Origin of the sequence: Paenibacillus cookii (assembly GCF_018333375.1) — a bacterium.
Taxonomy (GTDB): domain Bacteria; phylum Bacillota; class Bacilli; order Paenibacillales; family Paenibacillaceae; genus Paenibacillus_AQ; species Paenibacillus_AQ cookii.
Window position 1 is genome coordinate 57,672 of the sequence record NZ_BORW01000015.1, and the last position, 52,234, is coordinate 109,905.

Below are 52,234 nucleotides of genomic sequence, written 5' to 3' on the forward strand. Positions count from 1 at the left end.
TACCACCCATGTCTTTCACTCCTCACCCATTACAAAATAGCGGACTTCCGGCTCGGGCATCACATTCGTCGCGACACACGTACCAGAAGTCCATTGTATCAACTGGTTTCGCCAAAATCAAGGCAAAGACCGAGCTTGTCCAGATGCGAACGAAACCGCCGCCGATAAATCCCCAGTGCCCTAAACCAGCACTACCGAAAGCGATCTTACACAAATTCCTGAAAAAGCTCAGAACCGGTTGAAGCTCATTCTAACGGTCCTCACCAGCGTACCGAATTCACTTTTTCTTCTTCCGCACAAAAGCCGCCGTGCCGTTTTTGTCGGCACCCTTTTTCTTTTTGCCTTTGCGGAACTGCCAAAAAGCTTCGCCGCTGCCCTGCTCGGAGCCTTCGCCGCGTTTGCGCTTGCTTTCGCCCGATCCGGCGCCTTCGCCGATAAAGATGCCGCTGCCAGACGTCTTCTTCCGGCGTCCGCTGCCGGCTTGCTCACCATGCGGCGAGCTGTAGCCGCCCTTGCCGGAGCCGAAGCTGAACGTCTTCGGCCGGTTGGCCTCGACGCTCTCGCCCGCCGCCGGGCCGCTTCCGCCGGCGGCGCCTGCGCCACGCTTGCGCTTCCCGGCCCCCGCAGCCTCCCCGGCTGCGGACGCCCCGCGCTCGCGCTTGCCCGGCCGGCCGGCTTTGCCGCCGCTGCCGGCCTTATTGCCGCGCCCGCCGCGCTCACCGCCGCGGCCGCCAAACCCGCCGCCCGGTCTCCGTTCGCGGCGCGGCTTCATGTCCACCATCTCAAAATCGATGGTGTGATCGTCCATGTTCACCCGTGCCACGCGGATTTTCACTTCATCGCCGATGCGGAACACTTTGGAGGTCCGCTCGCCGATGAGCGACATCGAAGCCTCGTCGAAGTGGTAATAATCGTCCGTCAGCCCGGCCAGACGGATGAGCCCTTCCACCGTATTCGGCAGCTCGACGAACATGCCGAAGCCGGTGACGCTGCTGATGATGCCGTCGAACTCTTCGCCGACCTTATCCAGCATGTATTCCGCTTTCTTCAGCTGATCCGTATCGCGTTCCGCTTCGACCGCGACGCGCTCCCGCTCGGAAGAATGCTGGGCGATTTCCGGCATCCGCGACGCCAAATATTCCTGCCGTTTTTCCGGCAGAATGTTGTTGTTTTCGATGACCTCGCGGATGACCCGGTGGATGACAAGGTCCGGATAACGGCGGATCGGCGACGTAAAGTGGGTGTAGAACTCCGCCGCGAGGCCGAAATGGCCCGACATGTCGGCGTCGTATTTCGCCTGCTTCATCGACCGCAGCATCATCGTGCTGATGACGGTTTGCTCTTTCGTATCCTTGATTTCCTCCAGGAGCGTCTGCAGCGCCCGCGGATGAACGGAGTTGCCTCTGCCTTTGACGTGGTACCCGAGATTCTCGGCAAATGCAAGGAAGTTTTGCATTTTCTCCGGATCCGGATTATCGTGCACCCGGTAAATGAACGGCACCTTCAGCCAGTGGAAATGCTCCGCCACGGTTTCGTTGGCCGCAAGCATAAACTCCTCGATGATCTGCTCCGCGATCGAACGTTCCCTTTTGACGATATCGACCGGCTTGCCGTTTTCGTCCACGATCACCTTCGATTCCACGAAATCGAAATCGACCGCGCCGCGGTTCATCCGCCGCGAACGAAGCTTGAGCGCCAGCTCCTTCATCAGGCGGAAATCGTCTACAAGATCCTTGTAGCGCTCCATCAGCTCCGGATCTTCCTCCTCGAGGATTTTGCGCACATTGTTGTAGGTCATCCGCTCTTTCGTTTTGATCACGCTTGTGAACACGTCATGTTTGACGACCTTCATATGCTCGTCGAATTCCATTTCGCAGGACAACGTCAGGCGGTCCACCTTCGGATTCAAGCTGCATATGCCGTTCGACAGGCGGTGCGGCAGCATCGGAATGACGCGGTCCACGAGATAAACGCTGCAGCCCCGATTGTAGGCTTCCTTGTCCAACTCGGACTTCTCCCGCACATAATAACCGACATCCGCGATGTGAACGCCCAAGCGGTAATGCCCGTTGTCCAGGCGCTCCACGTTGACGGCATCGTCGAGATCTTTGGCGTCTTCGCCGTCGATGGTGACGATATTTTTGCCGCGCAGATCCCGCCGCCCCTGCTTGACGATTTCCTCTTCGGTGATCGAATCCGGGGCGCTCTCCGCCTCAGCCATCACTTCATCCGGAAAACTTTCCGGCAGCTGATGCTTGCGGATGATCGACAAAATATCCACGCCCGGATCGTCCTTATGGCCGAGCACCTCGATGACTTCGCCTTCGGCCGCGGCGCGGCCCTCGGGATAACTAACGATGCGAACGACGACCTTGTCGCCGTCCACCGCGCCTTTCGTCGATTCCTTCGGGATGAAAATATCCCGCACGATCCGTTTATCGTCCGGCAGCACGAATCCATAGGCTTCATGGCCCTGGAATACGCCGACGACCTGATTCACCGCGCGGGTGACGATTTTGACGACCTCGCCTTCGAGTTTGCCTCCGGCCGGACCGCGGGTCGTCACGCGCACAAGCACCGTATCGCCGTTCATGCCGCCCAAGAGATCATGGGCCCCGATATAGACGTCGGGATGTTCCTTGTCCTCCGGGATCAGGAAAGCAAAACCTTTTGCATGTACCTGAAGCCGCCCGCGCAGCAAGTCCAACCGCTCCGGCAGGCCGTAGCGCTCCGTACGCGTCATCATGATTCGGCCTTCCTGCTCCAGCTTGTTCAAAACCTTCAGGAATTCCCTGAATTCGGAGCTGTCCGTGATCCCGAAATGTTTTTCGAGCTCTTGGTAGGTCATCGGTTTGTAGTCAGGGCTCTGCATCAAATCCAATATTGTTTGTTCCGTTATCATCAATTATCTCCTCGGTTCGCATGCGGGCAGGGCGTCCCTCCCGCAAGCCTCTATGTTATCGTTACCAGTCGGCATTTTCCGTATTTATATACACATACCCTAGTATACACGGAATTAATCGTTTGCATCCCTGCGTGGCCGCGAAAGGCATCCATTGGATCAGCCTTCTGGAGCTTCCGCATCGGAAGATGTTTCCAAGGCCCAGGGATATTAAAAAACCCCCGCTCTTCTTCATGAAAGAGCGAAGGGTTTCCAAGTCAAGCTATATCATTTCGAAAAGACCGCCACAAGAATGGCCAAAATCATGAAGCACGACGCCACGACGACCGTCACGCGCTGCAGGATCAAGTCCATGCCGCGGGCTTTCGTTTTTCCGAAAAGATGTTCTGCGCCACCGGAGATGGCACCGGCCAGTCCTGCGCTTTTCCCTTTTTGCAAAAGAACGATTGCGATCAAAGCGATCGAGAAAATGACGAGCAGTACTTTCAACAAAATTTCCATTCGATCCACCTCCCAGTGAGCTAAACATCATTCTATATCAGTGCTCAACATTGCTTCTCAAACATTACCTGTCGTTCATAAAACAGCATTTTTATTGTACCATAGCCCAATTCCTAAAACAAGGACTTCCCCTGACCCTTCAACGAAAAAATCGCAAGAAGCGAAGCGGAATGAGCCACTGGAAAAGCCCCTGGACAGCCAAGCTGCTTCAAAGATTAAACTTTGCATCCCCTTCGTAATTTTTTATATCGGTCTTATTGAAACGGTAGTTTAGCGTCCCCCGAAATGATCGCCATGCGTACTTGCATGGCACCGAAACACTACAAAAAACCGCCCCGACATCATGCCGGGACGGTTTTCATGCAGCTTAGAAAAGCTGCTTCTTATCTATTCAGGTTGTAGAAAGACTTCAAGCCGTTGTATTGAGCCATTTCGGCCAGTTCGTCCTCGATGCGGAGCAATTGGTTGTACTTCGCGATGCGGTCTGTACGGGAAGGAGCACCCGTTTTGATTTGGCCCGCATTCGTTGCCACTGCGATGTCCGCGATCGTGCTGTCTTCGGATTCGCCGGAACGGTGGGAAACAACCGCAGTATAACCTGCGCGTTTCGCCATTTCGATCGCGTCGAAGGTTTCGGTCAGCGTACCGATTTGGTTCACTTTGATCAGGATCGAGTTGCCGATGCCGTCTTTGATGCCTTTTTCAAGACGTTCGGTGTTCGTTACGAACAAGTCGTCGCCAACGAGCTGGATTTTGTCGCCCAGTTTATCGGTAAGGAGTTTCCAGCCTTCCCAGTCGTCTTCGGAGCAGCCGTCTTCGATCGTGATGATCGGGTATTTGTCGACCCAAGAAGCGAGCAGATCAACGAACTCTGCGGAAGTGAAGGATTTGCCTTCGCCTTCCAGATGGTACTTGCCGTCTTTGTAGAACTCGGTAGAAGCAACGTCCATGCCCAGGAATACGTCCACGCCTGGTTTGTATCCGGCTTTTTCGATGGCTTCCATGATGGAGGACAAAGCGTCCTCGTTGGAAGTGAAGTTCGGTGCAAAACCGCCTTCGTCGCCTACGGCCGTGTTCAGGCCTTTGCCCTTCAATACGGATTTCAGGCTGTGGAAGATTTCAGCGCCTGTGCGGAGTGCTTCCTTGAAGGAAGGAGCGCCTACAGGCAGGATCATGAACTCTTGCACGTCGACGTTGTTGTCGGCATGAGCGCCGCCGTTGACGATGTTCATCATCGGTACAGGCAGTTGTTTTGCGTTGAATCCGCCAAGGTATACGTACAGCGGCAGGTCAAGCGCGTCGGCTGCCGCGCGGGCGACGGCCATGGAAACGGCCAGGATCGCGTTGGCGCCCAGCTTGCCTTTGTTCGGCGTGCCGTCCAGTTTGATCATCAGCTTGTCGATGCCGAGCTGGTCCAAAGCGTCCATGCCGATCACTTCGGGAGCGATGATTTCGTTCACGTTTTTCACGGCGTTCAGAACGCCTTTGCCGAGGTAACGGTCTTTGTCCCCGTCGCGAAGCTCAACGGCTTCGTGGGCGCCTGTGGAGGCACCGGATGGAACGATGGCGCGGCCCATGGCGCCGGATTCGAGGTAAACTTCAACTTCTACAGTCGGGTTGCCGCGGGAGTCGAGGACTTCGCGAGCGTACACGTCAGAAATAATAGTCATAGTACTTAGTCTCCTTTGTTTGTGTATTTAGTCCAGTTTCATACCATCTCTATCATTATACCGTTTATTTGCGGCTTGCAATCATCGATTCTCCGGTCATTTCCGCTGGTTTCGGAAGCTGCATCAGATCGAGGATCGTCGGAGCCACGTCGGCCAGGATGCCGCCGTCGCGCAGCGTCACGTTTTCGTCCGTCAAAATGAACGGTACCGGGTTCGTCGTATGCGCCGTAAAAGGTCTTCCCTGTTCGTCAAACACCATGTCGGCGTTTCCGTGGTCGGCGATGATGATCGCTACCCCGCCTTTGGCGATGACCGCGTCAACGACTTTGCCCATGCATTCGTCCGTCGCTTCGACCGCTTTGATCGTCGGCTCCAGCATGCCGGAGTGTCCGACCATGTCCGGGTTGGCGAAGTTCAGGATGATCGCGTCATGTTTTTCGGCTTCGATTTCCTTGACGCAAGCGTCCGCGACTTCGTATGCGCTCATCTCAGGTTTCAGGTCGTACGTGGCCACCTTCGGCGAGTTGATGAGAATCCGGGTTTCCCCTGGAAGCTCGACGTCGCGTCCGCCGCTGAAAAAGAACGTGACATGCGGATATTTTTCCGTTTCGGCGATGCGGAGCTGCTTTTTGTTATGCTGCACCAGCACCTCGCCCAGCGTGTTGTCCAGGTTTTTCGGCTCGTAGGCCACATATCCGCCAACCGTTTCGCTAAAGAGCGTCAGGCAGACGAAATGGAGGTTTTCGGGGAACTTCGGCCCGCGGTCGAATCCGCGGAAGTCCTTGTTCGTGAATACCTGCGACAATTGGATGGCGCGGTCCGGACGGAAGTTCAGGAACACGACGGAATCGCCGCTTTCCACGAGCGATACCGGCTGGCCGTTTTCGTCCACGATGACCGTCGGCTCCACGAACTCGTCGAATACCGATTTGTTGTAGGATTCCGTGACGGCTTCCAGCGGATCGGTATATTTCGGTCCGTCGCCGTACACGATCGCACGGTAGGACTTCTCTACGCGTTCCCAGCGTTTGTCGCGGTCCATCGCATAATAGCGGCCTTGCACGGTCGCGATTTTGCCGATGCCCACTTCCTGGATTTTCGCTTGCATTTCCTGAATGAACTTCTTGCCGGAGTCCGGAGCCACGTCGCGGCCGTCCAGGAACGCATGGATATACACATCATGCATATCCTCTTTTTTGGCAAGATCAAGCATGGCGAACATATGCTCAATGTGGCTATGTACGCCCCCATCCGACAGCAAGCCGTACAAATGCAGCTTTTTGCCGTTATTTTTCGCCGCGCGAACGGCTTCGACCAGCGTAGAGTTCTCGAAAAACTCGCCTTCGCGGATCGATTTCGAAATGCGGGTCAAATCCTGGTATACGATGCGCCCCGCGCCGATGTTCAAATGGCCCACTTCGGAGTTGCCCATTTGACCTTCCGGCAAACCTACGGCTTCGCCGCAGGCGGTCAGCGTCGTATGCGGGTATTTGGCCATCAAGCGGTCATAATTCGGCTTTTTCGCTTGGGCAACGGCGTTGCCCTCCACGGTGTCGCGCAGACCGAATCCGTCCATGATAATCAATGCTACGGGTCTAGGTGCGGTCATCTTACTTCGCCCCCTGAACGAGCTGGATGTAGGAAGCCGGCTGCAGGCTGGCGCCGCCGACAAGAGCGCCGTCGATGTCGCTTTGGCCCATGTACTCGGCTACGTTTTCAGGCTTCACGCTGCCGCCGTACTGGATGCGGACCTTGTTCGCCACGTCTTCCCCGTACATTCCTTTCACCAGGTCGCGGATATAGGAGATGACTTCGTTGGCGTCCTGTGCTGTCGAGGATTTTCCCGTTCCGATCGCCCAGATCGGCTCGTAAGCAATAACAGCCTCAGCCGCTTGGTCAGCGGACAGGCCTTGGAACGCCGCTTCGGTTTGCACTTTGCAAACGTCCTTCGTTTGGCCGGCTTCGCGCTCTTCGAGCTTTTCGCCCACGCACACGATCGGCGTCAAGCCGTGGCGGAATGCAGCGTGCATTTTTTTGTTGACGGTCTCGTCGGTTTCGGCAAAATAAGCGCGGCGCTCGGAGTGGCCGATGATGACATAGTCCACGCCAAGCCCCTTCAGCATTTCGCCGCTGATTTCGCCGGTGAATGCGCCGTTGTCCTCAAAATGCAGGTTTTGGGCGCCGATTTTGATGGACGTGCCTTTGACGGCCTCAACCAATGCCGGAAGGTTGGTGAACGGTGCGCAGATGACGCTTTCCACGCCTTCCACTTCCGCTTTGCCCTTCACTTCTTCGATGAATGCTTTGGCTTCCGGAACGGTTTTGAACATTTTCCAGTTGCCCGCAATGATTGGTGTTCTCACTTGCTTCAACTCCTTCTTCGGAAATCCTTACGGCTGTACCCGCCCGGATTATTTATCGTTCAGAGCCACGACGCCAGGGAGCGCCTTGCCTTCCATGAATTCCAGCGAAGCGCCGCCGCCTGTGGAGATATGGTCCATTTTGTCGGCCAGATGGAATTTTTCCGCCGCTGCCGCGGAGTCGCCGCCGCCGATGATCGTGTAACCTTCGGTTTGGGCGCAGGCTTCAGCCACTTCACGCGTACCGCCCGAAAATGGATCGATTTCGAACACGCCCATCGGTCCGTTCCATACGACAAGCTTGGAATTTTTGATGATTTCGGCGTATTTGGCGCGCGTTTTCGGTCCGATATCCACGCCTTCCCATTTTTCAGGGATGTTGCCCACTTCCACGATATCCACGTTCGCGCTTGCGCTAAAGTCGTCCGCGATGACGATATCAACAGGAAGCAGGAAGTTCTTGCCGAGATCCTTCGCTTTTTGGATAAATCCGAGCGCTACATCCAGCTTCTCATTATCGCACAAAGACATGCCGATTTCATACCCTTGCGCTTTCATGAAGGTATAGGACAGGCCTCCGCCGATCAGCACGTTGTCCGCGATGTTCAGCAGGTTGTTGATCACGTCGATTTTGTCTTTGACTTTCGAACCGCCGATGATGGCCGTGAACGGACGCTCCGGATTCGACAAAGCTTTGCCGAGCACGCTCAGTTCTTTTTCCATGAGCAGGCCGGATACGGCCGGCAGGTAATGCGCGATGCCTTCCGTGGAAGCATGGGCGCGGTGAGCGGCGCCGAATGCGTCGTTGACGAACAGGTCGGCCAGTTCGGCGAACTGTTTGGCCTGCTCCGGATCGTTTTTCTCTTCCCCAGGGTAGAAACGCACGTTTTCGAGCAAAAGCACGTCTCCGTCGCTCAGTTTCGCGATTTCGGCTTTAACGGCTTCGCCTACGGCCTCATCCACTTTCACGACCGGTTTGCCGAGCAGTTCGGACAGGCGTTCCGCTGCAGGCGTCAGGCGCAGGGAATCGACGAATTCGCCTTTTGGACGGCCCATATGGCTTGCCAAAATCACTTTCGCGCCGCGCTCGGTCAAATATTTGATCGTTGGCAGCGTTTCGCGGATCCGCGTGTCGTCCGTAATTTTTCCGTTTTCCAAAGGCACATTGAAGTCCACGCGCACGAATACGCGTTTGCCGCTTACTTCCACATCACGCACAGATTTTTTGTTCATGGTTCGTTCCTCCGTACCCATTTTTTGTTTGTATTCAGGAATTACAGGGGACAAGCTCGTTCGTTTCGGGATTTTTTCAATCCTCTTGTTTTATCTATCCAAACTCTCCATCTGTCTCTATCCAAATCGGATGTATGCTTGTATCCTCTTCAATTCAATTCGGAAATCCGCGGACATCCGAAAGGCGGCTTCCGATCGGATGGCCGCATTCAATTTACAAAGAGCGGAAACAAAGGTTCTGTTTCCGCTCCGTATATTCCGCTTGACCGGCTGTTCTTACTTGGCCAGTTTCGCGAAGTATGCCAATGTGCGAACCAATTGAGCCGTGTAGGACATTTCGTTGTCGTACCAAGCAACGGTTTTTACCAGCTGTTGGTCGCCTACAGTCAGCACTTTGGTTTGAGTTGCGTCGAAGAGCGAACCGAACGTGATGCCTTTGATGTCGGAAGATACGATTTCGTCTTCGGTGTAGCCGTAAGTTTCTGGGTCGGACGCTTCTTTCATAGCTGCGTTGACTTCGTCAGCCGTTACTTTCTTGTTCAGAACCGTAACGAGTTCAGTCAGGGAACCTGTTGGTACAGGCACGCGTTGAGCGGCGCCGTCCAGTTTGCCTTGCAGCTCAGGAAGCACCAGGCCGATTGCTTTTGCAGCGCCAGTGGAGTTTGGAATGATGTTCTCGGCAGCGGCGCGAGCGCGGCGGAAGTCGCCTTTTGGATGCGGAGCGTCCAGGGTGTTTTGGTCGCCTGTGTAAGCGTGGATCGTCGTCATCAGGCCGGATACGATGCCGAACTTGTCGTTGAGCGTTTTAGCCATTGGAGCCAGGCAGTTCGTTGTACAGGAAGCGCCGGAGATGACCGTTTCGGTTCCGTCCAGTGTTTCATGGTTTACGTTGTAAACGATCGTTTTCATATCGCCTGTTGCAGGAGCGGAGATTACGACTTTTTTCGCTCCGCCTTTCAGGTGAAGCTCGGCTTTTTCTTTCGTCGTGAAGAAGCCTGTGCACTCCAGAACGATGTCGACGCCAAGCTCGCCCCAAGGAAGTTCTTCAGGGTTGCGGTTTGCAAGAACTTTGACTTCTTTGCCGTTTACTTTGAAGTAACCGTCATGAACTTCGATGTCCCCGTCGAATTTGCCTTGCGTTGTATCATATTTAAGCAAATGAGCCAACATTTTAGCATCAGTCAAGTCGTTGATTGCCACAACTTCGATGCCTTCCACATTTTGAATGCGGCGGAATGCGAGTCGTCCGATACGTCCAAAACCGTTAATGCCTACTTTTACACTCATTGAATAGTCCTCCCAAAGTTTCTTATTTTGTGAATGTTTGTCATGCCGGCAAGCCGGAAGGCAACATTCATGATTTATTCAAAACAGGCAATTGCGCCTGTGTTGATAACGGGGTTAATGCCCTTCCTAGCCTTGTTCGTCGATCTGCCTGCAGATTTCGACCGCCGCCGCCTCATCCGTCACGAGGATGTCCTCGTGGCCGAACCTTAGCACGGAATGGATGGCCGTCGCTTTGTCTTTCCCGCCGGCAATGCCGATCACGATCTCCGTCCGGATGATGTCCTCCAGCCGGAGGCCCAGCGTAATCATGCGATGAACCACTTCGCCTTGCTCGTTAAAATAGTAGCCGAAAGACTCCGCTACCGCGCCTTCCCGCTGAATCTCCTCCGCTGCGGCCGGATCCAGCCTTCTTCTCCGGGTCATCTCCATCGCGTCGCCGATGCCGTGCATGATGATGCGGCACCTGCGGATTACGTCCACGATTTCCTGAATATTGCGGTCCTGCACAAGCGATTGGTAAGCGTCGTCGCTCAGCAGATCGGGGACATGCAGCAGCCGGTATTGGGCGCCTACGCGTTTGGCCATGGTCGAAGCGATCGTATTGGCCTGAAACTCCACGCTTTCGCCAAGTCCGCCCCTCGCCGGAACGAACCAGCTGTTCTTCATCGAGACGGAAGCATGCGGATTGAGTTCCTCCGCCACCGCGGCCAGCGTGGAACCTCCCGTGACGGCAACCGTGTCTTCCTGATTCATGACACCGAGCAGCGCCTTCGCCCCTTCGCGGCCGAGATCGCGCTTCGTCAGCGGCGATGCTTCGCAATCCCCCGGCACGACGACGACCTTCCTCAGGCCGTATGTACGGCGGATTTTCTCGCTCAGCTCGTTCAGTCCGAACAGTTCCTTGGCCATCGGGCCCATCTCTTCCAGCAGCCTTCGCCCAGCTTCGCTGATCCTCATGCCGGAGCTTTCGATTTCGATAAGCCCCTGGGCTTTCAATAGATCCGTCTCGGCGCGCAGCACCCGCTCCGTCATATGCAGCGAGGCCGCCAGCGTACGCCGGCCGATCAGCTCCGAGAGCATGATCTGATGGAGAATGTTGTACCTTGTCTTGAGCACGTCCATGAGATCAGGCAGAAGCTGCTTTTGTATCTCTAATATTTTCCGCATTTGCTCTCCACTCCTGCAACTTCAACTTCCATCTCTCCTGCTCCCTGGCCCTAAAACGTCCCACAGTAACGATTTAAGTCCCACTTATATTCTACTCAATTTCTCCCCTTGTTGCAAGTAGTCCACCGTCTATCCTTCACATTATTCTTTCCTCTTATACAGGCGTTTGCGGGCTATTTTCCACGGTTTCAAAACATCTGCTTGCAATTCCGCAAAATTTATCATATAATAACTCTTGCTGTACGGAATATATGAGGCTGCGGCCTTCCGGAAATCCGATTGAAGCAGCGTTTGAAATATGCGCCCGTGGTCCAATGGATATGACGCAGGCCTCCGGAGCCTGAGATCGAGGTTCAATTCCTCGCGGGCGCGCCATTTTATTTTTAATGAAAAGCATCTACCATAAGATTAACCTCAACAGCCAAAGCCAATCATGGCTATTTTTTTTGCCCTGAGTTTGACTTTCTTTGACTTTTTGTTCGAAATTGTTTATCATGTGGTTAATACGGTAAGAGTAAGTATAGAATCATCGATAGTTGATCCAAGGACGCTGCAAACATTCAAGGATCGCGTTCGACCGGGAGCGGCATGGACCCGATGGTCCGGCCCGTTGCCTTCCCCGTTGGCCCGCGGTCCGGGACCGAATGTTGCAACATCCGCATATCCATCTATATAGGGAGGTTTTCCACGTGAGTTATATACCTATGGTCGTTGAACAAAGCAACCGCGGCGAACGCGCCTACGACATCTATTCCCGCCTTTTGAAAGACCGCATCATTTTCCTGGGATCCGATGTCAACGACGTGGTAGCCAATTCGATCATTGCCCAGCTGCTTTTCCTGGCTGCCGAAGACCCTGACAAAGACATCCACCTCTACATCAACAGCCCAGGCGGTTCCATCACGGCCGGCATGGCGATTTTCGATACGATGCAATACATCAAGCCGGATGTGTCCACCATCTGCGTGGGCCTGGCCGCTTCCATGGGCGCATTCCTGCTGAATGCAGGCGCCAAAGGCAAACGCTACGCGCTGCCGAACAGCGAGATCATGATTCACCAGCCTTTGGGCGGTGCCCAAGGACAAGCAACGGATATCGAAATCCGCGCCCGCCGCATTTTGAAAATGCGCGACACGCTGAACCGCATCCTGGCCGAACGTACAGGCCAACCGCTGGAGCGCATCGAGCGCGACACCGACCGCGACTACTTCATGAGCGCGCAGGATGCAGCTGAATACGGCATTATCGATAAAGTGCTTGAGCATCCTCCGGTCCAAAGCGTCTAAACACCATATCTAGATGCAGGACGTCAAGGGCTCCCGAAAAGATCTATTTTTGATCTTTCGGGAGCCCTTTTTTGCCGCGCCCTGCCGCCGATTCTACCTGTTCTAGCGCAACCGCTCTCATAGGGAATTCGTCATTTGTCCATTGACGAACCCAATATATTGATGTAAAATTCAATTTACCAACTACATATTGATCCCAAACATCATATATAACCTATTACGACTTGCATTCGCCTAAGGACGCAGCGTCGTTTTTTTTGCAAAGATTCGGTAGGAGTGATAGAGTATGCTGGTTGTCTACGATTCCAAGACAGGGAATGTCAGACGTTTCATAAACAAGCTGAATATGCGGAGCGTGTCCATCGCCGAGAAGGATGAAATCGACGAGCCTTACGTGCTCGTGACATACACGACCGGTTTCGGGCAGGTCCCCGAGAAAGTAAAATCGTTCCTGTCCCGCAACAGCAAAATGCTGCGCGGCGTATCGGCCAGCGGGAACCGGAACTGGGGCCCCCGCTTCGCCAAAAGCGCGGACACGATCTCCGAAATGTACGATGTGCCGATCCTCACGAAATTCGAGCTGTCGGGAACAACGCAGGATATAGAAACTTTTGTTGAAAGGGTGCGGACTATTGAAGCATATTGAATTGAACAACGAATTGATGCAGCGGGGGGCTGACGGTTATTTCCAGCTTTCCAAAGATAAAGAAGCGGTCGCAGCCTTTATGGAGGAAGTCGAGAAGGACACGATGAAGTTCGGTTCCCTCCGGGAAAAACTCGACTACCTGATCCAAAACGACTACTACGAAAACGTGTTTGAAAAATACACGTACGAAGAAGTCGAATCCGTGTTTAACCTGACGGCAAGAAGCGACTTCCAGTTCCAGTCCTACATGGCGATCTCGAAGTTCTACAAGGACTACGCGATGAAGACGAACGACAAAACGATGTACCTCGAGCAGTATCCGGACCGGGTGGCCATCGTAGCCCTGCATCTGGGAGACGGGGACATCGGGAAGGCGCTGCGGATCGCGGAAGCCATGATCGACCAGCGCTTGCAGCCGGCGACGCCGACCTTCCTGAACGCGGGCAAAAGCCGCCGCGGCGAGCTGGTATCCTGTTTCCTTCTGGAAATGGACGACTCCCTCAACTCGATCAACTACGTGCTCGGAACCTGCATGCAGCTGTCCAAAATCGGCGGCGGCGTGGCGGTGAACCTCTCGAAGCTTCGCGGACGCGGAGAACCGATCAAAGGGGTAGCCGGAGCGGCTAAAGGCATCATGCCCGTGCTCAAACTCATGGAGGATGCCTTTTCTTATGCCGACCAGATGGGCCAACGCAAAGGATCGGGCGCCGGATACTACAACATTTTCGGCTGGGACGTCATCGAATTCCTGGATTCGAAAAAAATCAACGCCGACGAAAAACTGAGAATCAAAACGTTGTCCATCGGACTCATCATTCCGAACAAATTTTATGAGCTTGCCGCTCAAAACAAGCCGCTCGTCGTATTCGGCCCATATTCCGTCTACAAAGCCTACGGCAAACATTTGGACGACCTGGACATGGACGAGATGTACGAGGAGCTGCTTGCCAACGACCAAGTCACCAAAAAAACGGTGATGAGCGCGCGCGACATGCTGACGAAAATCGCTTCCACCCAGCTGGAATCCGGTTATCCTTACATCGTGAACAAAACGAACGCCAACCGCGTGCATGCGCTGAAGGATATCGGCCAGATCAAAATGTCCAACCTGTGCACCGAGATCTTCCAGCTGCAGGAGACGTCGGAAATCAACGACTACGGCATCGAGGACATCATCCGCCGCGACATCAGCTGCAACCTGGCGTCCCTGAACATCGTCAACGTGATGGAACAACGCAAGGTGAAGGATTCCGTCCATGTCGGCATCGAAGCCTTGACGGTGGTCAGCGACCTGTCCAAGATCGAAAACGCCCCAGGCGTGCAGCGCGCGAACCGCGAACTGCATTCCGTCGGACTCGGGGCCATGAATTTGAACGGTTACCTTGCGAAAAACAAAATCGCCTACGAAAGCGCGGAAGCCAGAGAGTTCGCCAGCACGTTTTTCATGATGATGAACTTCTACTCCATCGAAAAAAGCATGGAGATCGCCCGCGACCGCGGCGAGACATTCAAAGATTTCGAAAAATCCGAATACGCCAAAGGCACTTACTTCGACAAGTATCTCGAGACGGACTTCCGTCCGACGTCCGAACGCGTTCAGAAGCTGTTTGAAGGCATCGAAATCCCAACTCCGGAGGATTGGGCCCGCCTGAAGGAGCAAGTGCAAAAACACGGCTTGTACCATGCCTACCGTTTGGCGATCGCGCCGACGCAAAGCATTTCGTACATCCAAAACGCCACGTCCAGCGTCATGCCGATCGTCGAACACATCGAAACGCGTACATACGCAAATTCGACGACCTACTATCCGATGCCGTTCCTGAGCGCGGAGACGCAGTGGTACTACAAATCGGCCTACAACATCGACCAGTTCCGCCTGATCGACATGATCGCCGCGATTCAGCAGCACGTGGATCAAGGCATTTCGACCGTACTTCATGTCAACAGCACCGTGTCGACCCGCGAGCTGTCCCGTTTTTACGTATACGCCGCCCAGAAGGGGCTCAAATCGCTGTATTACACCCGGACGAAAAAGCTGTCCATTGAAGAGTGCACCAGCTGCGCTGTCTAAAAAATTGATCATACGGCAAGGCAATCGCGGGGACCTCGGGTCCCTCGTTGCCTTCTTATATAAAGGAGCTATCGCCTAATGAAAGCAGTAAACTGGAACCGGCCGGACGACGATTTTACGTTGATGTTCTGGCAGCAAAACATTATGCAGTTCTGGACCGACGACGAAATCCCCCTGTCCGACGACAAAATGGACTGGATCAAAATGACGGACGACGAGCGTACGGTCTACAAGCATGTCCTCGGCGGCTTGACGCTGCTTGACACGCTGCAGGGCGGCGTAGGCATGCCTAAGATCCTGGAGCATGTGGAAGGGCTGCAGCGCAAGGCTGTGCTCGGCTTCATGTCCATGATGGAGCAGATCCATGCCAAATCCTACAGCAGCATTTTCACGACGCTTGCCTCGACGGAGGAAATCGACGCGATTTTCCGCTGGGTCGAAGAAAACGAGCAGCTGCAGTTCAAAGCGAAGCAAATCGAGTCCTGGTACAAAAACATCAACTCCGATCAGGACCTGTACCGGGCCATGGCCGCTTCGGTTTTCCTGGAAAGCTACCTGTTCTACAGCGGCTTCTTCTATCCGCTTTATCTCGCCGGCCAGGGCAAAATGACGAGCAGCGGCGAAATCATCGACCTCATCATCCGGGACGAGAGCATACACGGCCTGTACGTCGGCCTGCTCGCCCAAGAGCTGTTCCAGACGTTTACCCCTGAGGAACAGGCTCAGCTGCAAAAAGAGCTGTATGAGCTGCTGGAGACGCTGTATCAGAACGAGGTCGTCTACACCGATGCATTGTACGCTCCGATCGGTTTGCAGGAGGAAGTCAAAACCTACGTCCGCTATAACGCCAACAAAGCGCTGATGAACCTCGGCTTCGAGCCTCATTTCCCTGAAGAGCCGATCAACCCGATCGTGTTCAACGGCATCAGCACGCATACGAAGCAGCACGACTTTTTCTCGAAAAAAGGCAACGGCTATGTGCGCGCGATCAACATCGAACCGCTGTCCGACGAAGACTTCGTATTTAACGTATAAAATGTCCGAGCGGGAATGCGCTAGGGATCATAACAATAAAAAAACAGGCGGCATAGGGAGTCATCCCTTGCCGCCTGTTTTCATTTGTTATTTAAACGCCGCGAACGGGTCGGTTCCTTTCGGAAGCAGCTCGCCGAAGCCGAAGGCATACGTCGGAAAACCTGCCGCGTAAGGCGCGATTTCGTACTGCTGGTAGAAGATTGCGAATCCTCCTTCTTTCAGATAGAAATCGGGTTGGTCCTTCAGGCCGGCGGTAACGTCGCTAAATGCCGTGTCCTTCGTTTTTTGCTTCAGCATGCGATCGAGTTTTTGCTTGTAATCCGGCGCAGCCTTCAGCAGATCGTCCAATCCGAGCTGTTTGCCGTCCTTCAGGGAGAAGGTCAGGCCTTCGCGGAACGTGCCGCCGTGCGCGCCGCCCGTGAAGCCGTATTGGTCCGTGACGATGCTCAGCACGCCCTCGCGGTTAAACGTCACCGCAAAGTTTTGCACGAAGTCGTACGTGTGCTCGATCTTGCCGTCCCGATGGCTTGCCTGCTCCTCGCTGCTTTTCGCGAATTGCTCCGCTTTTTCCTTCAATACGGCATTGATCTTCTGCTCCACGTCCTCGCCAAGCCCGCTCACTTTCGGATAATGGATGACGATGCTCGCGTTTTTGTTGGTTTTCGTGATCGTTTCGCTCGTGATGCCGATTTTGTTCATCGTCTGCTTGCCGAGTTCCAATGACTTCAGGGAAGGATTCCACGTCCCCTTGATGCCCATATAATCGCCCAGAAGCTTGAAAGGCACGTACAAGTGGCCGTTCAGGTTCTTTGCTTCATACTGGTCGCTGCCGCTGTTATCGTAAATGGAGTACCCGTTCAGATTAGTGCCGACGCCGTAATCGGACACCTCCAGATTCAGCTTCATGATGCCGCTGCCGACGCTGTACGTTTTCGTTCCCGGATTATAATGAAGCGGCAGGCCCAATGCGTCGCGAAGCACCGTGATCGGAATCATCGTGTTGCCGTTGACGATTTTCCCCTGATGCGTCAGCGTTTTGCCGTTAGCCTTCAGCGTTACCGCAGGCTGGACGTTTTGCTTGGCTGCCGTTTTGCCTGCAGGAGCCGCCTGCACGTTTCCTCCCGTTACGCTTGCTCCGCCAAACAGCACGCCGGCGGCCAGCACGGCCGCTCCCCACTTCATTCCTTTGTTCATCCTTAAAATCCCCTCTCTCCAAACATTGCCGCATATGTTAGTCATATGATCGATTACTTTCATTACCCATGGAACGATTATATAAAACTTGCCATGGCAATAGATGACAAACCCGGTTACAGTATTGTCGTTAACCAAGGGAAAAAGTATAAATTTGTTCATTTCTCCGGCTTTGTTCGGGAGCCGCGCTCTGCCGATGGTTATTTGGCCCGGGGGCGACGGTTATAGCCCTTCTCGTCGTAAGGCTGAAGTTTTTCCAGCCACGCTTTCTCCATCTGGGCCACCTTTTCCTTGTATACCCGCTGCTGCTCGAGATCGTTGGGCGACTGCGGGTCGGGGCGCAGCTCCTCCAAAATTTCAAAGGCAAAGGCATCCTCGCCAAGCTCTTTCCAATCCTTTTGCAATTCGGGACTGACGTGGTAGTTCGAAGCCAGCTTCGCCTTCTGGCCGTTTATCGCGCCGGGCATGTTGGTGCTGCTGGTCACGTAGATTTTGCCGCTTTGCTTGTTGCGGATTTGAAACACCCCCATCGGACGCGGCGTGTTCATATATTCGTTGACCAATTCTTTTCTGCGTTGTTGGTCCTTCATGTTTTTCTTCCCCTTTCCTTGGTTTTCAGGCTGTTTGGCCCAATATTGGCTTCCGTCCGGCTTGCGGTCCAAAAAACCGTATTCGATTAAAAATCTGCGCAGCGTGACGTAATCCTCGAAACGGGCTTCCAGGATCTGATTTACCTCATGCTCCGTGTAGGTATGCCCTGCCTCGAAATCGCCGGCAATGTGGCGCAGCACGGCCAGCCTGCGTTTCTCCTGCTTCGGAAAAGAAGTTAGCGGGCCTTCCGGCCCGGCCGTAAAATATTTGCTTATGATCTTCTCCCGTTCGTCTTCGGATATGCCCGGCGCTCCCGGCAGCTTGGACTGGGATGGCTTGGTTGGGACGGAAGCCGTCCGGCCGGCATTTTTCCCGCCTTCCTCCATCAGCTCCATGACCGCCAGAAACAATTTGGCCTGCTTCATTTTCTCGCGCAGCATAAAACGGTGGTTGCGGATCGTGGAAGTGCTCCCTCCGTCCAACTCGGCAATGATGTCGTGATCTGTGAGCCCCTGATGGAAATAACCAATCAGCTTGCGCTGCAAATCGGTCAGTCCCGTCATTTTTTTATCCAGGCTAAGCAAGTAATCGAGCATGGAATGATGTTGTTGCTGAATGTGGCGGCGCATCGATTTTTCCGCTTCGTAAAACACGCCCGCTTCCTGATAGACGATCCCCTTTTCCGTTTGGTATCCGCAGACAAGGCATGTGTACGTATCCAGCAGGGAATCCTCTTTGTACCCCCTCTTCAAATCATGAATATCCGCATTCAGCAATTCATCCGAAACGCTTTCCACCAATAAACAACCTCCTGAATTATTTATTATATATTAGACATTTTATATTATTGTCTATGTTTTATCAAATTTCTTTTTGTTTCAGCGCGCAAAAAGCCCCTCTCCTGATGGAAAGGGGCCTTGTTTCATATGCTTTAATCACGATTGACGGTTATTCCCGCCCGCTTTTCAGTTCGGTCCAGTAACGGTCGTAGACCTGAAGGGTCTCGCCGACGTCGCCGAGCCATTCGGTGCGTTTCAGTTCTTCTTCGGACAGGTTGATCATATGGTTGTTGCGGTATTCTTCACTGTGATAAGGCATCGCCTTGGCGTTCGGATCGCTGTAGCCGATGGACTCGTAGTTTTTCGCGCTGACCTGCGGATCCAGCATGTAGTTGATGAATTTTTCGGCCAGCTCCTTGTTTTTCGCGCCTTTCGGAATCGCGTAGTTATCGGAGAAAATCGTCGATCCTTCCTTCGGAACCACGTATTCGATATCCGGATTATCCTTGACGATGAAAGCGGCGTCGCCGGACCATACCGTGCCGATCCAGCCTTCCTCTTGAATCATCTTTTGCTTGATCGTGTCCGTATCAAAGGCCAGGACGCTCGGCACCAGCTTTTTCAGATCGTCAACGGCGGCTTTGATTTCGCCTTCGTTGGTCGTGCTGTTCGAATGCCCCTGCTTTTTCAGCGCCATGCCGATGACCTCGCGGTTATCGTCCAGCAGCAGCACTTTCCCTTTGTAGGCAGGGTTCCACAGGTCTTCCCAGCTGTCGATTTTGTCCTTCACGTATTTTTTGTTATACGCGATCCCGGTCACGCCGGACATGTAGACGATCGAATATTTGTTGCCCGGATCAAATGCCGGATTTTTCAGCGACTCCTGAATGTTGGCGAAGTTCGGGATGTTCTTCATGTCGAGCGGCTCGAGCAGCTGGTTTTTGATCATCGTGGCCACCATGTAATCGGATGGTTGGATCAGATCATAGCCGCCTCCGCCTGCTTTGATTTTGGCCAGCAGGTCCTCATTGTTTGCATAGGTGTCGTACGTAATATCGACTTTGTACTTGTTTTCGAAGTCCTTCAGCACGTCCTCGTCGAAATTGTCCGCCCAACTGTAAATATGAAGCGACTCCTTGGAGGAACAGCCCCCCATAGCGGTCAATGACAATGCGGCAATAGCCCCTGCCAGCAGCAAGCCGGCGATACCCTTTCTTTTCACAGTTACATATCTCCTCTCTTTCCGTTACTCCGTTTTTTAATTGGAAATGATGCGGTTTCCCGCCAGAATCGTTGTTAAATCGGAAGCATTTTGTGTTTTTTCTGCCCTTTGCCGCGGTTCAAAATAAACTGCGCAAGCAGGATCAGCACGACGCTCACCAAAATCAGCAGCGTACACAGCGCGTTGATCTCGGGCGAGATGCCCCGCTTGACCTGTCCGTAAATATAAATCGGCAGCGTGGTCGAGCTTGGGCCTGCGACGAAAAAGCTAACCATAAAATCGTCGAGGGACATCGTGAAGGCGATCAGCGCCCCGGAGACGATGCCCGGCATAATTTGCGGCAGCGTTACGTACCGGAACGTCTGCCAGCCGGTGGCGCCGAGATCGGAGGCGGCTTCCTCAAGCTGCCGGCCCATGCCCGCAAGCCGCGCCGTGACGACCACGTACACGTAGGACATGCTGAACGTAATGTGGGCAATAATGACCGTCGCTTTGCCAAGCGGGATGTGCATTTGGCTGAACAGCACCAGCAGCGACAAGCCCATAATGATGTCCGGGATCACGACCGGCAGGTACATCAGGCTGTTCATGCCGCCTTTCCACCGTTTGCCCACGTTCCGGAGAGACAAGGCAGCCAGCGTCCCCAGCAGCGTCGCCACGACCGTGGAAACGACCGCAACCGTCAAGCTGTTCGTGAGCGCCTCCATGACATGCCGGTTATCCAGCAGCGAGGCGTACCATTCAAAGGTAAATCCCTTCCAGTCTCCGCTTAACCTCGTATTGTTAAACGAGTACACGATGATAAGCAAAATCGGCACATAGATAAAAATCATCAGCAGCAGCGAATGAAGCCCCAAGAGGGGATGGCTTTTCTTTTTCATGCGGTCCCCTCCTTTGCACGGTCGGCCTTCGACTGCATGGCCCGGTTAAACAACAGGATCAAAATCAGCGACGTGACCACGAAAATAATGGACAGGGCCGAACCGAACGGCCAGTTGCGCGCCCCCAAATACTGCGACTGGATGATGTTGCTGATCATCATCGATTTCGCGCCTCCCAGAATGTCCGTGACGACGAACATCCCCGACGTGGACACGAATACGAGCACGCAGCCCGTCATGATGCCGGATTTGCTCTGGGGCAACGTAATGTGGCGGAACGCTTTCCAGCGCGTCGCCCCAAGATCGCTGGCCGCATCCAGCAGCCGCTTGTCCATCTGCTCCAGCGCCACGTAAATCGGCAGCACCATAAACGGTATGAAGTTGTATACCATGCCGAGCAGCACCGCCCCCTTGGTATACAGCATCTGCATCGGCTCGTGGATCCAGCCGAAATGCAGCAGGACCGAATTCACGATGCCCTGCGTCCGCAGCAGCAGCACCCAGGCATACGTACGGATCAGGAAATTGATCCAGAACGGAATCGTGATGAGGATCAGTCCCCAGGTTTGGATTCTAGGCGTTGCATTAGCAATGTAATAAGCCAGCGGGTAGCTGACGAGCAAGCAAACAACCGTCGTTACGACGGACAACACGAGCGTATCCCAATAGATCCCGAGATACAGCGAATCAAAAAAAGTCTTGTATCCCGTCAAGCTGAAGGGGAAGACAACATTGCCCAGCGTGTCGCGACTTAGAAAAGAAACGACCACCACGATGAGCATCGGAATCAGCAGAAACAATGCCGCCCAAAGCAGTACGGGTACCATCAAAAACTTCGACTTGTTCATGCCCCGATAACCACCTCGTCCTTCGGACTCCAGTTCACCCCGATCCGCTCGCCGATTTGCCATGGTCTTTCGTCCGTGAAATCCAGGGCGATCGTCACCGACATCGGTTCTTGGTCGAGATGGACCGTCAGCTTATGCACGTTGCCGAGGTACAACACGTCCTGAATGACCCCCGTCACGCGGGCGCCTTCCGTCTCGCGCACCGGACGAAGTTTCTCCGGCCGGACGGCAAAAAGCCCTTCGCTCGAAGAAAAAATGTTGTTTTCCCCTACAAAGGTCGCGGCGAACAAGGTTTTAGGCGTAGCGTAAATCTCCCTCGGCGTCCCCACCTGCTCGACCCGGCCGCCGTTCATGATGACGATCCGGTCGGACAGCATCATCGCCTCTTCCTGGTCATGCGTGACATAAACGAACGTAATGCCCAGCGAGCGCTGCAAATGTTTCAGCTCGGACTGCAGGTTTTTGCGCAACTGCAAATCCAGCGCGCCAAGCGGCTCGTCGAGCAGCAGCACCTTCGGCTTGTTGGCGATGGCGCGGGCGATGGCGACGCGCTGCTGCTGTCCGCCGGAGAGCTGGTGCGGATAACGCGAGGTCAGCGCCGTCAGCTGCGTCATCGCGACCGCTTCTTCGATCCGTTTCTTCTGCTCGTCCTTCGGAATTTTTTTCATTTTCAGCCCGAAGGCGATATTTTCTTCGACCGTCATGTGCGGAAACAGCGCGTAGTGCTGGAATACGAGATTCAAATCCCGCTGGTTCGGCGGCAGTTTCGTGACATTCTGACCTGCCAATACGACGTCGCCATGGGTCGGTTGCTCAAAACCGGCAATCATGCGAAGTATCGTCGTCTTGCCGCAGCCGCTGGGACCGAGCAGAGTCAGGAACTCTCCCTCCTCGATGTTCAGCGACAGCGGATGCACGACGATTTGTCCGTCAAAATGCTTTTCAACCTGGACAAGATCAATCAAGGTGCATAACCCCCTATCGGTGCTTCAGGATTCCTGGAATCCGGCTTTTTATGAAAAATATCATGGAAATCAAAACATGCTAAGAAAAAAAAGCCATATCCATGGGTATGGCTTACCAGGCTCAAACGATTCAATATTCGAAAGTTTCGCCGGTGATTCCGGCAATCCTCTTGCAAATTACAGAAATTCGCATATTCACTATACCGTTTTTTCCCCTTGGGTACAACACTTTTCTATAGGATTCGACAGGAAAAAGCTACATATGTACATTTCACGAAAAAACCGCCCCTTCCCGGCGAGCAGATGTATGCTCTCCGAAAACAGGGCGGTCGGTCTCCGCATGTTCGCGGTTACTTCAATTCATATTGCACGCTGAGCTGCGTCGAAACTTTCACTTCGCCTGGGGAAACGGCCGTGGAGTTCGCGGAATCGGCTGCGGTAGCGACGGACATTTTCGCTTCGTTAAAGATAACCGGATTGCTGACATCCCCTTGGCTGACGACAAGCACCATGCCGAGCTGGCGTTTGGCCGCTTTGGCAATCGCCCCGGCCTTCAGGTCGGCGTTGGCCATCGCTTTTTGAATGACTTGCTCTTCATACTGGTCGCGGTTTTCCACGGAGAATATCACATTGTCGATGTTATTCGCTCCGGCTTCGGAAGCATCGTCCAGAAGTTTGCCTACTTTGGAGAGATCGCGGTAGGAAACTTGAAGCGTGTGATGCGCCGTGTATCCCTTGACCTTTTGGCCTTCCTTGTCATTGTAAGTGTAGTTCGGCTGCACGTAGAAAGATACGCTTTGAATGTCCTTGTCCTCGATTTTCCACGTGTTTTTCAACAAATTGGTGATTTTCTGGATTTTTTCGGCATTGGCCTTTTGCGCGCTTTGGGCCGTTTCCGCCTGGGTATCCACACCGATCGACAAATACGCGATGTCCGGTTTGACCGAAATTTCGCCTTTGCCGACAACGTTAACGATGTTGCGCTGCACATCCTGATCCGCGTACGCGGTGGACGTCCCTGCGATGCCGGCCGCTCCGGCTCCCCCCATCAGCAAAGCGCCTGCAATCAGTACCGAACCTACGGGCTTGATCCATGTTTTCATTTTCATTGACCTCCTCATGATATCGAACAGTATTCCCAGGCGGACGCCTTCTTTTCGCGTTCACCTGATTTGTCTACTAGACGAGCGAGAGGGTGGAAAATGTTGCAGGTACGAATCTTTTTTTATCATAGATTTTTGCGGATTTTTTGCACGGGTTCTGCACGGAAATTCGTGGCCCTATCGGCTTCAGACCAATTCCTGCAGGCTTCCCTGCGCTTTTTTGATGCTTTGCAGGCTGTTTTCGTTGTTGCTCAGCAGGGATTGGAGCGTTGCGGTCAGCTGCTGCATGGCTGCGGAGGTCTGCTCGTTCACGGACGCCAGATGCGTCGTCGATTCGTCGATCGAACCCGAGAATACGGCGATTTCCCGGATGTTTCCGCGGTAGCCGTTCGATACGTTCAGAAGCGCCGCCACCGACTGCTCGATGGACCTGAAGGCTTCCAGCGTCTCTTCGGTCAGCACGCTGCTTTTTTGCATCCGCTCCGCAACCTGCCCCATGCGCTGAATCGTTTCGTTCATCAGGCTGGAGAAGCCGCCCATCTCCGATTGGATTTTCTCCGCCGAGCCCGATGCCACTTCGGCCAGCTTGCGGATTTCCTTGGCAACCACGGCAAAACCCGCCCCGTGTTCGCCCGCTCTTGCCGCTTCGATGCTGGCATTCAAAGATAACAGATTCGTTTGGTTCGCGATTTCCTGGATGGTGTGGCTGAATTCCGACGTCCGCTGCACCCGCTCGGTCAAGCTTTGGATGTCGGCCGACATGGCATCGATCTGCTCTTTGAAGTCCAGGATCGCTTCGTTCAGCAGCTCGACCTTGTCTTTGCCCGACTCGGACAACCGGTTCGTTTCCCCCGTTTGCTCAAGCAGCGTTTCGGCGGATGCGGTCATCTGTTTGACCATCATGTTCATCTGTTTGACCGATTCATTGATCGCATAAGTCGCATCTACCTGCGCCGTGGCGCCGCTCGAAATTTCCTGGAACGCGACGTTCATTTCCTCGAAGGACGCCATATTGTCTTCGACGCCGTGCGTGATGTCGGCCATGCTGGCGGTGACCAGCGTCACATGCTCCACCAAGCGCTCCTTCTGCTCCTGCTGTTCGGCCAGCAGACGTTCGCTTTGCTCGCGCGCTTCCTTCGTTTTTTTCATCAGCGTATTGGTAAGCCGCAGCAACAGAATGACCATGACCGACACGATGGCCATCATCAAAATCGCGGACTGCCTGTCCCGGGTCGGCATGACGATGCCGGTATCGGCGGTCACCAGATAAATCGTAATCAATAACGAATACAGGAGAATGATCGAAGTGACGGCAAGGCGAAGCGTGATCAGCGCAAGAACGATCAAGTAATAAACCGCGAACAGTGTGGCGATCGTAGGCAGCACGAACGTTTGAATGGCAACGTTCACGGCCATGCCGAACACGCTTAGGTACGCAATATACCGGATATGTTGTTTCCGAAAATGAAAATAAGCGAAAGCGGCGACCGACAACAGGTTGATCAAAAGACCCAGATTGGGCCAGCTGAAGACGCGGGCCGCGTCCATCGTCGTAAACGCAAAAAATGCCGAGATTGCCGCGGCAACCAGCAGAATCTTGTTTCTGTCATGAATGTCCTTTTCCTCGTACGATAAGGCCTTGCGGGCGTCCGCGCCTTCCCCTGAGGCGGCAAAACCCTGTTGATTTCTCCATTTCCCCATACCTTTGGTGACTCCTTTATCTATTGTTATTTGCAAAAAAGAGCGCTGCGCCATGGAACATGCAGCTATAGTATGATATCGGTTATCATGTCACTATTTGTAAGAGATAATGGAAAAATACGGATGCCCGTAAAACGCAAAACAGCCTTCTCTTCGAGCTGAAGAAAGGGCTGTGCTTTTCTTGGACATGACCGCAAAGCGGTTCATCCCCATCGTATGAATGAAACGGTTTATTGGTTTTCGAGTTCTTCTTTGCCTACAAGGCTTACTAAAGCGTTTACAGCCTGATCTGCGTCCGCACCTTCGGCGCTGATGATAATTTCCGTACCCGAACTGATTGCAAGGCTCATAATTCCCATGATACTCTTGGCATTCACTTTTTTATCATCTTTTTCCACGAAAATTTCGGACGAGTATTTATTCGCTTCTTGGACGAACAACGCTGCCGGTCTTGCATGTAGGCCCGTTTTCAGGCGGACGACTACCGGATGCTTTGTCATGGAAACCTTACCCCCTATTTAAGAAATCTGCATAGTTCTCATACCATATTTGGTAACATTATAACATTATAACATGAACGACACTAGAAGAAAAAACTAGCCGTTCCGAATCTTCTCGGCCATCTCGTCGATCTTGCGCAGCCGGTGGTTGACCCCGGATTTGCTGACCGTTCCTTTCAGAAGCTCGCCGACTTCCTTCAGGTTCATGTCCGGATGCGCCAGGCGGATTTCGGCAACCTCCCGCAGCTTGTCGGGCAGGTTTTCAAGACCCACCTCTTTCTGCAGAAGCTTGATGTTGTCGATTTGCCGGACGGCGGCACCGATCGTTTTGTTCAGGTTGGCCGTTTCGCAGTTGACGATCCGGTTTACCGAATTGCGCATGTCCCGCATGATGCGGACATCCTCGAATTTGAACAGCGCTTGATGCGCCCCGATCAGGCTCAAAAACTCGATGATTTTCTCGCCTTCCTTAATGTAAAGGACAAATCCCTTCTTGCGCTCGATAAAACGGGCATTCAGCTGAAACTCATTCGCCAGGTCCACCAAAGCCTTGCAGTGCTCTTCGTACATGGAGGAGATCTCCAAATGGTAGGAGGAGCCCTCCGGATTGTTCACCGAGCCGCCGGCCATGAATGCTCCGCGCAAATAGGCGCGTTTGCAGCAGTTCTTTTTGACCAGATCCGGATGAATGTCTGCACGGAACAAAAAGCCTTCCGAAACAATTCTCAGCTCTTTCAGTATTTCCTGAACGCGGGCCGGAATACGGACAATGTACACATTATTTTTCTTCAGGCGCATTTTTTTGCGGACAAGCAGTTCGGTATGGGCCTGAAAATGCTTTTTGATCAGCGTATAGATCCGTCTGGCGATCGCTGCGTTTTCCGTCGAGATATCTAAAATGACCTTCTTGTTCGAAAGCTGGACGGCCCCGTTCATGCGGATCAGTGCCGACAACTCGGCCTGTTCGCAGCAGGCGTCTGCTTCGATCATGGTCAATTCTTTTTTCGTCAGCGCCGCAAACGACACGGGTCTCACCTCTTTCGTAAAATCCAGTCCTGTACAAGCTGGTATATATGCTGGCTCAGCTTGTCGGCGTCATGCCGAAGATACGTCCGGAAAAGCACCAGCGTATCGGCAATGACCTTGTACCCGAGGCTTGTGACCTCGTCGTAGTCCAGTTCGACCGGCTTTGCGCCTTTTTCGGCGTATTTATGCTGAACCTGGGGAGGGATGTCCCCGCTATTTACAATAACATAATCAAACAAGTGTTTGCCAACATGGTCGTGAATCGCCTGAAGATGGTCGCTGACGGTGTACCCGTCCGTTTCTCCCGGCTGGGTCATCACGTTGCACACGAAAATTTTGATGGCTTCCGATGCCATGACCGCTTCCGCAAGCTTCGGAACCAGAAGATTCGGCAGAATGCTGGTATACAGGCTGCCCGGACCGATCAGAATCGCGTCCGCCTCTTCGATGGCCGCTACGGCCTCCGGCAGCGGTTCAACCTCCGAAGGCGTCAGGAACACCCGTTTGATCCGTCCGCCCGCTTCCGGGATCTTCGATTCGCCGGTCACGATCGTGCCGTCCTCCATCTCCGCCGACAGCACCACCGCCTCGTCGGCTGCGGGCAGCACGCGCCCCCGCACCGCGAATACGCGGCTCAGTTCCCGCACTGCCGTGACAAAGTCCCCGCTGATGTCCGTCATCGCGGCCAGGATCAGGTTGCCGAGGCTGTGTCCGGCAAGTCCGGAGCCGCTGCTGAAGCGGTATCTCATCATTTCGGACATGAGCGGCTCGACATCGGCCAGCGCCGTCAGGACGTTGCGGATATCGCCGGGAGGCGGCATTTGCAGCTCGCTGCGGAGAATGCCCGAACTCCCCCCGTCGTCCGCCACCGTGACGATCGCCGTGATGTCAAGCGGCATTTCCTTTAAGCCCCGCAGCATCACGGACAGGCCGGTGCCTCCGCCCATGACCACGATCCGCGGACGCTCTCTTTTTTGTACAGCCACTCTCATCACTTCCACTCTCATTAATGCCGATCACGTTCAGAATCGCGGTGACTGACCGAAACCGACTCCGTTTCGCTGGCGCCCAGCATTTTGCCCAAATATTCGGCGATCGCCACCGACCGGTGTTTCCCGCCGGTGCATCCGATGCCGATAATGACCTGGCTTTTGCCTTCCTTCCGGTACTGCGGGATCAAAAAGTGGAGCATATCCAGCAGCTTGGTCAGGAACGCTTGGGTTTCGGGCCATTTCATCACATAATCGTAGACCTCGGTGTCCTGCCCGGTCCGCGGCCGGAGATTCTCCACATAGTGGGGATTAGGCAGGAAACGGACGTCAAACACCAAATCGGCATCAATCGGAATGCCGTATTTGAAGCCGAACGAGGTGATATTGACCGATAGCGTGTTGCCTTCCAAATGGGAAAAGCGCGAAATGATTTTCTCCTTCAGCTGTGCCGGCTTCATGCTGCTCGTGTCGAACACGACGGTCGCGGAGCTTTTGAGCTCCTCCAGCATTTTGCGCTCCAGGCGGATCCCGTCGAGCGGCATGCCTTCCGGAGCCAGCGGATGCCGCCGCCGGGTTTCCTTATAGCGCTGCACCAGCACCGAATCCGTCGCCTCGAGAAACAGGATTTCGCAACGGATCGTAAAATGGTCCTTGATATAGTCCAAAGATTCGGATAATGCCGTAAAAAACTCGCGTCCGCGCAGGTCAATGACCAGCGCCACCTTTGCGATTTTGCCTTTCGACTGTTCGATCAGCTCGGCAAATTTCGGGATCAGCACGGGAGGCAGATTATCGACGCAGAAAAAACCGAGATCCTCCATGCTGCGTACCGCCAGCGTCTTTCCGGCACCCGACATGCCTGTAATAATGACCAGGGTGGCCATGCCAGGCGCGTTGTTTTCACCCTCGAGCATCAGCGTTTCCTCCCTTGGTTTGGTACTTGCACAGGCAACCTCGACGATAAGGTTCTGCCCCGGGTCCATTACCCTTCATGCATTCGCCCCCTTACGGGGACAAACGGAGATCCTTACGAACGGAGCAGCAATCCGGCGGCCCCTACGACGCCCGCGTCGTTTCCAAGCTGCGCAGGAATGATGGAAACGCCCTTCTGCAGCGGTTCCGGCGTCAGTTTGGCGAATACGTCGCGCACTTCGTTAAACAAAATGTCGCCGGCCTTGGATACGCCGCCGCCGATGATGAACACTTCCGGATTGAGCGCCGCGGCAACGGCGGCCATCGATTTGCCCAGATAGAAGGCCGCGCGCTTGACGATGCGAAGCGCTACCTCGTCCCCGGCTTTGGCCGCATCGAATACTTCCTTCGCCGCGATCTTCGTCTCCAGCGCCAGGGACGTTCTGTCGCCGCGTTCAACGGCATCTTTGGCCATGCGGATAATGCCCGTCGCCGAAGACACGGTCTCGAGGCATCCCATCTTGCCGCAGCCGCATTGAATGGCTTCCAGGTCCGGAACGACCGAAATGTGGCCGAGCTCGCCGGCAAGGCCCGAGAAGCCCTGGTAGATTTTGCCGTTAATGATGATGCCGCCGCCTACGCCTGTTCCGAGCGTGTAGCATACGCAGTTGTCGACGCCCCGTCCCGCGCCGCTCCAAGCTTCCCCAAGCGCGGCCACGTTTGCGTCATTGTCTATTTTAATAGGCTTGCCGATTTTTTCTTCCAAAATAGCACGAATCGGCACATCGCGGAAACCTACGTTTGGTGCAAAGATGATGATTCCTTCACGGACATTGGTAAAGCCGGCAACCCCTGCGCCTACACCCGCAAGCTGGTCCCAACTGTATGGGGACTGGTCAACAATATGACGCACATATTTCTCGATATTACCGATGACAACATCTACGCCTTTTTCCGTTTCTGTAGGTCCTTCATACGTTTGTATTAGCTGTCCTGATTGATTGCAGATGCCGACTTTAATGGCGGTTCCTCCTAAATCGACACCAACGTAGATTTGCTCAGACATGTTACAAGCCACCTTTTTTCCTCGATAATAGTTTGCTCCTACTGTACCCACTATAATTGAAGCCTACCTATCGGTCAAGAGATGTGAGAACTGTCACAAGCTGCCCGGAGTGCCCGTTTTTCGGGCTATACCGGCGTTTCGGAAGCGGTACGTCCGCCCCATGTTTCCTTCCTTTGCATGACAACTGTCACCTGCTTTTCGTGACAGCATACACGGGCGGGCCCGACTCTGTGCCGGTTGAAATGGAAGATATCGGAATATTATGCAATTATATTTCGGAAATCCTGAACAAGCTGGATGCCAAAAAACCGGATCGAAGCGATCTGTTTGGCGGAAGGAAACGGCTGGATTTAACGAACCCGAAAAAATAAGGGTATCCCTGAGCCGTCTAAAGGCTTGAGGATACCCCTTGGTTTGCGATCTTTCAATTACAGCGTGCTGCTCCAATCATGGACCATGCTGCCTTCGAGGAACTTCTCGCAGTCCATCGCCGCCATGCAGCCGGTTCCCGCCGCTGAAATCGCCTGGCGGTAACGCACGTCCTGCACGTCGCCGCAGGCAAACACGCCCGGAACGTTCGTTTCCGTCGTTCCCGGTTTGACGAGGATATATCCGATCTCGTCCGTCTCGATCTGATTCTCCAGGAACTTCGTGTTCGGCGTATGCCCGATCGCGATGAAAATGCCGTCCGCTTCAATCAGCTCTTCCTGCTGGCTTTCGTTGTTAAAGACCTTGAGGCCCTTTACGCCGTTATCGCCCGCAACGATCTCCTTCGGTACCCGGTTGAGCGCCCACTGGATTTTTTCGTTGGCGCGGGCGCGGTCCTGCATGATTTTCGATGCGCGCAGCTCTTCCCTGCGGTGCACCAGCGTGACGCTGGAACCGAAACGGGTCAGGAAATTCGCTTCCTCCATCGCCGAATCGCCGCCGCCGACCACGACGATTTTTTTGCCGCGGAAGAAAAATCCGTCACAGGTCGCGCACGTGCTGACGCCGCGTCCGACGTTTTCCTGTTCCCCGGGGATGCCCAGGTATTTGGCCGAAGCGCCCGTGGAAATAATGACCGTTTCGCTTTCCACTTCGCCCATGCCCTCGACGGACAGCTTGAACGGCCGCTTCGAGAAATCCACCTTGTTGACCCAGCCGGTCTTAAACTCGGCACCGAACCGCTCGGCTTGCTTACGCATGTTGTCCATCAGCTCCGGACCCATGATCCCGTCGGGAAATCCGGGGAAGTTTTCCACCTCGGTCGTCGTCGTGAGCTGCCCGCCAGGCTGCATGCCTTCGATGACAAGCGGCTTCATGTTGGCGCGGGCCAAATAAATCGCTGCCGTAAGTCCGGCAGGACCGGTTCCGATGATGATTGATTTGTACATTCCGTTAGCCTCCTTTAGAGCGAGTCATCGTTTCAAGATCATCTCGCGATTGTTTCCAAACCTGCTGCATGGTCTATATATTTTCTGTAAAAGGACGGAAAATATCATCCTTTTCATCCTTCGGCGAGCAGACGCTGTCAATGCGTTTCGCGTACCGGCTGACCGTGGAGACGGACACGCCGTACCGCTGCGCCACTTCCTGATACGTCAGCGAGCTGCCGCGCTGTTTGGCGGTCAAATACTCCAGCGCCGCTGACCATCCTTCCGTATGGCGGATCAGCGGCTTTTCCGGGTATAGCTTGCCCAAAAACTGGAACCACAGGTTTTGCAAATGCCGCCTCTTCTCGCGGTCGGCCCCCTCGTCCATACGAAGCCAAGCCTGATCGACGACCGCCTGCAGGGTATCCCCGGCGGGGTCGTACTCATAAGAAGCCTCCGTCTCGGCGACGTGCATTTCAGAAGCCGCACCCGCCTCCAGAACAGCCTGCACGGAGCCTTCAAGCCCCATTCCGTTCAAGACGCGCAGGGCTTCCTTCTTGAGCTCCGACGTTTCGTCCGGGTCGTTCAAAAAGGCCTTCAACGTCTCTCGGACCTCGTCGTCCGCGATCCATCCCAGCGCGCGGATTACCTGCAGCTTCGTCCCTTTATCGCCGTACCGGAGCGCCCAGAAAAACGAGGAGCGGATGAGCGGATTGCTTTTGGCCTCCTCGCACAGCTCGCTTTCATTTTGTTCCCACCGTTTCAGCTGTTCTTCGAACGGCAAGTGGTAATGGTAGCTGAGCTCGAACCGCTGCCCGCCGTTCAGATCCAGCTTCTCCAGCTGGTCCAGGTAAAAGCGGGGGATATCGGATAGGGGATCGAGCTTTTGCGCTTTCAGCCAATACTGGCGAGCCTCCCGGTACCTTCCGCTGTTAAAAGCGGCGACCGCGGTGTAATGGTAAAGGCTCGGGTCCCCGCCCAGCTCTTCTTCCTTCAACAGCCGGCGGAAATGGCCGTACGCTGCCGCATGTCTTCCCAGGATTCCCATGGTGGTTGCCAGTTTAAACACATGCTCCTGATGATACGGAACCATCACCGACAGCATTTCGAGCAGAGGGTTCAAGGATGTAGTATCCCCTTCATGCTGGTAAAATATTGCCAGGTTGCACAAACCGTGAATATTGCCCTGCTCCTGCTCCAGCACTTCGAATATGGTCGCTTTGGCTTTGCGGAATAAGCCCATGTAGTAATAGGCCAACGCCAAATTGTTGCGCGCGGCCAGGAATTCCGGCTGCTCCCGCACGATCCTCTCCAGCACCTCGGCTGCCTGGGCGAACTTTCCCTCTTCCATCAGCGCCCGCGCCTCTTCGTGTTCGGCCACGCCTTCGCGGCTGCGGATGCGGGCCGGCTTCACCGGACGCCCCAGCTCGTATTGGAAAAGCTCCATCATTTCTTCGGCTTCTTCCAAAAACTGACCGGCCGGATCTTCCTCCAGATATTGAAGCAGCACCCGTTCGGCCTCTTCAAATTGCTCCAGATTGGCATAGTTGTTGGCCATATAAAAATAACATTCCGTCATGGAAGCGTCGACATGCTCCAAAATATCGGAAAGGACGGCGTTTGAACCTTCAAAATCGCCCATCTCTGATAATATACCCGCTACATTGCAATGATTCACCGGATTTTCCGGCTCATATTCAACGGCTTTGCGAAAATATTTCAATGCCTTCTCGTAATGAAGGCGGTCCAGCGACCGGACAGCGCGCTCAAAAAAGAAGTTGGCATCCATATGAATGGGTATGACTTTATGTTGTAGGTCCTCAGCCCGTAGATGATGATCCTCCATGTAAGCAAGGCACCTCCCTTAAGTTGCATATAACCGTTTACCCGCGCAAAATGCTAGATTCATCTATCCAGAACAGTATACCATAACTTTAAAGCCGCAAGCGAAGGCAATATCTATTAAAACCAAAATGTACATTTACCCAAAATCCCCGGTTTTAGCATCGGAAAACAAGCGGCAATAAGGCAAAAAAAGACGCCGGAGTTAGACTCCAGCGTCTCTGAACAGGTTGGCAAGCGATCCGCCTTCCAGGATGATCCGTACGGCCGTCGAAAGGATCGGCGCAACGGACAATACCTTCAGCCAATCGGGCGGATAGCCCTGTATCGCTATGGAATTGGTGACGACCACGTTCCGGATATGGGGATGCTCCAGGCGTTTCAGCCCATCGGCGGAAAACAGCCCGTGCGTGGCGCAAACGATGGCCGGGGACGCTCCGCGTTCCTTCAGGCTTTCGACGACATTGACGATCGTGTTTCCCGTATCGATGATGTCCTCGATGATGATCGGGGTCCGTCCCTCCACATCGCCGATCACGTGGGTAACGACCGATTCGTTATGCGCGGGGCGTTTTTTGAACATGATGGCGAACGGGGAATCGAGATGGTTCGCCAGCTTTTCCGCCGTTTTAGCCCGCCCGGCATCCGGCGAAACAATGACGGGATTCGGCAGGTTGAGCGCTTTCAAATATTCGCTGATCAGGTCGAGTGCAGTCAGATGGTCCACGGGGATATTAAAAAATCCCTGGATTGCCGGCGCGTGCAGGTCGATCGTAATGACGCGGCTGGCCCCGGCGGTCGTGAGCACGTCCGCCACCATTTTGGCGGAAATCGGTTCTCGGGGCGCCGATTTCCGTTCCTGCCGTGCATATCCGTAATAAGGCATCACGATGTTGATCGTGCGTGCCGAAGCTCGTTTCGCCGCATCGATCATCACCAGGAGCTCCACGAACAGCTCGTTGATCGGATGCGAAAGCGACTGCACGATAAACACGTCGCAGTTGCGGATGCTCTCCTCGTAATTGACGTAAATCTCGCCGCTTTTAAAGCGCGATAACGTAACGCTGCCCAGTTCTGCCCCAAGCATCTCGCAGATGCTTTCCGCCAACAACGGATTCGATGATCCGGAAAAAATACGCACCCTGTGCTGCATTTGCTCCTCCTGATACCGTAGTTAGATTTCCAATGGAATCATCGTTCTCTGCCGCTTCTCGAACACCGCCAGCCGGCGGAAGCCCGCTTGATGAAGTGCCAGCCTTGCGCGGTCCAAATTCTCCCCGAGCTTCATCGGATCATGGGCATCGGAGCCGAGCGTCATCGGAATGCCCAGCCGGCAAGCTTCCCGCAGCATTCTGTCGGACGGAAACATGACGGCGCAAGGCTTGGAGAGCCCCGAAGCGTTCAGTTCCATCGCAACGCCGCTTTCGGCTACGGCGGCAAGGGCCGCGTTTTCCAGCGCCTCGACTTCCGCAGCCGCTTCCGGGCCCGGATGTAAGCCGAACCGTTTGATGACGTCCAAATGGCCCATGATATCGTAGAAGCCGGTCGCCGCCGCCTTCCGCACCGCTTCGTAATAGGTACGGTAAACTTCGAGCCTGTCGCGGCCTTCCCAGCCTTGGATCTGCCGGGGGTCGGTAATGTCCCACTCTCCGAGGAAATGGACCGAGCCGATGACGTAATCCCAAGGATAAGCCTTCACGATCTTCTCGATCGCTTCCTCCCAGCCTTCGATATAATCGCCTTCCAAACCGACGCGTATATCGATCTGTCCTTTATACTTCTCCTTCAGGCTCAGGCATTCCTCCACGTAACGCGGAAGTTCTTCCATCGGCATGGCCATTTCCGGATAATACCGGGCAGGGTCGACGTGAAGCAGCGGCATATGGTCCGACAGCCCGATATGGCTCAGCCCGATCTCGATGCCGCGGCGCACGTACTCCTCCAGCTCCCCGACCGCATGGCCGCAGCGGGCGTGATGCGTATGATAATCGATCAACATGACTAAAAGGCCCCCTTCTAATCCCTGCGCGGACGTTCGTGGCGGCGTTCCAGCTCGGCCATAATATCGTCAAGCGGCAGCTTTCGCTCCTGGAGCAGCACGAGCAAATGGTAGATCAAATCGCTGACCTCCAGGCGCAGCTCGGCGTTATCCTTGTTTTTGGCGGCGATGATCGTTTCCGCCGTCTCCTCGCCCACCTTCTTCAGGATTTTATCGACGCCTTTGTCAAAGAGATATGTCGTATAGGCGCCTTCCGGGCGCTCCTTTTCCCGCTCGGCGATGATTTGCTCCAGCTCCTCCAGAACCGAAAAACGATGTCTGCCGGAAGTCGCACCGGCTCCGGGCTCCGCCGCAGCAAGCGCAGGGGACGCAAACCCGCGGTAGAAGCAGGTCGTCTCGCCGGTATGGCAAGCAGGCCCCGCCGGGTTCACGAGGAACAAGAGGGTGTCGCCGTCGCAATCGTAATGCGCGGAGACGATTTTTTGCGTATGGCCCGAGCTTCCGCCCTTATGCCACAGTTCCCCGCGCGACCGGCTCCAAAACCAGGTTTCGCCGGTTTCCATCGAACGCTTCAACGACTCCCGGTTCATGTAAGCCATCATCAGCACGTTTTTGCTGTCGGCATCCTGAACGATGGCCGGGACGAGCCCGTCCTTATCAAATTTGATCTGCTCCTGCACAAGCTCCCAGGACTGCTCTTGCGGTTCGCTTTTCATCTGATTTCAACCCCTTTTTGTTTCAAATCCAGCTTGAGTTCCGGTATCGAAATTTCTTTATAGTGAAAAATGGTCGCTGCAAGCCCGGCGTCCGCTTTTCCTTTCGTAAACACGTCGACGAAGTCGTCCTTCGTGCCCGCTCCGCCCGAAGCGATGACGGGAATCCGGATCGCGTCGGCGACGGCGGCCGTCAAAGGAAGGTCGAAGCCGTCCTTCGTGCCGTCGGCATCCATGCTGGTCAGCAAAATTTCGCCCGCGCCCAGCTTCTCCGCCTGTTTCACCCACTCCAGGGCCCGAATTCCCGAAGCCTTGCGGCCGCCGTGCGTATACACTTCCCATTCGCCCCAGGCCCCGTTGAATTTGGCATCCACGGCCACGACGATGCACTGCGAGCCGAAACGCCGCGCCCCGTCCGCGATCAGCTGCGGATTCGTCACCGCCGCCGTGTTGATGCCGATTTTGTCGGCGCCGGCGCGAAGGATCCGGGTCATGTCGTCGACCTTGGAGATGCCCCCGCCGACCGTAAACGGAATGGCGATTTCGCCGGCCGTTTGCCGAACGACCTCCACCATCGTTTGCCTTCCTTCCACGGAAGCCGATATGTCCAGGAATACGAGCTCGTCGGCTCCTTCGCGGTCATATAATGCCGCAAGCTCGACCGGATCGCCCGCATCGCGCAGATTTTCGAAGTTGACCCCTTTAACCACCCGTCCGTCTTTCACGTCCAGGCATGGAATGATGCGTTTTGCCAGCATGGATTTTCTCCCCCTCTCATCGTGTCGCGAACGTCAAAGGCAACCTCCTCTAACGCCAAGAGACCTATGTCCGCTGCTTATTTTAAGGCCTTTACCGCTTCCGCAAGGTTGATGCTGCCCGTATACAAGGCCTTGCCGACGATCGCGCCGCCGACGCCCTCCCGGCTATATTCGTTCAGCCGTACGAGGTCGTCAAGCACGCTGACGCCGCCGGAGGCGATGACCGTACGCCCGCTGCTTTTGGCTAACGATACGATCGCGTCCACGTTCGGCCCCTGCATCATGCCGTCGCGGGAAATGTCCGTGAAAATGAACGTTTCCGCGCCTTTGGCCGCCAGCTCCTTGGCAAGCTCCTCCGCTTTTACCTCCGAGGTCTCAAGCCAGCCGCGGGTCGCCACGTAACCGTTCCTCGCATCGATGCCGATCGCCACTTTGTCGCCGTAGGTGCCGAGCACTTCTTCCGTAAACGCCCGGTCTTCGATGGCCGCCGTACCGATAATGACGCGGCTGACGCCAAGGGAAAGCAGGCGTTTCACGTCGCCGACCGTCCGAAGGCCGCCTCCGACTTGAACGGGCACGCCTACGCCCGCCGCAATCGCGCCGATGACCTCGTCATTGACCGGATGTCCGGCTTTCGCCCCGTCCAGGTCCACCAGATGAATATAAGAACCGCCTTGCGCTTCCCAAGCTTTGGCTGCAGCCAGCGGGCTTTCGTTATAAACCGTTTCCTGATTGTAATCCCCTTGTACCAAGCGGACGCACTTGCCTCCGCGGATATCAATGGCCGGATAAATGATGAATGACATCGAGATTCTCCCCGCTTTCCCTTTTTCGTAAAACAGCGCCTAACCTGCATACCGAACGTTTGACATCGGGCGGCCGGGGGGGCTCCAAAACGCTTCAAGCCCCTTCCCGCAAATCGTACCGAAGCGGCCGGACGCATCCTTGGGCCCGCTTATTTCCGTACGCCTGCGCCGCAAAGCGAAAGGAAACGTCCCAGCAGATCCATGCCGAGTTCCCCGCTTTTTTCCGGGTGAAACTGCATGCCGTATACGCTGCCGCGGCCGACGATGGCCGTGACCTTCTGCCCGTAATCCGTTACGGCCAGAAGGTCCGTTTTCGTTTCCGGAAGAACATGATACGAATGCACGAAATAGACATGCCCTTCCTCAAGTCCCGCAAGCAGCGGATCGTCCTTCCGCAGGAACTCCAGCCGGTTCCACCCCATATGCGGCACCTTGTAGTCCCCTTCGGCAAAACGAATCACCCGGCCAGGCAGCAGCCCGAGCCCTTCATGGTTTCCATGCTCCTCGCTGCTGCTGAACAACAGCTGCATGCCGAGGCAGATGCCGAGCAGCGGCTTGCCCGCGGCAGCGGCATCTTGCATGACGCCGTTAAGGCCGCTTGCCCGCAAATGCTCCATCGCATCGCCATAAGCGCCGACGCCGGGCAAAATGATGCCGTCCGCTCCCATGATCTCGCTTCGGTCGCCCGTCACGAGCGCCTCGCCGCCGAGGCGCTCCACGGCTTTGCTCACGCTGTGCAGATTGCCCATGCCGTAATCCACGATCGCGATTGCCACTTAGAGCACTCCTTTCGTGGATGGAACCCCCGTCACGCGCGGATCGATGCTGGTCGCTTCGTCCAGCGCCCTGCCGAGCGCCTTGAATACCGCTTCGATCATATGATGCGTGTTTTGGCCGTAATGCACGATGACATGCAGCGTGATGCGCGCTTCAAGCGCCAGCTTCCACAGAAACTCGTGCACAAGCTCCGTCGTGAAGCTGCCGACTTGGGCGGAAGGATATTCCGCGCGGTATTCGAAATGCGGCCGGTTGCTGATGTCGATCACGACCTGGGCCAGGGCCTCATCCATCGGCACGAAGACGCTGGCATAGCGCTTGATGCCTTTTTTGTCGCCGAGCGCCTCGCGCAGCGTTTGGCCGAGGCAAATGCCGATATCCTCCACCGTATGGTGGTCGTCGATCTCGATGTCCCCCCGGGCCTGCACTTTCAAGTCGAATTGTCCATGCTTCGTAAACAGGTCCAGCATATGATTCAAAAACGGCACGTCCGTTTCCAGCTCCGATACGCCCGTCCCATCGACGGAAAACGTCAACTGGATATCCGTTTCATTCGTTTTGCGGGTGATGCTTGCGCTTCTGGTTCCGTTTGCTTGATTAATTTCCATTGCTTCCTCCTGCCTTTCCTTCCCGTTTCAGCCGGACCTCGATCGCCCGGGCATGGGCCTCCAGCCCTTCGCCCCGCGCCAGCTCCATAATGGCAGCCCCGTTCTTCAGCAGGGCTTCCTTGCTATAGTAAATCATGCTCGATTTTTTGATGAAATCGTCCACGTCCACCGGCGAGGAGAATCTCGCCGTTCCGTTCGTCGGAATGATATGGTTCGGGCCGGCAAAATAATCTCCGACAGGTTCCGAACTGTATGCGCCAAGGAAAATGGCGCCCGCGTTTTCGATCAAACCTACGATCGCCATCGGATCGGCGACCATCAGCTCCAGATGCTCCGGCGCCAGCCGGTTCACGACGGAGATTCCCTCCTGAAGCGATTCGGTCACGATAATCGCGCCGTATTGCTCCACTGACGCCGCCGCAATGGCCCGTCTCGGCAGAAGCTCCAGCTGCCGCCCGACTTCGGCGGCCACAAGATCGGCCAGCTGCCGCGACGGCGTGACGAGAATGGCCGACGCCATCTCGTCATGCTCCGCCTGCGACAGCAGGTCGGCCGCCACGTACTCCGGATCGGCCGTCTCGTCGGCAAGCACGACGATCTCGCTCGGTCCGGCGATGCTGTCGATGTCGACGGCGCCGTATACCTCTCGTTTCGCAAGCGCCACGTAGATGTTGCCCGGTCCGCATATTTTATCGACCGGAGCGATCGTTTCCGTGCCGTAAGCGAGTGCGGCAATCGCCTGCGCGCCGCCGACGCGGTAAATTTCGTGGACGCCCGCTTCCGCGGCCGCCACCAGGATGTAAGGGTTGATCCCTTCCTTCCCGCCGGTCGAAGGCGGCGTAACCATCACGATCTCGGGAACGCCTGCTACTTGGGCCGGAATGACGTTCATCAACACCGAAGACGGATAGGCCGCTTTTCCTCCCGGAACATACACGCCCACACGCTTCAGCGGCCGGATGATTTGCCCCAAAATGCTGCCGTCGGGCTGCAGATCCATCCATGAGTTGCGCTTTTCCCGCATATGGAACGCCCGAATGTTGCCGGCCGCAGCCGAGATCGCTTGAACGAAGGAATCCTCGACTTGATCGTATGCCGCTTCCAGCTCTTCCTTGGTCACCCGCAGCATGTCTGCGGTAAGCTCCGCATGATCCAGCTCCTGGGTATAACGAAGCAGCGCTTCGTCGCCACCGGTTTTGACGTCATGGACGATCCGCTTGACGACTTCGTTTTGCTCCGGCGTTCCGTAATCGACTTCCCTGCGCAGATCGAACTGCTCAACCGATACTACCTTCATCCTCATCTCTCCCTGCTCTCTTGATCCGTCTTCGGTTGCCCCGCCCCGGCGGCGCTTTATGCTTCAGCGGCGATCACCTTTTGCAGACGGTCGCACAGCGATTGAATTTGCGCGTTTTTCATCCGATAGCTGACCCGATTGGCAATCAGGCGGCTGGTGATGTCAAAAATCCGGTTCATTTCGACCAGCCCGTTTTCCTTCAGCGTCTGACCGGTTTCCACCATATCCACGATGCGGTCGGCCAGGCCGATCAGCGGCGCGAGCTCGATGGAGCCGTTCAGCTTGATGACTTCGACCTGCTGCCCCTGCTCGCGAAAATATTGCGACGCCACGTTCGGATATTTCGTGGCTACCCGCTGCTGAATCCCAGGCTGCCAATTCGGCAGGCCGATGACCGACATGCGGCATTTGGCGATGCCTAAATCGAGCAGCTCGTAGACATCGCGGTTTTCTTCCATCAGCACGTCCTTGCCGACGATCCCGATATCCGCCGCTCCGTATTCCACGTACGTCGGCACGTCCACCGGTTTCGCCAAAATAAATTCCATATCGAGCTCCGGCAAGCCGATGACCAGCTTGCGGGTTTCATCCACTTCGGCGTCGATCAGCAGGCCGGCAGCACGGAACAGCTCGGCGGCTTTTTTATAGATCCGTCCTTTGGGCATTGCTACCTTCAATATTTCCGCCAACGTTCTCCCTCCTTATCATATTCGAATCAGGCATTCGATCCCTATCTTCGTATCCCTTAGAAGAAGTCTTCCACCCGATCGTAAAGTCCGTCCGCTTCGGCGGGAACCGCTCCCCCGTCTTGTATCAGCCGCGTCACGACCGCCAGCCCCCGGCTTCTCAGCTCTCCGGCCCGCTCAAGGCCTTTCTTGCGGTTGGCCGCGTTATACCTGATAAGCACCGGACGTACAACCTCTTCCACGTTTCCATGAATGCCGTCGAGAATCCGGTTCGTCTTCAGCGCAAACCCCGTCGCCGGAACATCCCTGCCGAACTGGCGCAGCAAGTTGTCGTACCTGCCGCCGCTGCACACCGGAAAACCGATCTCGGCCGCATAACCTTCGAACGTCATGCCCGTATAATACGAAAAATCGCCGATCATCGTCAGATCGATCAATACATGCTCGGAAACGCCGTAGGCCTCCAACACTTCCCATACTTTGCACAAATGATTGATGGAGCTGCGCGCCAGCTCATGTTCGCTCAACGCCATCGCCTGGTCGCAAATTTCCTTGCCGCCGCGCAGCCGCAGAATGGCTTCCAGCTCTTGCCGCTGCGAATCGGAAATCGTCAGTTCGAGCTCGCGGATCGCCTTCCGGAACCCGACGTAATTGCGGTCAAGCAAATGCTGCTTCAACATCTGCTGCTCATGGACGCCTCCGGCCAGCACCTCTTCAAACAGCCCGTTCAGGAAACCGACATGGCCCATGGCGATTTTAAAGGAAGTGACGCCCGCCGCTTTCAGCGACGCGATCGCCAGCGCCACGACTTCGGCATCCGCCTCCGGGGAATCGTCGCCGACCAGCTCCAACCCGGTCTGGAAAAATTCCGCCTCGCGTCCCGCCTCCTCCTCAAATGCCCGGAACACGTTAGCGTGATACGAAAGGCGGATCGGCAGCGGCTCTTCCTTCAGCAAGGATGATACCACCCGCGCAATGGGAGAAGTCATATCCGAACGGAGCACAAGCGTCGTGCCGCGATTGTTGAGCAGCTTGAACAGCTTCTGGTCGGACGTCGAACTGGCTACGCCCACGGTATCGTAAAACTCCATCGTCGGCGTCATGATCTGCCGATAGCCCCAGCGGCTCATGCAGTCGAGCACGTTCTGCTCGATCGCGCGCAGCTTATCCACCGCGTACGGCAAATAATCGCGGACGCCGACCGGCTTTTCAAAACCCTTTGGTTTCGTCACGAAAGTCACCCCATCGATTATCAGGTTATTTATGTTCAATTTCTTCAATACATTAAAGTGCTACCATACTACCAAAGTAAAGAATAATGGATATATTATCATGAAATACCGATTACGTCAACGTGTGTTCGGTTCAACCGCCACTGCTTTACTACCTTTCCTGAATTCTCCTTTTCCTATGCTCATATCTTACCAATCGTTTACGGGACTTGTCAGTTGTTCCTTAACTCCGGTCTCGGACGATGAATCGATTTGCAGGATATTTTTTCCTCCATATGAGAAAAACCGCCCGGCATGGCCAGGCGGTCTGTCTTTGGATTACATATTCAGTTTGACGGTATTGTCCTCCGCCTGTTTTTGCGGCCGTTTCGGCGCCGTTCCGAAGAAAATCCAGGACCAGCTCACGTAACGGAAGGCGATATGGACGACCAGCCACGAAATGCCAAGGGCGATGATCCATCCCCCCGCAATTCGCGCGGCGTATTCCAGCGTGCCTCCATGGGCAGGAATTTTACGGTACAGATACAGCAGCGCCGGATGCAGCAGGAAAATGCCGAAGGAGCAGGCTCCCATGGACGTTAACGCTCCGCTAAGCCATTTCCAGCCATGCCGGTAAATCAGGTACGACACCTGCATCAGCACGATGCACGACAGCAGGGAGTGCACATCCCACGCGAGCTCATACCATAAACTGTTGATTTTGCTTCCCCGCGTGTTCAAATTGTAGTACAAATTGACGTGCACGATGCCGACGGCCAGCCAGGCCGCCCATACGACGATCCAGACGACGCCTTTCCCGCTTTTAAAGCCTTCCCATGTCATGATCAGCCATTCTTTCAGCTGTGCGTAATAGGCCGCGATGAGGGCGCCGAACAAATAGAAGGACATATAGGAAAACGCGATGCTCCCCTTAGGCAGCGGCAGTTTAATCCCCATCCCGTAGACGCCTTCCTTAGGCAGGTGAAAGCCGTATTTGTTCAAATAAATGTACGCCCACTGAATCGCAAAACCGATCAAGGCGACCCAAGGCAAAATGGAGCGTTGTTTTTGAAACCACCATAAAAAAAGCGGAAACAAAATATACAGCTGCAGCATAATGATCAAATAATACAGATGGGTGTGGGCGGTCCCTTTTAACAACTGAAGGCCAAAATCATGCCCGAGCTGCGTGATCGGCAGGCCCAACTTTCCTTTAGCATATGTATTCAGCAAAAAATAGCAAAACGAAACCAACACATACGGCACCAAAATATAGAGCAGCCGTTTCGTATAAAAGGTTTTCAGCATCGATTTATTGATCGGCTTGTCCAAATAATTATAGAAAAGCACGAACCCGCTCAAAAAAATAAAAACAGGCACGGCAAATTTGCTGAAAATGTTCGCGAACAAATAAGGATAATACGAAGAAGTGCCTTGCGTCGTCACGAGCGTCGTCGATGTAGCATGGATCAATAATACGGCCATGATGGCGAATGAGCGGAATATATCCAGCTCCATAATGCGTTCTTTTTTCTTTAGCATGCAAACTCTCCCGTATTCATGGATTTCGACGCGTTACGGTCTAAGTTGTCTCTGAATTTCCCCAACGTCTACTCTATTAAAAATACTATACTTTCTACCAGATACGCCAGAAAAAATGAAAATACGACGATACTGTAACTATAGCGTAAAAATTGCGCTTTCAGGATCTTTTATATAAGCATGCGGGCCAATAAAAAACATCCAAAGATTGTTCTTTGGATGTTTTCCTGTTTCTGCGATTCGCGTTAAACGCCTACCCGTCAGCCTGCCGCTGCCCCATGGTTACCGTTTCCGTCGCGCTCACATCGCTGCTTCGTTTTAATTCCCGGAGCGGATTGCCGCCGACAAAAGCACCCGGAGCCACGTCCTTGTGGACGACGGCCCCTGCGGCAACGACCGCCCCGTCCCCGATGGTGACGCCCGGCAAGATCGTCGTGTTGGCCCCGATCAGGACATGGTCTCCGATCACGACTTCGCCCAGCCGGTATTCGTCGATCAAATATTCATGCGCCAAAATGGTGGAGTTGTAGCCGATAATCGAATTGTTGCCGATACGGATCTTTTCTGGAAAAAACACGTCGACCATCACCATCAGCCCAAACGCCGTATGCTCGCCGACCTTCATCCCGATCAAATGCCGGTAAATCCAGTTTTTGAGCGGAAGGATCGGGCAATACCGGGCCGCCTGAATGCAGATGAAATTTTTGACCCCTTTCCAAGGGCTGACGGTTTTGTAGATTTGCCAAAGCGCATTTGGCCCTTCCACCGGATACCGCGTCACTTTTCTCACAATGCTCTACCCCTGTCCGACCAGCGAAAATAGATCCTGCATATCCTTGAGTATGTAATCCGGCTTATATTCCAGCAGCGTTTTTTCGCCTTTTAAAGACCAAGCTACGCCGGCCGCCATCACGCCTGCAGCTTTAGCCGACTGGATGTCCATCGGGCTGTCCCCGACCATCAGCGTGCGGGCAGGATTGGAACCAAGCATCCGAAACGCCTTCAGCACAGGCTCAGGATGAGGCTTCGGATATTCGACGTCGTTTAGCGTGATCACGGCTCCCATATATTTTTGCAATCCGAACATGTCCAGAACCCGGATCGTGCCGGGTTTATTTTTGGTCGTGACGACCCCGAGACGAACGCCCTTTGCATGAAGCTGCCGCAAAACCTCCTCCACATGGGGAAAAAGCTGCACCATCGCGTCATGATGCTCATCGTTATAACTCCGGTACGTTTTGTGCAGCGCCGTAATATCCCCGAGGCCGGAAAATTGCTGAAGCTGCTGCTCCAGCGTCGCCCCCATCTTCGGAATGATTTCCTCCCGCGTCAGCGGGGCCAGGCGATGTGCCTCGAGCACGTGCATAAACGAACTGATGATCAGCTCGTTGGTGTCCACGATCGTTCCGTCCAGATCGAATAATATGGTGTCTATCATGCTGCAACTACTCCTTTTTATCCTCCGTGTTGTCTGCCGCTGAATGTTTCGTCACGGATTCTTCGGGCGCCGCCTCGCGTTTCGCGGCGTGGTTCTCTTCGTCCTGTGCCTCAGGGACTTGGTCATGGTTTGCTTTCGTCGAGTAGATCGGATCCAGGTAACGAACCTCGGCTCTGCCCGTTGCGCGGCGAACAATAATCATGACGATCGCAACGACGACGATCAGAATGGCAAGCAGCTGCGAAATCCTGACGTTGCCGTAAGCCGGATCCAGCGCCCCATGCTCAAAACCGAACCATTCCATCGGCTTCCACAGCCCGTCGACAAACGATGCAAGCCAGTTCGGGCCGATGAAGGCAAGCGAGTCGGTACGCAATCCTTCGATAAAAAAGCGGCCGATCGAATACCAGATGAAGTAACTCAAAAACAGCTCGGCTGCCCGCAAAAATCTTTGGCGGCGGAGAATGAACAAAATAATAATACCCACGAGGCTCCATAGCGATTCATACAAAAACGTCGGGTGATGGTACACGCCCTGAACGTTCATTTGGTCCACGATAAAATTCGGGAGATGGAGCTTATCGCGCAAAAACGTTTCCGCGACCGGTCCGCCGTAAGCTTCCTGATTGACGTAGTTGCCCCAGCGGCCGATCATTTGCCCCGTCAACAGCGCGGGGGCGCAAATGTCGGCAATCCGCCAGAAATTATACCCTCTGTAACGGAAGTAGATGATCGCGCAGATGATGGCACCGATCAAGGCGCCGTAAATGGCAATCCCGCCGTTCCAAATTTTGAAGACATCGATCAGATGATCCTTATAATCATCCCATTTAAACGCGACAAAATAAATCCGCGCGCCGATAATGGCGGAGGGAACGCCAAGCAGCAGCAAGTCCATAAAAAATTCCGGCGAGATGCCGAACCTTTTGCCCTCGCGGATGGCAAGCACAAGCCCTGCCAGCGCACCGAAACCTAGAATCAGGCCGTACCAGTGAACGGACAAGGACCCAATCGAAAATGCGATTGGATTGAGAAGCAATGTGGCCATGTTTTCACTCTCCTAATCCATATCTTCCATGTCTTCCGCAATGGTAGCGGTCAGCTTATTCGTAAACTGCAAGGCCGCGTTCAGGCCCATCTGCTTCAAACGGTAGTTCATCGCAGCCACCTCGATGATGACGGCCAAGTTCCGACCAGGGCGGACCGGAATCGTAACGAGCGGAATATCGGTATCAAGGATCCGCGTCGTTTCCTCGTCCAAGCCAAGGCGGTCGTATTGCTTATCCTGCTGCCAGGCCTCCAGCTTCACCACCAGCGTAATGCGCTTATTGTTCCGGATGGCCCCGGCCCCAAACAACGTCATCACGTTGATAATGCCGACGCCGCGAATCTCCAGCAGGTGCCGGATCAGCTCGGGAGCGGTGCCATGCAGCTGGCTGTCCGACGTTTGGCGGATTTCGACCGCATCGTCGGCGATCAGCCGATGTCCCCGTTTCACGAGCTCCAGCGCCGTTTCGCTTTTTCCGATGCCGCTGCTGCCCGTGATCAGCATTCCCACGCCATAGACGTCGCATAATACGCCGTGAATGGTCGTCGTCGGTGCCAGTCTTCTTTCCAAAAATCCTGTGATGCGGCTCGACAAAATCGTCGTCGCCATGCTGCTCCGCAGCACCGGCACGTTTTTCTCCTGGCTCATCTGCACGAGCTCCTCGGGCACGTCGAGTCCCCTCGTCACTACGATGCAGGGGGTTACTTCGCCGCACAAACGCTCCATGCGATCCTTGCGCTCTTCCGGCTTAAGCATGCTGAAAAAGGCCAGCTCCGTTCGTCCGAGCAGCTGAACCCTTTCCTGCGGATGATACTCAAAATAACCGGCCATTTCCAAACCCGGGCGATTCAAGTCATCGGTCGTAATGACCCGTTTTAATCCTTGCTCACCGGATATCACTTCCAACTGAAATTGTTGCACCAATTCTGCTACTTTCACTTTTTTGGCCATGTCAGATCTTCCTTTCTGTCCGATAGGCTCAGAATTCAGCCCTTTGCTGCCACTTCGGGCCATTCTAACGAATCCAATGTACCCATCGTATCGGAAATTTCCAATGAATGCAATGTTGGCAATCGGGAGCAGAACCGGGCAACGGCTGGCAGTGAGCCGCCGGATCTTATGCCGCTCGAATCCAATCAGAACCACCCGTCAAACGGGTGGTTTGCTCTTGGGGTATAACCCCTTGTTGCCAAACTGCGCCTAAAGACGCTAGCCTGACAATAAAATTGTTCAGGCTCAGTGTAATTTGTCACTTTCACTTACCAGTTAAACTGGTTTACTTCTTCTTGCTACTGTTTTTGCTGAATGGGTCTTCATACTCTTTCACACTCAGTTTATCAATTGCCTGGTCGTGTGCTTCTTGCTCACGGATATATTTTGCCACGGTGGCTCATTCAAGCCCACTGTGCTGACGTAGTATCCCTCCGCCCAAAATTTTCGATTACCATATTTATACTTCAAGGTAGCATGCTTCTCGAATATCATGAGTGAGCTTTTCCCCTTCAGGTATCCCATAAATGATGATACTGAGATTTTTGGGGGAATTGCTACCAACATATGTACATGATCGGGCATCATGTGACCTTCGATTATCTCCACTCCCTTGTATTTGCATAATCGTTTGAAAATTTCGATTAAGTCTTTCCTCACTTGATTATAATCTCTTTCCGTCTATACTTCGGGGTGAACACAATGTGGTACTTGCACATCCACTTCGTGTGAGCTAAACTATAGCTCTTGTTTGCCATCTAAGACCATTCCTTTCGTTATTGAGCCTGAACATCTCAATTTTATCGGAATGGTCTTGTTGGTCAAACCCTCGATCCCTCCACCCGCATAGCGGGTGGTTTTTTGTTTCGCACGCTTCGCGAGCTCAACTGGCTAAAGCCATAATATAAAAAGCCGCCCCTAAGGGCGGCTTTGGGTTTCAGGCGTACCGCCTGGATTAGTCCGTCAACAATACGTTCAATTCGGATTCTTTGTCGAAGATATGAATCTTGTTCATATCGATGGCAAGGCGAACGCTGCTTCCTTCACGGGTGTTGGAACGTCCATCGACGCGGGCGATGACCGTGTCGCTGCCAACGCCGCTCAAGTAGAGGAGCATTTCGTGGCCCAGGTTTTCCGTAACGTCTACATGGGAAGTGAAGATCGTGTTTGGAGAAGCTTCCATGAACACGGGCTCTTCGTGGATATCTTCTGGACGAACGCCCATGATAACCTCTTTGCCGATGTAGCCTTTGCTTTTCAGAAGCTGTGCTTTTCCGCCTGGAACTTCAACGTCCAGACCTTCCGAACGGAAACGTACGGTTCCGTTGGACTCAGACAGCGTACCGTTGATGAAGTTCATCGTAGGGGAACCGATAAATCCGGCAACGAACAGGTTTTGAGGGCTGTTGTACAATACTTCCGGAGAAGCAGCCTGTTGAATGATGCCGTCTTGCATAACAACGATACGATCGCCCATGGTCATGGCTTCCGTTTGGTCGTGCGTTACGTAAATACAAGTGGTTTCAAGACGTTTAACAAGTTTCGTGATTTCCGCGCGCATTTGACCGCGAAGTTTAGCGTCCAAGTTGGAAAGCGGTTCGTCCATAAGGAAGACTTGCGGATCACGCACGATGGCGCGGCCCAAGGCCACACGCTGACGCTGACCACCGGAGAGAGCCTTCGGTTTGCGGTCAAGCAAATGCTCGATGTCGAGGATTTTGGCTGCTTCACGTACACGTTTGTCAATTTCGTCTTTCTTCACTTTACGCAGCTTCAGGCCAAATGCCATGTTTTGATATACGTTCATGTGAGGATACAAAGCGTAAGACTGGAATACCATCGCGATATCGCGGTCTTTAGGAGCGACGTCGTTCACGACGCGGTCGCCGATGTAAAGCTTGCCTTCCGAGATCTCTTCCAAACCGGCGATCATACGAAGGGTCGTCGATTTACCGCAACCGGACGGACCTACCAGTACCAAAAACTCCTTGTCCTGAATATCAAGGCTGATATCCTTAACCGTTGCTTTGTCGGAACCCGGATATTTTTTGAAAATATGCTCTAAACGTACACCTGCCATGAGATTTGCCCCCTTAAGTGTATATTATGAAATCGAATACATTTTTATAGTATTATAATAACCCAACCCCTACAGACTGGCTATACACAAACTGCACAAAAAACCTATTTTCTTTTCGTTACTTTATACAATAACATCGTCAGCTTCACTAAAACCGCGTCCCCAAAGCTTCTGACGTCCAGTCCGGTCTCTTGCTTGATCTTATCCAGGCGGTATAAAAGCGTGTTTCGGTGAATATATAACCGTTTGGCCGTTTCGCTTACGTTGCAGTCCAGCTGGAAGAAGGTTTCGAGCGTCGATAAGGTTTCATTGTCGGAAAACAAGACTCCGTAATCCCCTGCCTGCTCCAAAAACTGCCTGCGCTGATCCAGAGGGATGCTGTATATCAAGCGCTCCAGCAGCAGCTCCCAAGGGAAATGGACGTGTTTGGCGACATGGAAGGTCCGTCCCAAAAAAATCGTCTCCCGGAGAAGGCTTACCGCAGAAGGAAGCGACTTGACCGGCATAATGGATGGCGCAACCGACAAATGGAAGGTCCCCACCCATTCATTGGCGATCAGCTCATACAAACCTAAACCAAAAGCCGAAAGCAGGTCCGTCTCGGATTCAAGGTTGTCTTCGTCTTTCTCCTCCCCTGCGCCGATGACCAGTTCTTTTTTGGCCAAAATCAGCCACTCATGGCTGCGGAGGGGTACAAGCACCACTTCCCCGTCAAAATAGCTCTTTAGCAGTCTTTTCAGCTGCGTACGGTTCACTTCAACGGCATGAACGCTTTCCGACGTCAGCAGAAACGGAATCATCTCGCCGATCAAACGCCGTTTAAGATCCAAATCATCGGGTACCTCGCTGTCGCCGCGCTCCTGATCCAACTGTTCCATAAGCCAAGCGCTAAAACGCATGACTTCGCGTTCTTCCTCGGCCTGGACCGTGGGTTCGTCGTTTTGCGGCCTAACCTGAGTAATAAGCAGCTCGATAAGCTGCCTCGACTCCTCGCTGATTTCCCGCATGGGAGCCTCCAACACATGGATGTGCCCACTTTTCGCGTACAGAGGGTACCAGACGCTGTCATCAACGATGACCGAAGCTTTGAGTCTCCGTTTCTTTCCCGTGTTCTGTCCGCCGTGATCGACGGCTTGTTCCGTCTCTTGCCGTTCGGCGTGATCCAATACCATTTCGGATTGCTGTTTGGTTAATTGCTTGATGCTTAAAGGCGCTCCAACGATCTGTTCCAATTTGGTACGTAATGTTTCCATCTCCACCATCGATGCGATCCACCACTTTGCCGTTTTTTTGTTTCTTATTTTATCATATTGCGAGACAAATTCCGAAAAACGGATTTTATTTGTAAACAAGTCTCCAGCCGGATGCAGAAACGAATTCGTTTGGGTAAAAACAAAAAAGACCATCAACCGGAATGGTTAATGGTCTTTCGGATGAGCCATGAAGGACTCGAACCTTCGACACCCTGATTAAAAGTCAGGTGCTCTACCAACTGAGCTAATGGCTCATAAAACTGGTGGAGGCTGATGGATTCGAACCACCGAACTCGTACGAGAACAGATTTACAGTCTGCTGCGTTTGGCCACTTCGCTAAGCCTCCATATAAGGTGGCTCGGGACGGAATCGAACCGCCGACACGAGGATTTTCAGTCCTCTGCTCTACCGACTGAGCTACCGAGCCTTACAAAAAAAATAAAGTGGTGGATGTTTCATCTTCCCACTTTCCTTTGTGGAAATCCGTTTTCAATTGAATTGAATGGCGGAACCGACGGGATTCGAACCCGCGATCTCCTGCGTGACAGGCAGGCATGTTAGGCCTCTACACCACGGTTCCGCATTATTCAAATGGTGCCGGCGAGAGGACTTGAACCCCCAACCTACTGATTACAAGTCAGTTGCTCTACCAATTGAGCTACACCGGCGTATATGGTGGAGACTGAGGGGATCGAACCCCCGACCCTCTGCTTGTAAGGCAGATGCTCTCCCAGCTGAGCTAAGTCTCCAAAATATGTATGGTAGCGGCGGAGGGGATCGAACCCCCGACCTCACGGGTATGAACCGTACGCTCTAGCCAGCTGAGCTACGCCGCCATATTTATATATCTTTCGCAGTATACAATGGCGGAGAGAGAGGGATTCGAACCCTCGCACCGCTTACGCAGTCTAACCCCTTAGCAGAGGGTCCCCTTATAGCCACTTGGGTATCTCTCCAAGCATATCGCTGTATATACGTAAAGATATTTCCATCAGATGTTTGATCACCTGAAAACTAGATACGAAACGTTTGCGTTTTATTTTCCGTAGCATTTCCCGGTTTTAAATCCGGGGCCCCCGAAAAGTATTCGGATTGAACCGCGAAGCCTAAGCTTCACTTTTTGGGGTACTTTTTAGGATAAGCCCTCGACCGATTAGTATTGGTCAGCTCCATGCATTGCTGCACTTCCACCTCCAACCTATCTACCTCGTCGTCTTCAAGGGGTCTTACATACTGGGAAATCTCATCTTGAGGGGGGCTTCACGCTTAGATGCTTTCAGCGCTTATCCCGTCCGTACGTAGCTACCCAGCCATGCTCCTGGCGGAACAACTGGTGCACCAGCGGTACGTCCATCCCGGTCCTCTCGTACTAAGGACAGCTCCTCTCAAATTTCCTACGCCCACGACAGATAGGGACCGAACTGTCTCACGACGTTCTGAACCCAGCTCGCGTACCGCTTTAATGGGCGAACAGCCCAACCCTTGGGACCTACTTCAGCCCCAGGATGCGATGAGCCGACATCGAGGTGCCAAACCTCCCCGTCGATGTGGACTCTTGGGGGAGATAAGCCTGTTATCCCCAGGGTAGCTTTTATCCGTTGAGCGATGGCCCTTCCATGCGGTACCACCGGATCACTAAGCCCGACTTTCGTCCCTGCTCGACTTGTAGGTCTCGCAGTCAAGCTCCCTTCTGCCTTTGCACTCTTCGAATGATTTCCAACCATTCTGAGGGAACCTTGGGGCGCCTCCGTTACTCTTTAGGAGGCGACCGCCCCAGTCAAACTGCCCGCCTGACACTGTCCCCGTACCGGATCACGGTACCAGGTTAGAACCTAGATACGATCAGGGTGGTATCCCAACGTCGCCTCCACACAAGCTGGCGCTCATGCTTC

At 54.1% G+C, this 52,234-nt stretch carries 46 protein-coding genes, 9 tRNA genes, 1 rRNA gene and 1 pseudogene (1 of these 57 running past the window's edge); 6 read left to right on the forward strand and 51 right to left on the reverse strand.

The window, feature by feature from the left end; translation table 11 throughout:
• The 9 genes from smpB to KI367_RS14970 all read right to left on the reverse strand — a co-directional run.
• Positions 1-10 carry the 5' portion of an SsrA-binding protein SmpB gene (smpB, locus tag KI367_RS14930; RefSeq protein ID WP_036711047.1) on the reverse strand. 473 nt of this gene lie to the left of the window's left edge, so only the first 10 of its 483 coding nucleotides appear in the window; it begins with the start codon at positions 8-10; the stop codon falls past the left edge of the window.
• 267 nt (positions 11-277) lie between these two features.
• Positions 278-2,902, reverse strand: coding sequence for a ribonuclease R (gene rnr, locus KI367_RS14935; RefSeq protein WP_212950615.1), 2,625 nt, complete (start codon positions 2,900-2,902; stop codon positions 278-280).
• A 267-nt stretch (positions 2,903-3,169) separates the two neighbouring features.
• Positions 3,170-3,403: a preprotein translocase subunit SecG gene (gene secG / locus KI367_RS14940; protein WP_212950616.1), complete on the reverse strand. Its 234-nt coding sequence runs from the start codon at positions 3,401-3,403 to the stop codon at positions 3,170-3,172.
• A gap of 383 nt (positions 3,404-3,786) precedes the next feature.
• On the reverse strand, positions 3,787-5,073 hold the full coding sequence (gene eno / locus KI367_RS14945; protein ID WP_212950618.1) for a phosphopyruvate hydratase: 1,287 nt from the start codon (positions 5,071-5,073) through the stop codon (positions 3,787-3,789).
• A gap of 64 nt (positions 5,074-5,137) precedes the next feature.
• Positions 5,138-6,682: a 2,3-bisphosphoglycerate-independent phosphoglycerate mutase gene (gene gpmI / locus KI367_RS14950; RefSeq protein WP_212950619.1), complete on the reverse strand. Its 1,545-nt coding sequence runs from the start codon at positions 6,680-6,682 to the stop codon at positions 5,138-5,140.
• Position 6,683: 1 nt separating this feature from the next.
• Positions 6,684-7,436, reverse strand: a complete 753-nt coding sequence (tpiA, locus tag KI367_RS14955; protein ID WP_212950621.1) for a triose-phosphate isomerase — start codon at positions 7,434-7,436, stop codon at positions 6,684-6,686.
• A 48-nt stretch (positions 7,437-7,484) separates the two neighbouring features.
• Positions 7,485-8,666 (reverse strand): phosphoglycerate kinase, encoded by a 1,182-nt coding sequence (locus KI367_RS14960; RefSeq protein WP_212950623.1) that lies wholly within the window; start codon positions 8,664-8,666, stop codon positions 7,485-7,487.
• A 276-nt stretch (positions 8,667-8,942) separates the two neighbouring features.
• Positions 8,943-9,953 carry a type I glyceraldehyde-3-phosphate dehydrogenase gene (gene gap / locus KI367_RS14965; protein WP_212950625.1) on the reverse strand — a complete coding sequence of 337 codons (1,011 nt, stop codon included), beginning with the start codon at positions 9,951-9,953 and terminating at the stop codon, positions 8,943-8,945.
• 126 nt (positions 9,954-10,079) lie between these two features.
• Positions 10,080-11,120, reverse strand: a complete 1,041-nt coding sequence (locus tag KI367_RS14970) for a sugar-binding transcriptional regulator (RefSeq protein WP_212950627.1) — start codon at positions 11,118-11,120, stop codon at positions 10,080-10,082.
• 300 nt (positions 11,121-11,420) lie between these two features.
• On the opposite strand from KI367_RS14970, the gene KI367_RS14975 reads away from it, so the two are divergent.
• The 5 genes from KI367_RS14975 to nrdF all read left to right on the forward strand — a co-directional run bounded on the left by KI367_RS14975 (position 11,421) and on the right by nrdF (position 16,158).
• Positions 11,421-11,495, forward strand: a tRNA-Arg gene (locus KI367_RS14975).
• Between the two features lie 314 nt (positions 11,496-11,809).
• On the forward strand, positions 11,810-12,406 hold the full coding sequence (clpP, locus tag KI367_RS14980) for an ATP-dependent Clp endopeptidase proteolytic subunit ClpP (RefSeq protein ID WP_281422510.1): 597 nt from the start codon (positions 11,810-11,812) through the stop codon (positions 12,404-12,406).
• Between the two features lie 286 nt (positions 12,407-12,692).
• Entirely contained in the window at positions 12,693-13,052 is a 360-nt protein-coding gene (nrdI, locus tag KI367_RS14985; RefSeq protein WP_036711033.1) for a class Ib ribonucleoside-diphosphate reductase assembly flavoprotein NrdI, read from the forward strand.
• On the forward strand, positions 13,039-15,123 hold the full coding sequence (gene nrdE / locus KI367_RS14990; protein WP_212950631.1) for a class 1b ribonucleoside-diphosphate reductase subunit alpha: 2,085 nt from the start codon (positions 13,039-13,041) through the stop codon (positions 15,121-15,123). The genes nrdI and nrdE overlap by 14 nt, the downstream gene beginning before the upstream one ends.
• 78 nt (positions 15,124-15,201) lie before the next feature.
• Entirely contained in the window at positions 15,202-16,158 is a 957-nt protein-coding gene (nrdF, locus tag KI367_RS14995) for a class 1b ribonucleoside-diphosphate reductase subunit beta (RefSeq protein ID WP_212950632.1), read from the forward strand.
• Between the two features lie 87 nt (positions 16,159-16,245).
• On the opposite strand, the gene KI367_RS15000 is transcribed toward nrdF, so the two are convergent.
• The 13 genes from KI367_RS15000 to KI367_RS15060 all read right to left on the reverse strand — a co-directional run bounded on the left by KI367_RS15000 (position 16,246) and on the right by KI367_RS15060 (position 29,938).
• Positions 16,246-17,352, reverse strand: coding sequence for a PdaC/SigV domain-containing protein (locus KI367_RS15000; RefSeq protein WP_212950634.1), 1,107 nt, complete (start codon positions 17,350-17,352; stop codon positions 16,246-16,248).
• A 200-nt stretch (positions 17,353-17,552) separates the two neighbouring features.
• Complete coding sequence (locus tag KI367_RS15005; RefSeq protein WP_212950636.1) at positions 17,553-18,740, reverse strand: DUF2087 domain-containing protein; 1,188 nt, start codon at positions 18,738-18,740, stop codon at positions 17,553-17,555.
• Between the two features lie 151 nt (positions 18,741-18,891).
• Positions 18,892-19,878 (reverse strand): polyamine ABC transporter substrate-binding protein, encoded by a 987-nt coding sequence (locus tag KI367_RS15010; RefSeq protein WP_212950674.1) that lies wholly within the window; start codon positions 19,876-19,878, stop codon positions 18,892-18,894.
• A gap of 140 nt (positions 19,879-20,018) precedes the next feature.
• Entirely contained in the window at positions 20,019-20,825 is an 807-nt protein-coding gene (locus tag KI367_RS15015; protein ID WP_036711019.1) for an ABC transporter permease, read from the reverse strand.
• Positions 20,822-21,673: an ABC transporter permease gene (locus tag KI367_RS15020; protein ID WP_036711016.1), complete on the reverse strand. Its 852-nt coding sequence runs from the start codon at positions 21,671-21,673 to the stop codon at positions 20,822-20,824. Before KI367_RS15020 ends, KI367_RS15015 begins: the two co-directional genes overlap by 4 nt.
• On the reverse strand, positions 21,670-22,638 hold the full coding sequence (locus tag KI367_RS15025; protein WP_036711009.1) for an ABC transporter ATP-binding protein: 969 nt from the start codon (positions 22,636-22,638) through the stop codon (positions 21,670-21,672). The genes KI367_RS15020 and KI367_RS15025 overlap by 4 nt, the downstream gene beginning before the upstream one ends.
• 350 nt (positions 22,639-22,988) lie before the next feature.
• Complete coding sequence (locus KI367_RS15030; RefSeq protein WP_212950638.1) at positions 22,989-23,741, reverse strand: SIMPL domain-containing protein; 753 nt, start codon at positions 23,739-23,741, stop codon at positions 22,989-22,991.
• 186 nt (positions 23,742-23,927) lie between these two features.
• Positions 23,928-25,442 (reverse strand): methyl-accepting chemotaxis protein, encoded by a 1,515-nt coding sequence (locus tag KI367_RS15035; RefSeq protein WP_212950639.1) that lies wholly within the window; start codon positions 25,440-25,442, stop codon positions 23,928-23,930.
• 230 nt (positions 25,443-25,672) lie between these two features.
• Positions 25,673-25,942, reverse strand: a complete 270-nt coding sequence (locus KI367_RS15040; RefSeq protein WP_036711002.1) for an HPr family phosphocarrier protein — start codon at positions 25,940-25,942, stop codon at positions 25,673-25,675.
• A gap of 96 nt (positions 25,943-26,038) precedes the next feature.
• Positions 26,039-26,968: a DNA-binding protein WhiA gene (whiA, locus tag KI367_RS15045; protein WP_036710998.1), complete on the reverse strand. Its 930-nt coding sequence runs from the start codon at positions 26,966-26,968 to the stop codon at positions 26,039-26,041.
• Positions 26,969-26,973: 5 nt separating this feature from the next.
• The gene (gene mgfK, locus KI367_RS15050; RefSeq protein WP_036710995.1) at positions 26,974-27,960 is read right to left on the reverse strand and encodes a gluconeogenesis morphogenetic factor MgfK; all 987 of its coding nucleotides are present in this window, start codon (positions 27,958-27,960) and stop codon (positions 26,974-26,976) included.
• Positions 27,961-27,974: 14 nt separating this feature from the next.
• The gene (gene rapZ, locus KI367_RS15055) at positions 27,975-28,874 is read right to left on the reverse strand and encodes an RNase adapter RapZ (protein WP_036711144.1); all 900 of its coding nucleotides are present in this window, start codon (positions 28,872-28,874) and stop codon (positions 27,975-27,977) included.
• A gap of 113 nt (positions 28,875-28,987) precedes the next feature.
• Entirely contained in the window at positions 28,988-29,938 is a 951-nt protein-coding gene (locus KI367_RS15060; protein ID WP_212950642.1) for an ROK family glucokinase, read from the reverse strand.
• Between the two features lie 230 nt (positions 29,939-30,168).
• Here KI367_RS15060 and KI367_RS15065 point away from each other — a divergent pair, with 230 nt between their 5' ends.
• Positions 30,169-30,309, forward strand: a complete 141-nt coding sequence (locus tag KI367_RS15065) for a hypothetical protein (protein ID WP_212950644.1) — start codon at positions 30,169-30,171, stop codon at positions 30,307-30,309.
• 57 nt (positions 30,310-30,366) lie between these two features.
• Here KI367_RS15065 and trxB read toward each other — a convergent pair whose 3' ends face one another.
• The 29 genes and pseudogenes from trxB to KI367_RS15210 form a co-directional block, all read right to left on the reverse strand.
• The gene (trxB, locus tag KI367_RS15070) at positions 30,367-31,314 is read right to left on the reverse strand and encodes a thioredoxin-disulfide reductase (protein ID WP_212950646.1); all 948 of its coding nucleotides are present in this window, start codon (positions 31,312-31,314) and stop codon (positions 30,367-30,369) included.
• 73 nt (positions 31,315-31,387) lie between these two features.
• Positions 31,388-33,139 (reverse strand): tetratricopeptide repeat protein, encoded by a 1,752-nt coding sequence (locus KI367_RS15075; RefSeq protein WP_212950647.1) that lies wholly within the window; start codon positions 33,137-33,139, stop codon positions 31,388-31,390.
• Between the two features lie 201 nt (positions 33,140-33,340).
• The gene (locus tag KI367_RS15080) at positions 33,341-34,288 is read right to left on the reverse strand and encodes a ribose-phosphate diphosphokinase (RefSeq protein WP_212950649.1); all 948 of its coding nucleotides are present in this window, start codon (positions 34,286-34,288) and stop codon (positions 33,341-33,343) included.
• 21 nt (positions 34,289-34,309) lie between these two features.
• On the reverse strand, positions 34,310-35,134 hold the full coding sequence (gene hisJ, locus KI367_RS15085) for a histidinol-phosphatase HisJ (protein ID WP_212950651.1): 825 nt from the start codon (positions 35,132-35,134) through the stop codon (positions 34,310-34,312).
• A gap of 17 nt (positions 35,135-35,151) precedes the next feature.
• Entirely contained in the window at positions 35,152-35,850 is a 699-nt protein-coding gene (hisIE, locus tag KI367_RS15090; RefSeq protein ID WP_212950653.1) for a bifunctional phosphoribosyl-AMP cyclohydrolase/phosphoribosyl-ATP diphosphatase HisIE, read from the reverse strand.
• Positions 35,847-36,605: an imidazole glycerol phosphate synthase subunit HisF gene (gene hisF / locus KI367_RS15095; RefSeq protein WP_212950655.1), complete on the reverse strand. Its 759-nt coding sequence runs from the start codon at positions 36,603-36,605 to the stop codon at positions 35,847-35,849. The genes hisIE and hisF overlap by 4 nt, the downstream gene beginning before the upstream one ends.
• Before the next feature lie 77 nt (positions 36,606-36,682).
• Entirely contained in the window at positions 36,683-37,411 is a 729-nt protein-coding gene (gene hisA / locus KI367_RS15100; RefSeq protein WP_052147432.1) for a 1-(5-phosphoribosyl)-5-[(5-phosphoribosylamino)methylideneamino]imidazole-4-carboxamide isomerase, read from the reverse strand.
• A 149-nt stretch (positions 37,412-37,560) separates the two neighbouring features.
• Positions 37,561-38,187, reverse strand: a complete 627-nt coding sequence (gene hisH, locus KI367_RS15105; RefSeq protein WP_036715357.1) for an imidazole glycerol phosphate synthase subunit HisH — start codon at positions 38,185-38,187, stop codon at positions 37,561-37,563.
• Positions 38,188-38,796 carry an imidazoleglycerol-phosphate dehydratase HisB gene (gene hisB, locus KI367_RS15110; RefSeq protein ID WP_036715359.1) on the reverse strand — a complete coding sequence of 203 codons (609 nt, stop codon included), beginning with the start codon at positions 38,794-38,796 and terminating at the stop codon, positions 38,188-38,190. It abuts the gene before it with no gap.
• Positions 38,786-40,093 (reverse strand): histidinol dehydrogenase, encoded by a 1,308-nt coding sequence (gene hisD / locus KI367_RS15115; RefSeq protein ID WP_212950657.1) that lies wholly within the window; start codon positions 40,091-40,093, stop codon positions 38,786-38,788. The genes hisB and hisD overlap by 11 nt, the downstream gene beginning before the upstream one ends.
• A gap of 56 nt (positions 40,094-40,149) precedes the next feature.
• Complete coding sequence (gene hisG / locus KI367_RS15120; protein WP_212950659.1) at positions 40,150-40,782, reverse strand: ATP phosphoribosyltransferase; 633 nt, start codon at positions 40,780-40,782, stop codon at positions 40,150-40,152.
• 56 nt (positions 40,783-40,838) lie between these two features.
• Positions 40,839-42,011 carry an ATP phosphoribosyltransferase regulatory subunit gene (locus KI367_RS15125; RefSeq protein ID WP_212950661.1) on the reverse strand — a complete coding sequence of 391 codons (1,173 nt, stop codon included), beginning with the start codon at positions 42,009-42,011 and terminating at the stop codon, positions 40,839-40,841.
• A 318-nt stretch (positions 42,012-42,329) separates the two neighbouring features.
• A complete protein-coding gene (locus tag KI367_RS15130; RefSeq protein ID WP_212950662.1) occupies positions 42,330-43,532 on the reverse strand; it encodes an acyltransferase in 1,203 nt (400 codons plus the stop codon).
• 253 nt (positions 43,533-43,785) lie between these two features.
• Positions 43,786-44,325, reverse strand: coding sequence for an acyltransferase (locus KI367_RS15135; protein WP_036715629.1), 540 nt, complete (start codon positions 44,323-44,325; stop codon positions 43,786-43,788).
• A gap of 3 nt (positions 44,326-44,328) precedes the next feature.
• Positions 44,329-44,970 (reverse strand): pyrophosphatase PpaX, encoded by a 642-nt coding sequence (ppaX, locus tag KI367_RS15140; RefSeq protein WP_212950664.1) that lies wholly within the window; start codon positions 44,968-44,970, stop codon positions 44,329-44,331.
• 7 nt (positions 44,971-44,977) lie between these two features.
• Positions 44,978-46,018, reverse strand: coding sequence for a prolipoprotein diacylglyceryl transferase (gene lgt, locus KI367_RS15145; RefSeq protein WP_212950667.1), 1,041 nt, complete (start codon positions 46,016-46,018; stop codon positions 44,978-44,980).
• A gap of 12 nt (positions 46,019-46,030) precedes the next feature.
• A complete protein-coding gene (gene hprK / locus KI367_RS15150; RefSeq protein WP_036715627.1) occupies positions 46,031-46,969 on the reverse strand; it encodes an HPr(Ser) kinase/phosphatase in 939 nt (312 codons plus the stop codon).
• 325 nt (positions 46,970-47,294) lie between these two features.
• A pseudogene (tnpA, locus tag KI367_RS15155) lies at positions 47,295-47,766 on the reverse strand (IS200/IS605 family transposase).
• A 197-nt stretch (positions 47,767-47,963) separates the two neighbouring features.
• A complete protein-coding gene (locus KI367_RS15160) occupies positions 47,964-49,088 on the reverse strand; it encodes an ABC transporter ATP-binding protein (RefSeq protein ID WP_036715626.1) in 1,125 nt (374 codons plus the stop codon).
• A gap of 104 nt (positions 49,089-49,192) precedes the next feature.
• Positions 49,193-50,341: a PucR family transcriptional regulator gene (locus KI367_RS15165; RefSeq protein WP_246536953.1), complete on the reverse strand. Its 1,149-nt coding sequence runs from the start codon at positions 50,339-50,341 to the stop codon at positions 49,193-49,195.
• A 181-nt stretch (positions 50,342-50,522) separates the two neighbouring features.
• Positions 50,523-50,595: transfer RNA gene (locus KI367_RS15170), tRNA-Lys, on the reverse strand.
• Positions 50,596-50,602: 7 nt separating this feature from the next.
• Positions 50,603-50,688 (reverse strand) — tRNA-Tyr (locus KI367_RS15175).
• Between the two features lie 8 nt (positions 50,689-50,696).
• A tRNA-Phe gene (locus KI367_RS15180) sits at positions 50,697-50,769 on the reverse strand.
• A gap of 76 nt (positions 50,770-50,845) precedes the next feature.
• Positions 50,846-50,922, reverse strand: a tRNA-Asp gene (locus KI367_RS15185).
• Positions 50,923-50,934: 12 nt separating this feature from the next.
• Positions 50,935-51,010: transfer RNA gene (locus KI367_RS15190), tRNA-Thr, on the reverse strand.
• Positions 51,011-51,015: 5 nt separating this feature from the next.
• A tRNA-Val gene (locus KI367_RS15195) sits at positions 51,016-51,091 on the reverse strand.
• Positions 51,092-51,101: 10 nt separating this feature from the next.
• A tRNA-Met gene (locus KI367_RS15200) sits at positions 51,102-51,178 on the reverse strand.
• A gap of 28 nt (positions 51,179-51,206) precedes the next feature.
• Positions 51,207-51,298, reverse strand: a tRNA-Ser gene (locus tag KI367_RS15205).
• Positions 51,299-51,475: 177 nt separating this feature from the next.
• A 23S ribosomal RNA gene (locus KI367_RS15210) occupies positions 51,476-52,234 on the reverse strand; the annotation flags it as partial.

Bases quoted from the DNA above. Each gene is read 5' to 3' on its own strand.
- rnr (WP_212950615.1), bottom strand. From the start codon at position 2,902: ATGATAACGGAACAAACAATATTGGATTTGATGCAGAGCCCTGACTAC.
- secG (WP_212950616.1), bottom strand. From the start codon at position 3,403: ATGGAAATTTTGTTGAAAGTACTGCTCGTCATTTTCTCGATCGCTTTG.
- eno (WP_212950618.1), bottom strand. From the start codon at position 5,073: ATGACTATTATTTCTGACGTGTACGCTCGCGAAGTCCTCGACTCCCGC.
- gpmI (WP_212950619.1), bottom strand. From the start codon at position 6,682: ATGACCGCACCTAGACCCGTAGCATTGATTATCATGGACGGATTCGGT.
- KI367_RS14960 (WP_212950623.1), bottom strand. From the start codon at position 8,666: ATGAACAAAAAATCTGTGCGTGATGTGGAAGTAAGCGGCAAACGCGTA.
- gap (WP_212950625.1), bottom strand. From the start codon at position 9,953: ATGAGTGTAAAAGTAGGCATTAACGGTTTTGGACGTATCGGACGACTC.
- KI367_RS14970 (WP_212950627.1), bottom strand. From the start codon at position 11,120: ATGCGGAAAATATTAGAGATACAAAAGCAGCTTCTGCCTGATCTCATG.
- nrdI (WP_036711033.1), top strand. From the start codon at position 12,693: ATGCTGGTTGTCTACGATTCCAAGACAGGGAATGTCAGACGTTTCATA.
- nrdF (WP_212950632.1), top strand. From the start codon at position 15,202: ATGAAAGCAGTAAACTGGAACCGGCCGGACGACGATTTTACGTTGATG.
- KI367_RS15000 (WP_212950634.1), bottom strand. From the start codon at position 17,352: ATGAACAAAGGAATGAAGTGGGGAGCGGCCGTGCTGGCCGCCGGCGTG.
- KI367_RS15010 (WP_212950674.1), bottom strand. From the start codon at position 19,878: ATGGGGGGCTGTTCCTCCAAGGAGTCGCTTCATATTTACAGTTGGGCG.
- KI367_RS15015 (WP_036711019.1), bottom strand. From the start codon at position 20,825: ATGAAAAAGAAAAGCCATCCCCTCTTGGGGCTTCATTCGCTGCTGCTG.
- KI367_RS15020 (WP_036711016.1), bottom strand. From the start codon at position 21,673: ATGAACAAGTCGAAGTTTTTGATGGTACCCGTACTGCTTTGGGCGGCA.
- KI367_RS15030 (WP_212950638.1), bottom strand. From the start codon at position 23,741: ATGAAAACATGGATCAAGCCCGTAGGTTCGGTACTGATTGCAGGCGCT.
- KI367_RS15035 (WP_212950639.1), bottom strand. From the start codon at position 25,442: ATGGGGAAATGGAGAAATCAACAGGGTTTTGCCGCCTCAGGGGAAGGC.
- KI367_RS15040 (WP_036711002.1), bottom strand. From the start codon at position 25,942: ATGACAAAGCATCCGGTAGTCGTCCGCCTGAAAACGGGCCTACATGCA.
- mgfK (WP_036710995.1), bottom strand. From the start codon at position 27,960: ATGAGAGTGGCTGTACAAAAAAGAGAGCGTCCGCGGATCGTGGTCATG.
- rapZ (WP_036711144.1), bottom strand. From the start codon at position 28,874: ATGCTCGAGGGTGAAAACAACGCGCCTGGCATGGCCACCCTGGTCATT.
- KI367_RS15060 (WP_212950642.1), bottom strand. From the start codon at position 29,938: ATGTCTGAGCAAATCTACGTTGGTGTCGATTTAGGAGGAACCGCCATT.
- trxB (WP_212950646.1), bottom strand. From the start codon at position 31,314: ATGTACAAATCAATCATCATCGGAACCGGTCCTGCCGGACTTACGGCA.
- KI367_RS15075 (WP_212950647.1), bottom strand. From the start codon at position 33,139: ATGGAGGATCATCATCTACGGGCTGAGGACCTACAACATAAAGTCATA.
- KI367_RS15080 (WP_212950649.1), bottom strand. From the start codon at position 34,288: ATGCAGCACAGGGTGCGTATTTTTTCCGGATCATCGAATCCGTTGTTG.
- hisJ (WP_212950651.1), bottom strand. From the start codon at position 35,134: ATGTTGATCGATTATCATACGCATCACGCCCGCTGCGGCCATGCGGTC.
- hisIE (WP_212950653.1), bottom strand. From the start codon at position 35,850: ATGAAAAGCGAACCGCAAGAGCAGTCCTGGGAGCTTGTGCAGGAGCAG.
- hisF (WP_212950655.1), bottom strand. From the start codon at position 36,605: ATGCTGGCAAAACGCATCATTCCATGCCTGGACGTGAAAGACGGACGG.
- hisA (WP_052147432.1), bottom strand. From the start codon at position 37,411: ATGTCATTCATCATTTATCCGGCCATTGATATCCGCGGAGGCAAGTGC.
- hisB (WP_036715359.1), bottom strand. From the start codon at position 38,796: ATGGAAATTAATCAAGCAAACGGAACCAGAAGCGCAAGCATCACCCGC.
- hisD (WP_212950657.1), bottom strand. From the start codon at position 40,093: ATGAAGGTAGTATCGGTTGAGCAGTTCGATCTGCGCAGGGAAGTCGAT.
- KI367_RS15130 (WP_212950662.1), bottom strand. From the start codon at position 43,532: ATGCTAAAGAAAAAAGAACGCATTATGGAGCTGGATATATTCCGCTCA.
- ppaX (WP_212950664.1), bottom strand. From the start codon at position 44,970: ATGATAGACACCATATTATTCGATCTGGACGGAACGATCGTGGACACC.
- lgt (WP_212950667.1), bottom strand. From the start codon at position 46,018: ATGGCCACATTGCTTCTCAATCCAATCGCATTTTCGATTGGGTCCTTG.
- hprK (WP_036715627.1), bottom strand. From the start codon at position 46,969: ATGGCCAAAAAAGTGAAAGTAGCAGAATTGGTGCAACAATTTCAGTTG.
- KI367_RS15160 (WP_036715626.1), bottom strand. From the start codon at position 49,088: ATGGCAGGTGTACGTTTAGAGCATATTTTCAAAAAATATCCGGGTTCC.
- KI367_RS15165 (WP_246536953.1), bottom strand. From the start codon at position 50,341: ATGGAAACATTACGTACCAAATTGGAACAGATCGTTGGAGCGCCTTTA.